Genomic DNA, 56,769 nt, shown 5'->3' on the forward strand with positions numbered 1-56,769 from the left:
TGCTTAAAGACCGCGCCATCAACATGCTTCAGGTCGGCGAGAAACAGATCGATATAGGGTAACGACGGCTCGATATAGTGCCAGGGGACATGCAGGCAGGTTTCGACGGCGGTGTGGATCCCCTGTTCATGGCTGGCCTGAAACAGCTGGCGCGCCAGGTCCGGGTTCATGAATGGCTCGCCGCCGGAGAGGGTGATCCCGCCGCCGCTGCGATCGTAAAACGGCTTATCGCGCAGCACGGTGGACATGATCTCCTCCACCTGCTTTTCTTCGCCGCAGACGGTCAGTGCCTGGGTTGGGCAGCAGTGGGTGAGGGCATCCAGACAGGTATCGTCGAGTTTTTCGCGGTGGATCACCAGCCCATTCAGCGTCCGGTCAATGACATCAGGCGCCACCTGCTGGCAGAGGTTGCACCCCTCCAGGCACAGGCGAGCGTCGAACAGCAGGTCCCGCGACCGCGCGCGGCTTTCTGGATTCTGACACCAGCGGCAGCCCAGCGAGCAGCCTTTCATAAACACCACGGTACGAATACCGGGGCCGTCATGTGTCGAGTAACGCTGAATGTTGAAGATCATAATGTCGCCTTTTGTTGCGTATGAAGATTAAATGACTTTCGAATGAAAGTTATCTTGACGCAAATCAACCCCGACGCAGGTTTTGCCGTGTAGGGTTACGGCATCGTCATTTTTGAGGACCCCATCATGGAACTGTATCTCGACACATCTGATGTTCTGGCTGTTAAAAAACTGGCCCGCGTGTTGCCGCTGGCAGGCGTAACCACCAACCCAAGCATTGTTGCCGCAGGTAAAACGCCGCTGGAGGTGTTACTGCCTCAGTTGCAGGAGGCGATGGGGGGTCAGGGCCGCCTGTTTGCTCAGGTCATGGCGACGACCGCAGAAGGGATGGTGGAAGATGCCCTCAAGCTGCGCGCCATCGTTGCGGATCTGGTGGTAAAAGTGCCCGTCACAGCGGAAGGGCTGGCGGCGATCAAAATGCTGAAAGCGCAAGGGGTGCCGACCCTGGGGACGGCGGTCTACAGCGCGGCGCAGGGGATGATGGCGGCGCTGGCGGGCGCGGAGTATGTCGCTCCGTATGTGAACCGCGTGGATGCGCAGGGTGGAGATGGGATCCAGACGGTGGCCGAGCTACAGCAGTTGCTGACGCTCCACGTGCCGCAGTCAAAAGTGCTGGCGGCGAGCTTCAAAACCCCGCGCCAGGCGCTGGATTGCCTGCTGGCGGGCTGTGAGTCCATTACCCTGCCGCTCGACGTGGCCCAGCAGTTAATCACCTCTCCGGCAGTGGATGCGGCGATTGCGAAGTTTGAGCAGGACTGGCAGGGGGCGTTCGGGCGGACGTCGATTTGATGGGGCGGCCTGATGCCCTCACCCCAACCCTCTCCCTCAGGGAGAGGGAGAAAACACTAAAACGGCAATCTTCAGGTTGCCGTTTGCTTTAACCTCCGCACACCTCACACCCCGGATGACGCATCAGCTTCATCTCGCGGAACTGGCAGGTCATGGCGTCGTACATCACGATTTTTCCCGCCGCGGGCGTGCCGTACCGGGTCAACACCTTAATGGCCTCCATCGCCTGCATCGACCCGATCACCCCCACCAGCGGTGCCATCACGCCTGCCTCGACGCAGGTCAGGGTGTTTTCGCCAAACAGGCGGCTCAGGCAGCGGTAGCAGGGTTCGCCTTCGGCATAGGTAAAGACACTTACCTGTCCTTCCATGCGGATCGCCGCCCCGGAGACCAGCGGGGTTTTATGGACAAAACAGCCCGCGTTAAGCTGATTACGAATAGCGACGTTATCGGTGCAATCCAGCACCAGATCGTGATGGGCAATCTGCGCCAACAGCGAAGGTTCATCCAGCAGGGCATTCAGCAGGGTGAACTGCACGTTAGGATTGATGCGCATCAGCGACGCATGGGCCGACTCCACTTTCGGCTCGCCGAGGGTGGCATCGCTGTGCAGGGTCTGGCGTTGCAGGTTAGAGAGCGACACCGTGTCGAAATCGAGCAGCGTCATGCGACCCACGCCCGCAGCAGCCAGATACTGCGTTGCGGCACAGCCTAATCCCCCGAGACCGACCACCAGCACATTTGCCGCTTTTAACGCTTCCTGACCGTCGAAATCAAAGCCGCGCAGCACAATCTGACGGTTGTAGCGCAGCATCTCCTGGTCGCTCAGTTCCACCGCCATGGTTAGCCCCCAAACAGCGCGTTAAACGGCTCAACCTCAACCCATTCACCCGCTTCCACGTTGCCGCGCTCGCGCTCGAGCACGATGAAGCAGTTACCCTGGCTGAAGGAGCTGAAAATATGCGAGCCTTGATGGCCGGTGGTGCTTACCTCCAGCTCGCCGTCGGCGTTACGCGCCAGAATGCCGCGCTGGAAGTCGAGACGTCCCGGTGATTTTTTCAGGCGGGTGGCGGTACGCACGCGCTGGCGGGCAGGCAGGGCGTGCGCCCGGTTACCGGAGAGCTTCGCCAGCAGCGGCTGCACCAGTTGGTAGAACGTGAGCGCCGCAGAGACCGGGTTCCCCGGCAGGCCGCAGAACCAGCTGTCCGGTAGCTTGCCAAAGGCGAAAGGTTTGCCCGGCTTAATGGCCAGTTTCCAGAAGCCGATCTCGCCCAGCTCATCGAGGATGGTTTTGGTGTAATCCGCTTCGCCCACCGACACGCCGCCGGAGCTGAGCACGACGTCGGCCACGCGATCCGCTTCAATAAAGGCGGCGCGCAGTTTTTCTGGATCGTCCGGGATAATCCCAAGGTTGATCACCTCGCAGCCCAGTTGCTCCAGCATCAGGTGTACCGCCAGCCGGTTGGTGTCGTAGATCTGCCCCTCGGCCAGCGGCTGGCCCGGCAGTTGCAGTTCGTCACCGGTGGAGAACAGCGCCACCCGCACCTTGCGCACCACGGCAATCTCCGCAATACCCAGCGAGGCCAGCACCGGCAGTTCAGCCGCGGTCAGCCGGGTGCCCGCCGGGAAGACGGTCGCGCCCAGGGTAATGTCCTCCCCGCTGCGACGGATATTCTGCCCCGGCTTCACGCTGGCGATGAACCGCACGCCGTCGTCGGTCTGCTCGGTCTCTTCCTGCATCACCACCGCGTCACAGCCCGCTGGCACCGGGGCACCGGTCATAATGCGGATACAGCTTCCGGCTGGCCACTCGCCCTGGAAGGGCTGACCGGCAAAGGCTTTACCCGCCACCGGCAGCGCATTGCCCGCCGCCAGATCGGCCAGCCGCACGGCATAACCGTCCATCGCCGAGTTATCAAAGCCCGGTACGTTAAGGGGCGAAACGATGTCGGTGGCGGTCACGCGGCCAAAACAGCGCAGCAGCGGCAGTGTTTCCTGGTCTGACAGCGGTGAAAGTCGATCGAGCATCTGCGCGAGTGCCGTCTCAAGCGGCATCAGTCCGGCGGTAAAATCCATGGGTCACTCCAGCAAGAGAATAACGAAGGCGGCCATTATGGCAGAAAAGTGCCCTTAACTGTATGACACCATGGGCTTAGCCTTTACATCACAGTGACGTCTTTCTATATTCAAAAATCATCTGAAGTTCCTGCAACAATAATGATATTTATAGAAAAAGCGGTAATTACGCGCGTAAAGGTGAAGTAGATGGGGAATGCAGTCATCGCAATCCACGGCGGCGCAGGGGCGATTACCCGCGCACAGCTCAGTCATGAACAGGAGAGGCGCTACATTGAGGCGCTCTCGTCGATAGTAGAAACCGGCCAGCGGATGCTGGAGGCGGGGGAGAGCGCGCTGGATGTGGTCACCGAAGCGGTACGCCTGCTGGAAGAGTGCCCGCTGTTCAACGCCGGTATCGGTTCGGTATTTACCCGCGACGAAACCCATGAGCTGGATGCCTGCGTGATGGACGGCGTTACCCTGAAAGCGGGCGCGGTGGCCGGAGTCAGCCATCTGCGCAACCCGGTGCTGGCCGCGCGTCTGGTGATGGAGCAAAGTCCGCACGTGCTGCTGGTGGGCGAGGGGGCCGAGAAATTCGCCTTCGAACACGGCATGGAAGCAGTCTCGCCAGATCTTTTTTCCACCCCCGAACGCTATCAGCAACTGCTGGCCGCGCGTGATGCGGATGAAACCCGACTTGACCATTCGGCCCCGCTGGATGAAACCACGAAAATGGGTACCGTTGGCGCGGTGGCGCTGGATAAGGCCGGAAACCTGGCCGCCGCCACCTCCACTGGCGGCATGACCAATAAACTCCCCGGTCGGGTGGGCGATAGCCCGTTGCCCGGCGCGGGCTGCTATGCCAATAACGCCAGCGTGGCGGTCTCCTGCACCGGCACCGGCGAAGTGTTTATTCGCACCCTGGCCGCCTACGACATCGCCGCGCTGATGGACTACGGCGGCTTAAGCCTCGCCGAAGCCTGCGAGCGGGTGGTAATGGAAAAACTCCCGGCGCTCGAAGGCAGCGGCGGACTGATTGCCGTCGATCGCGAGGGTAACGTGGCATTGCCCTTTAACAGCGAAGGGATGTACCGCGCCTGGGGCTATGCCGGCGATACGCCGAGCACCGGCATTTACCGTGAATAAGGGGGAAAGGGTGCCACACAGCGATGAACTTGACCGCCAGCAGGTGCTGGCGGTGCGCAACCTGAATGTCGCCTTTCCCGACGAACGGCAACCGATCCCGGCGGTAAAAAACCTCTCTTTTTCGCTGAAACGCGGCGAGACGCTGGCGATCGTCGGCGAGTCCGGCTCCGGTAAGTCGGTGACCGCCCTGTCGCTGATGCGCCTGATTGAACAGTCTGGCGGGCTGGTGGCATGCGACAGCCTGCTGCTGCGCCGCCGCAATGGCCAGGTGAGCGATCTCACCACCCTCAGTTCCTCCCAGGTGCGCAGCGTGCGTGGTGCTGACATCGCCATGATTTTTCAGGAGCCGATGACCTCGCTCAATCCGGTCTTCCCGGTAGGGGAGCAGATTGCCGAGTCGATCCGCCTGCACCAGGGGCTGAGCGGCGATGAGGCGCTGGCCGAAGCCAGACGTATGCTGGAGCAGGTGCGGATCCCGGAGGCCGACGCCATTCTGGGACGCTACCCGCATCAGCTCTCTGGCGGGATGCGCCAGCGGGTGATGATCGCCATGGCGCTCTCCTGTCGTCCGGCGGTACTGATTGCCGATGAGCCGACCACCGCGCTGGATGTCACCATTCAGGCGCAAATTCTGCAGCTGATCAAAGTGTTGCAGGACGAGATGGAGATGGGAGTGATTTTTATCACTCACGATATGGGCGTGGTGGCGGATATCGCCGACCGGGTGCTGGTGATGTACCAGGGCGAAGCGGTCGAAACCGGCACTGTAGAACAGATTTTCCATACGCCTGAGCACCCCTATACCCGGGCGCTGCTGGCCGCGGTGCCGCGACTGGGGGCAATGAACGGCAGTGATTTACCGCGCCGTTTTCCGCTGATCTCCCTCACGAATCCGGGTTTTCAGGAGGCCGAAACCGAACAGGATACGGTGGTGCCCGGTGACCCCATCTTACAGGTGCGCGACCTGGTCACCCGATTTCCGCTGCGTGGCGGCCTGTTGAACCGGGTTAAGCGGGAAGTGCATGCGGTAGAAAATGTCAGTTTTGATTTATGGCCCGGCGAGACGCTGTCGCTGGTGGGCGAGTCCGGCAGCGGCAAGTCCACCACCGGACGAGCGCTGCTGCGGCTGGTGGAGGCCCAGGAGGGCACCATCACCTTCAACGGTGAGCGCATCGACACCCTGCCAGCCGGGCAACTGCAACCCCTGCGGCGGGATATTCAGTTTATTTTTCAGGATCCTTACGCCTCCCTCGATCCCCGCCAGACGGTGGGCTATTCGATTATGGAGCCGCTGCGGGTGCATAACCTGCTGGATGGCGATGCCGCCCAGCGGCGGGTGGCGTGGCTGCTGGAGCGTGTCGGCCTGAAGCCGGAGCACGCCTGGCGCTATCCCCATGAATTTTCCGGCGGCCAGCGACAGCGAATCTGCATTGCCCGCGCGCTGGCGCTCAATCCGAAAGTGGTTATTGCCGACGAGTCGGTCTCGGCGCTGGATGTCTCCATCCGGGCGCAGATCATCAATCTGCTGCTCGATTTGCAGCGGGAGATGGGCATCGCATTTCTGTTTATTTCGCACGACATGGCGGTGGTGGAGCGCATCAGCCACCGGGTGGCGGTGATGTACCTCGGGCAGATCGTCGAGATTGGCCCGCGTCGGGCGGTGTTTGAAAACCCGCAGCACCCTTACACCCGCAAGCTGATGGCGGCGGTGCCGGTGGCCGATCCGGCCCATCGTCAGGCCCGGCGGGTGCTGCTGCAGGACGAGCTGCCGGGCAACATTCGTAAGCGGGGAGAATCCACCGAGCGCGTGGTGTTGCGGGAGGTTGGCCCCGGCCACTTCGTCGCACCGCCGCGCCAGGATAATGCCTTTAAACATCTATAAATCACGACAGCAGGGAACAACAGGAGAACACAACAATGACAAAATATGTTGCTCGCAAATGGCTGTTAGCCGCGAGCGTCACGGCAGCCCTGGCGGCCACGCCGGCCTTCGCAGCAAAAGACGTGGTGGTGGCGGTGGCCTCCAACTTCACCACCCTGGATCCGTATGACGCTAACGACACCCTGTCACAGGCGGTGGCGAAGTCGTTTTATCAGGGGCTGTTTGGTCTCGATAAAGAGATGCAGCTGAAAAACGTGCTGGCTGAGAGTTACACCGTCTCGGACGATGGGCTGGTCTACACCATTAAGCTGCGCAGCGGCGTGAAGTTCCAGGACGGCACCGACTTCAACGCTGAAGCGGTGAAGGTCAACCTCGATCGCGCCAGCAACCCGGAAAACAGCCTTAAGCGCTATAACCTGTATAAAAACATCGCCAGCACCGAGGCCGTCGATCCCACCACGGTAAAAATCACCCTGAAAGAGCCGTTCTCGGCCTTTATCAATATTCTGGCCCATCCGGCCACGGCGATGATCTCCCCCGACGCGCTGAAAAAATACGGCAAAGAGATCGGTTTCCATCCGGTCGGCACCGGGCCGTATGAGCTGGTGACCTGGAATCAGACCGACTTTGTGAAGGTGAAAAAGTTCGCCGGTTACTGGCAGCAGGGGCTGCCGAAGCTGGACACCATCACCTGGCGTCCGGTGGTGGATAACAACACCCGCGCCGCCATGTTGCAGACCGGCGAAGCGCAATTTGCCTTCCCGATCCCGTACGAGCAGGCGGCGCTGCTGGCGAAAAACAGCAAGCTGGAGCTGGTCGCCAGCCCGTCGATCATGCAGCGTTACATCAGCATGAACGTCACGCAAAAACCGTTCGATAACCCGAAAGTGCGCGAGGCGATTAACTACGCCATCAACCGTGAGGCGCTGGTGAAGGTGGCCTTTGCCGGGTATGCGACCCCGGCAACGGGCGTGGTGCCACCGTCCATTGCGTACTCCCAGCAGTATCATCCGTGGGAATATAATCCGACAAAAGCGCGTGCGCTGCTGAAAGAGGCGGGCTTCCCGAACGGTTTCAGCACCACGCTGTGGTCGTCGCACAATCACAGTACCGCCCAGAAGGTGCTGCAATTCACCCAGCAGCAGCTGGCGCAGGTAGGCATTAAGGTGCAGGTCACGGCGATGGATGCCGGGCAGCGTGCCGCCGAAGTGGAAGGCAAAGGGCAGAAAGAGAGCGGGGTGAGGATGTTCTACACCGGCTGGTCGGCCTCTACCGGCGAAGCCGACTGGGCGCTGTCGCCGCTGTTTGCCTCGCAAAACTGGCCGCCAACCCTGTTCAATACTGCGTTCTACAGCAATCCGCAGGTGGATAAAGACCTGACGGAGGCGCTGAAAACCACCCAACCGGAAGAGAAAGCGAAACTGTACAGGGATGCACAGGATACGATCTGGAAGGAGTCACCGTGGATACCGCTGGTGGTCGAAAAACTGGTCTCGGCGCATAACAAGGCGCTGACCGGCTTTTACATCATGCCGGATACCGGCTTTAGCTTTGACGACGCGGATCTGAAATAAAGCACTCATTCCCGCAGGTGTACGCCTGCGGGATGAGAGGAATGTGCATGCTGAATTATGTGATTAAACGCCTGCTGGGGCTGATCCCGACGCTGCTGATTGTGGCGGTCCTGGTCTTTTTATTCGTTCATCTGCTGCCGGGGGATCCGGCGCGGCTGATTGCCGGCCCGGAAGCCGATGCCACGGTCATCGAACTGGTGCGTAAGCAACTGGGGCTGGATCAGCCGCTCTACCGGCAGTTCTGGCACTACATTACCAGTGTCGTGCAGGGGGACTTTGGTACCTCGATGGTCTCCCGTCGTCCCGTTTCCGAGGAGATTGCCAGCCGCTTTATGCCCACCTTCTGGCTGACCCTCACCAGCATGGCCTGGGCGGTGCTGTTTGGCCTGATGGCCGGAATTGTGGCGGCCGTCTGGCGTAACCGCTGGCCGGACCGGCTGGGCATGGCGCTGGCGGTCACCGGGATCTCCTTCCCGGCCTTTGCGCTGGGGATGCTGCTGATGCAGATCTTCTCCGTCGAGCTGGGCTGGCTCCCCACCGTGGGCGCGGACAGCTGGCGGCACTACATTTTGCCTTCGCTGACCCTCGGCGCGGCGGTGGCGGCGGTGATGGCACGCTTCACCCGCGCCTCCTTCGTTGACGTGCTGAATGAAGACTATATGCGTACCGCCCGGGCAAAGGGGGTCAGCGAGAAGTGGGTGATCCTCAAGCACGGTCTGCGTAATGCGATGATTCCGGTAGTGACCATGATGGGGCTGCAGTTCGGCTTCCTGCTCGGTGGCTCAATCGTGGTGGAAAAGGTCTTCAACTGGCCGGGGTTAGGGCGTTTGCTGGTCGATTCTGTCGACATGCGCGACTACCCGGTGATCCAGGCGGAAGTGCTGCTTTTTTCGCTGGAGTTTATTCTTATCAACTTAGTGGTGGATGTGCTCTATGCCGCCATTAATCCCGCTATCAGGTACAAGTAAGATGCGACTGTTAAACTGGCGTCGGCAGGCCATGTTAAAGGCCATGCCGGGACTCAAACCGGATCAGATCCGCACCCCGTGGCATGAATTCTGGCGGCGCTTTCGTAAGCAGCCGGTGGCGATGACCGCCGGGCTGTTTGTCCTGCTGCTGATCCTGGTGGCGGTGCTGGCCCCCTGGATCGTCCCCTTTGATGCGGAAAACTACTTCGATTACGACCGTCTGAACGAAGGTCCGTCGGTGATGCACTGGTTCGGCGTGGATTCGCTTGGGCGCGATATCTTCAGCCGGGTGCTGATGGGGGCGCAGATCTCGCTCGCCGCCGGGGTCTTTGCGGTACTGATTGGCGCGGCCATCGGCACGGTGCTGGGCCTGCTGGCCGGTTATTACGAGGGCTGGTGGGATCGGATCATCATGCGCATCTGCGATGTGCTCTTTGCTTTCCCTGGCATTCTGCTGGCTATTGCGGTGGTGGCGGTGATGGGCAACGGCATGGCGAACGTGATCATCGCCGTGGCGATCTTCTCGATTCCGGCCTTCGCCCGCCTGGTGCGCGGCAATACGCTGGTGCTAAAACAGCAGACCTTTATCGAGTCGGCGCGCAGCATTGGGGCCAGCGATACCACAATCCTGTTTAACCATATTCTGCCGGGCACCGTCTCCTCTATCGTGGTCTATTTCACCATGCGTATCGGGGTGTCGATTATCTCGGCTGCCAGCCTGTCGTTTTTAGGTCTGGGCGCGCAACCGCCGACCCCGGAGTGGGGGGCGATGCTCAACGAGGCGCGGGCCGATATGGTGATTGCCCCGCATGTGGCGCTCTTCCCGAGCCTGGCGATTTTCTTTACCGTGCTGGCGTTTAATTTGTTGGGGGATGGGCTGCGCGATGCGTTGGATCCGCGAATTAAGGGATAACCTACCAATATTTGTATAGCTTATGGGAAAAGCTATTTTTATTCAGTGAGTTATAAAATGCCGCATAAAAGGGTTGCTGGAGTAAACTCTTTGTAAAAATTATAATGATTAACCGTTAAATAACGTTAAATATTGTAAGGATTACAATGAAAAAGCTTCTTTTATGCGGCATGGTTTTACTTTCTGCCTCGTGCGCCGATTTCCAGAAAAACATGAGTGACGGGATGAAAGCGGTCAATTCAGCCCTTACGCCAAAATCCTCTACCGGTGCGCAAACCACCGCGGCGGCAAATCAGCCTGGCACTATCACCAATGAACAGTGCAAAACCAGCGTGGGTAAATCCCGTGACTATTTTGAACAGATTGTTGGCTTCAAGCTGAACGAGACCAACTCCTCGGGCTATACCTCTTTCTCCGAGACCTACAACCTGCGCATTTCCGATCGTAAAGACCGTCTTGGCGGCAACTACGCTATCTGCATTATCTCAATCGATCCGCAGACCAATAAAGTCACGACCTTCTCAATGCCAACCTGATTCAGGCATGTTGCCGGGTAAGCGCAGCGCCACCCGGCAATTTTACACGTTACTTATCTACGCCGAAGCCCTGCTTAATGAGGGCCGGGAGCACGTCCGGGAAGTAAATGTGCTGGTAATAACCGCTCACGCTTTCACTCCAGGTATCACCGTCGGTACGGTTAATGGCCTGCCAGTGTTCGGTCATCTGTTGGTTATAATGCGCGATCTTCTCTTCCAGCCCTTCTGCAACGTAAGCCTCGTCATGACGGAAGGTCTCCAGCGGGAGACGCGGTTTGTGATGCGAAGGAACATCAACGTGGCCAATCACCACGCCCGCCACCGGGAAGGTGTGTTCCGGCAACTCAAGCAGCTCAATCAGTTCCTGTGGACGCAGACGAATCCCGCCAATCGGCACGATCCCCAGCCCTTCAGAGCGGGCTGCTGCCATCACGGAACCGAGGGCAATGCCCACATCGGTTGCGCCAGCCACCAGGCTCTCAATGCTCTGATGCGCAACCTGCTCTTTGCCCGCCAGCTTCATGCCGACTTCCGTTTTATACATATCCAGCACAAAAGTGATAAACACCGGGGCTTTGGCAATCCACGGCTGGCCGCCCGCGATCTGTGAAATCTGCGCGCGTTTTTCGGCATCGCGCGTCACGATGACCGACACCTGCTGGGAATGCACGGAGGTGGGGGCGCGGTACGCGGTGCTAATAATGCGTTCGAGGGTGGCGTCATCAATGGCGCGATCGGTAAAGCTGCGCTCGCTTTTATGGTCGTTAAACAGGTCAATAATCGTGTTCATAGCATCTCCGGTGTGAAGCGCAAAAGCCTACCAGCCCGGCACCGTTTTGCCTTTAACACTCTATGCGAAAATCAGAGGGGATTGCCCGACCAGCGGCCGGGCAGGGGGATTAGCGCAGCGCAGCCACTAAGGCTTTCGCCACGGCTTCGGAACTGCCCGGGTTCTGCCCGGTGATCAGCGTACCGTCTTCGACAATGAAGGAGCCCCAGTTCGGGCCTTTCTGGTAGTTAGCGCCCAGGGCAATCAGCTCATCTTCCACCAGGAACGGAACGATGTCGGTCAGTTCGACGTCGGCCTCTTCACCGTTGGTAAAACCGGTCACCTGACGGCCCTTCACCAGCGGCTCGCCAGAGGCGGCCTTCACATGGCGCAACACACCCGGCGCATGGCAGACGAAACCGATGGGTTTACCCGCGCGGTTGAAGGCTTCAATCAGCGTGATGGAGGTCTGTGACTCCGCCAGATCCCACAGCGGGCCGTGCCCGCCTGGATAGAATACGGTGTCGAAATCGTCCTGACGCACGCTGTCGAGCTTCAGGGTGTTGGCAAGTTCACGCTGTGCTGCCGGATCGGCTTTGAAGCGCTGGGTCAGTTCGGTCTGGAAATCGGCTGAATCACTTTTGGGATCCAGCGGCGGTTGACCACCGGCCGGGGAGGCCAGCACCACTTCGGCTCCCGCATCTTTGAAGATGTAATACGGGGCGGCAAACTCTTCCAGCCAGAAGCCCGTTTTCTTACCGGTATTGCCCAGGTCACTGTGAGAGGTGAGAACCATTAATACTTTCATTGTTATCTCCGCAGATGTGGTGATTTATAAAAGTAGCCTGGTTCGGCAAAGCCATCCCCGCAGGGATGGCTGTTTCAGAACAATTACGGCAGCTTATAGGCAATCACATAGTCACCGCGATCCGGCGAGTTACGCGCCCCGCCTGCGGTGATCAGCAGATACTGCTTGCCGTCCACCGGCGATTTGTAGCTGATTGGCGTACTCTGGCTTCCCACCGGCAGGCGGGCTTTCCACACCTCTTTCCCGGTCGAGGTATCGAACGCGCGCAGGTAGTAATCCTGCGTTGAAGCGATAAACACCAGACCGCCCTGGGTGGCCATTGTGCCGCCGATGGTCGGCATACCAATCGGGATCGGCAGCCCCATCTTCACGCCAAACGGACCGGTATCTTTTACCGTGCCCACCGGCACCTGCCAGGCAATTTTCTGGGTTTTCAGATCCACCGTCGTCAGCGTGCCAAACGGCGGTTTCTGACAGGGGATCTCCACCGGCGACATAAAGCGCACTTTGGCGTTGATAGCGTACGGCGTACCGGCCAGCGGCACCGGACGGCTGATGGCGGCGGCTTCGTTGCCGTCGTTTTTAGCCCCCTGAATCTCCGGGGAGGCCGGGATGAGCTGCACTTCCAGGCCCACGCGCATATCGTTGATGAACAGGTACTGGTTCACCGGGTCAATCGACAGACCGCCCCAGTTCATACCGCCTAACGAGCCGGGCAGGTTCAGCGACGGGTCATCACCCGGCGGCGTAAACAGGCCGTTGTAGCGTTTGGATTTAAACTCGATACGGCAGATCAACTGGTCGAACGGCGTCGCGCCCCACATGTCGGACTCTTTCAGCACGTCTGCGCCAATAGTCGGCATACCCACCGAGAAGGGCTGCGTCGGGGAGTAGATCTCTTTCGGGATCTGCCCCTGCGTCACCTTGCGCTCTTCCACGTCGGTCAGCGGCTTACCGGTCGCGCGATCCAGCACAAACAGCTGGCCGGATTTGGTGCCGAAGATCAGCGCCGGGGTGATTTTGCCATCCGCAGCAGGGAAGTCGGTAAAGGTCGGCTGCATCGGGACGTCAAAGTCCCAGAGGTCATTGTGAACAGTCTGATAGACCCATTTCACCTTTCCGGTGCTGGCGTCCACCGCCACCATGGCGGCACCAAACTTGCGATCCAGCGCGTTGTGCTTCACACCCCACAGATCCACCGCCGCGCTGCCGGTTGGCATATAGACAGTGTTGGATTGCGGGTCGTAAGACATGGGCGCCCACACGTTCGGGGTGGAGCGGGTAAAGGTTTCATTATCGGCAGGCGCGTTCTGGTCGTCCGGTTTACCGGGATCAAACGCCCAACGCAGCTGGCCGGTGATCACGTCAAAACCGCGCACCACGCCGCCCGGCATATCCGTCGCCACGTTATCCGCCACACGGCCGCCCACCACGACGGTCGTCCCGGCGAGCGTCGGGGCAGAGGTCGGATAGTACAGGCCGGTATCCGCGCCTTTACCCATCTGCGCGCTCAGGCTGACGCGACCATGATTGCCAAAGTCTTCGCAGAATTGACCGGTATCTGCGTCCAGGGCGATCAGTTCCGGGGTGACGCTGTTCATGATGATTCGGCGCTTACACTGGGCATCCGCAGGCAGTGAAACGGCGGCCACCGGCGAAGAGTCCGGCAGGGTTGGCTGTTGCAGCGGGGCTGTGGCATCGAAGTACGCCAGGCCGCGACAGCGCATCCACTTTTTCTGTTTCGCGTTGATTTCGGTTTTCCACAACTCCTTGCCGGTCGTCGCATCGACGGCAATCACGTTGTTATGCGGCGTACAGAGAAAGAGTTTATTGCCAATCTGCAACGGAGTTTGCTGATCTTCCGCGCCGCCACCGTTCGGGCTGACGGGAATATCGCCCGTGCGGTAGGTCCAGGCGACCTGCAGGTCTTTTACGTTATCGCGGGTGATCTGGTCCAGCGCCACAAAGCGCGATGCGCCTGGGGTGTTGCCATAGTTGGCCCAGTCTTTCTGCTCTTCACCGGGCTTAACCGGGGTGAGAGGGAGCTGTTTGCCCGATGCCGTCACCGGATCGTGCGGAACAAACATGCCCCCAACGGTGGCGGCAAAGGCAACCGCCAGCAGGGCCGCAAGTGCCCCTGCGCCTTTCCAGCACGGGAACTTACCGGCGCGGCGCAGCAGCGAGGGCAGGGAGAGCGCCACCAGAATGGCAATGCCCGCGAGGGTGAGCAGACGGGAGACCAGCGGCCAGAAGTCGAAGCCGACATCCCACAAGGCCCAGAGGGCGGTGCCCGCCAGCACCACAAAATAGAGGGCCGCGCCACTCAGGCGCTGACGCACAATCTGCACACCCGAGACGATGAGCAGGCAGCCGCTGATCAGAAAGTAGGGGCTACCCTTAACGCTGACCAGCTTCCCACCGTAGTAAGCGAAGAATATCCCCATCGCCAGAATTAAGACGCCCAGAAGCCCCAGCAATATCGCTGCGGTTCTGGATAATTTTTGAACGGACATAAATGTTCCCTGATGTTGACAACGAATGAGTGATATCACTCAAAAATGATGATTTATAATCTAAGGCGCGCGAGTGTACAACAACCAGGTAACAATATATTTACCAGAAATAGCTTTCTGAAGAGACGGGCAGACAGGAGGAGATTCCGGGTATCATACGGTTATCCCAGGCAGAACAAGGAATAACAACGATGGTTAAGGTGCGTGAGGCGAAAGCGGAAGATTACGAGGCATGGTTAAGGTTGTGGAACGGCTATCTCAGTTTTTACGGCACAGGCCTCGATGAGGCGGTAACCCTGGCAACCTGGCACCGGGTGTTGTCTGCGGATTCCAGTCTGTTTTGCCGACTGGCAGAAACCGAACAAGGGGTGGTGGGGTTCGCGATTTGTGTGCTGCATGAAGGCACCTGGGTGACCCAGCCGCTGTGCTATCTGGAGGATCTGTTTGTCGATGACGCGGCGCGCGGCAAAGGGGCGGGCAGGGCATTGATTGAGGCCATTATCAACGAGGCGCGCGAAAAGGGCTGGTCGAAAGTCTACTGGGTGACCCGGGAAGGTAATCCGGCCCGGGCGTTATACGACAAGCTGGCAGTGGTGGATGATTACGTTCGCTATAGGATTACGATTTAGTGGTTTGCATGGTCGATCCCCTCTCCATCGAAGGCTGAGGGATCCCCACAAATAATATTCGCACGGACGGATCCCCTCTCCTCTTTGGGGAGAGGGTTAGGGTGAGGGGGAACCACGCGCAGATCCCCCCGTTGACCTTCCTCAGTCAATTAACGCATCAATCGCCACGCGCCCGTCCGGCGTTAGTAACCAGCGTGGCGCGTTCAGCGTGTCGGCGTAGAAGTTCACCAGCTCATACAGTAGCCCTTCCATTACCTTTGCCATATTCCGCGGCAGTGCGTTGCTGATAAGCAGTTGCGTAAGTGTCTGACAGTACAGTCCCAACAACTCGCTTTCCGGTTCAAAGGCGGGCAAACGGGAGGGCAGATCGGTCAGGGTGAAACGCGCCACCAGGTGCGGCGGAATAGGCTCGTTAAGCGTTGGCTGCAGCAGCGCGAGACATGCAGAAAGGCGGGCGCAGAGCGCCAGTTTTTCCGCCGGATCATCAGTTTCCAGCAGAGTACAGGCGAAGCGTTCGCAATGGTTCGCCAGCTCGGTGAAATCGGTATTGTGAGAGAAGGGTACGTTAAATAATGCCTGAGCATGGGTTGGGGTAGTAGCCATAGTGGCAGCCTCCGATAAAGTTGTTAAACCCACCGTCAGAGGTTCCAATCTCATGGCGGTGGACTGAGCGAGGTTGGAACTACCGGCTTTATCGGATACCGGCGCATCTTACGATGCCCCCGCCAGCCCACCATTGAGGTGCAGCAAAGCGTACGACATAAGGCCTCTTATGTCATCGATAAAGTCAGTCAGGGTTCCAATCCCGGCGCCTGATTTTGCAGGCGCATCAGGAAGATACTGCGGGGAATTCGTGGCGACAAGCCGGGAAAATCATTCCCGGAAGGCGTCTCGCAAAAATTTTAACGTAACGAAGAACGTAGATAATAATCAAATGCTTACGGCGACTTCCTGGTCCGGGTGAAATCGCTGAGGCGTTTCCTGAAGGCCGGGGCGAGGCGGTAATCCCCTCTGGCACGTTCCCCCGGTTCCGGTGTAGCAGAGCAGCAAGGAACCTGAGGTGAACGGAACGACCACCAGAGCCGCATGTTCCCCTCACCCTAACCCTCTCCCCAGAGGGGAGAGGGGATCGACTGTGCGGAAACTATTCCTGACCCTGTTTTCAGAGGGGAGAGGGGATAGTCCGTGCGGAAACTATTCCTGACCCTGTTTTCAGAGGGGAGAGGGGATCGACCGTGCGGAAACTATTCCTGACCCTGTTTTCAGAGGGGAGAGGAGATCGTCCGTGCGGAAACTGTTTGTGGCGATCGCTTAACCCTCAGCTTTCTCGTTATCCACGCTTCAGGCATTCTGCTCACTCCCTGCTCGCTATCCACGCCTCAGGCATTCTGCGTACTCCCTGCTCGCTATCCACGCCTCAGGCATTCTGCGCACTCCCTCCTCGCTATCCACGCCTCAGGCATTCTGCTCACTCCCTGCTCGCTATCCACGCTTCAGGCATTCTGCGCACGCCCTTCTCGCTATCTCCCCCTCAGGCATTCTGTGCACTCCCCCACAAAAGCGCACATAACCCGGCGTCGTCCTCCCTTCGCCTGTGCGTTTGCGGGCATCATACCCCCCATGACACTCCAGCCGTGGGATAAGCCATGCGTAATGAAATCCTGACCTTTCTGGCCAATCAGACCGATTTTTTCGACCCCGAAAACCTGAGCGAAGTCTTCACCGCCAGTTACCTGGCAGAGCGGTTTGACCTGAAACGCAATACCGCCAGCCACTATCTGAACCAGCTGGTGGCCCAGGGGGAGCTGGTCAAAATCAATACCCGTCCGGTCTACTTCCTGCACAAAAAAGCCTTTAGCCAGCAATTTTTCGGCCTGGCCGGGAACGAATACGACAGCATCGCCCAGCTGCTGAACGACGGCGACAGCGGGCAGGCGCCGCCGGATCACTTTGCACTGCTGATCGGGCATGACGGCAGCCTCAAAAAGGCCATTGCCCAACTGAAAACGGCACTCTTCTATCCCGCTGGCGGCCTGCCGCTGCTGATCACCGGCGACAGCGGCACCGGCAAAAGCTACATGGCGAACCTGATGCACGCCTTCGCGATTTCCCAGGGGCTGCTGGCGGACGATGCCCCCTTTGTGAGCTTTAACTGCGCCCAGTACGCCAGCAACCCGGAGCTGCTGGCGGCGAACCTGTTTGGCTATGTGAAAGGCGCCTTTACCGGGGCGCAGAACGATAAACAAGGGGCATTCGAAGCCGCCGACGGCGGCATGCTGTTTCTCGATGAGGTGCATCGTCTGAACGCCGAGGGCCAGGAGAAGCTCTTTACCTGGCTCGACCGCAAGGAGATCTACCGGGTGGGGGAGACCGCTCAGGGCCGCCCCATCAGCACGCGGCTGGTCTTCGCCACCACTGAGGAGCTGCACAGCACCTTTTTAACCACCTTCCTGCGCCGCATTCCCATCCTGGTCACGCTGCCCGACCTCCAGGCACGATCCCGCCAGGAAAAAGAGGCGCTGATCCTCCAGTTCTTCTGGCGGGAGGCGAAAAAGCTGAATGTGCGCCTGAATCTGACCCCCCGCCTGCGCCAGGTGCTGCAGCACGCGCCCTATCGCGGCAACGTAGGCGAGCTGAAAAACGTGGTCAAGTATGCGGTCGCCGCCGCCTGGGCCAGGCAGCGGGGGCAGGAGACGATTGGCGTCACCCTTCAGGATCTGCCGGAGAAGGTAATGGCCGCGATCCCGACGATGGGCGAAATGCCCGTTGCAGAAGAGCCGCTGACCATCGAGCCGGAAACCAGCCTGCTGTGGCTGCTTCGCGCTCACGATCGCACCCAGGGGATGATCCATGATACCCAGTGCCAGGTGCTGGCCCTGTACGAAGAGGTGCTCAGCGGCCGCTCGGGATGGGAGGAGGTCCATCGGCGGATGGGGGAGGAGATCGAAACCCTGTTCGACAGGCTGGTGTTTCATCATCGCGACACCACCGCCTCACCGGTATTGCAGCTCACCACGCAGCAGGTGCGGGAAGCGTTTTACCGGCTGGAGCAGCAGTTCAACGTGCAGTTTAACGGCAATGGCATCTACGCCCTGAGCCACTATCTGGTGCATCGCGCGCCAGGTGCGCTGTCAGCTCTGAGCCAGGAGCGGGTCCGGTTGCTGGATGACTTCCTGGCGCAAAAATATCCCCTGCTGTACCGCTTTTGCCAGGCGATGATCGCCGCCCTGACGCAAAAGCTCGATATTGAACCCCAGCGGATCGACGCGCTGTTGCTGGTGCTCTGGCTGCATAAAGCGGGCGCGGTGAGCCAATCCCAGGTGACCCGGGCGGTGATCCTCGCCCACGGCTACGCCACCGCCAGCAGCATCGCCAATGTGGCGAACCGCCTGTTGAAACACACGGTCTTTGAATCCTTCGACATGCCGCTCGACGTCACGCCGGAGGCGATTGCCCAGCAGGTGATGCACTACATCGAAAGCAATGCTCTGGCGTCCGGGTTGATGATTCTGGTGGATATGGGGTCGCTGAACGCTATCCACAGCCACTTCCAGCGCCGCGTCTCCACGCCGGTCGCGATTGTGAACAACGTCTCCACCAGCATGGCGCTGTATGTCGGGGAGCGGATCCTCCAGGGGCATCACATCGAGGAAATCGCCCGCGAGATCGGCGCGGATTTGCCGGTGGAACACCAGCTTTTCTGGCCGCAGGCCAGTAAACCCCGGGTTATTCTCACCACCTGCATCACCGGGATTGGCGCGGCGGCCAATCTCTGTCAGCTGCTGAAGGCCAGCATCCCGGAGGCGCTGGGCATTGAGATCATCGCCTGCGACTACGAGATGCTCAGCGACGCCCAGGAACGGGCGGTGGCCTTTAACCGCTACGACATGCTGGCGATTGTTGGCACCTTCGACCCGCAGGTGCCCGGTGTGCCGTGGATCTCACTGGATTCCTTGATTGCCGGGGAGGGGACGCGGCCGCTGATGCGCATCTTTGGCGATATCGCCACGGTGGAGCAGGTGGCCGAGATCAACAATCTGCTGCTGAAGAACTTCTCCCTGCGGCGGGTGATTGAGTCGGTGACCATTCTCGATACCACCAAAGTCATCAACCAGGTGGAGCAATTTGTCTTCCGCTATGAGCATCTGGCGGGCTGCCAGGTGCCGAACGAACGCAAGGTGGCGCTCTATGTGCACATCAGCTGTCTGATTGAGCGGCTGATCCGTAACGCCTCGCCCACCACCTACGCCGGGCGACAGTGTCCTGAAAGCGAGCTGGCGCTGTTGCGGCAGGCCTTTAGTGTCATTGAGAGCAGTTATAGTGTCAAAATTCCCGTTGTCGAGCTGTGCTACATCCACAATATTCTGACCCTGGAAACGGAATTTATTCAGGCAGATCAAGACTTTTAATCCCTCCCTCTCTCCTGTCTCCCACGCGCCACTTTTTCCTGGCACGTGGGTTGCACTCTCTGTAGAGCAAACAGCTGCACAGTGGAATGAGCTTCGAGGACAGGATGAAACGACATTACATATTTGCCAGCCATGGCACCTTAGCCCGCGGGGTACTCGACTCGGTCGAGTTGATCCTCGGCAAGCAGCAGGACATCCATACCCTCTGCGCTTATGTCGACGAGAACCAGGATGTTACCGGGCAGGTGGCTGAGCTACTTGCCAGCCTGCCGGAGCAGGATGAGGTGATTGTGATCACCGATATTTTTGCCGGGAGCGTCAATAACGAATTTATCCGCTATCTGCATCAGCCGAAATTTCATCTGATCGCTGGCCTGAATTTGCCGCTGGTCATCGGCTTGCTTATTTCTGCGGATGAACCGGATACCGAAAAATTAATCCATGAGGCGTTATTCAGCGCCCGGGAAAGTATTCAGTATTGCAACCACACCATTGCCAGTGCGGTACAGGCAGATAAAGACTTCTGAACGCGAGGAATAATAATGATTACGTTACTGCGTGTTGACCACCGCTTATTACACGGACAGGTGGCCTTTTCCTGGACGCAATATGTCGGGGCAGATTGCATTTTAATTGCCAACGACAGCGTGCCCAACGACGAACTGCGAAAAACAACTATCAAGCTGGCCAAGCCGCCTGCGGTCAAGCTGGTGATTAAAAATATTAACGACTCGATTGAGGCCATCAAAAGCGGCGTCACCGATAAATACCACCTGTTTATTGTGGTGGAGTCGGTAGAGGATGCCTGGCGATTAGCCTCCGCGGTGGACGGGATTAAGAGCATTAATCTCGGCGGCATTAAAGCGAAAGAAGGGGCAAGGAATATTTCAAAGGCCATTAATTTGCTGCCGGACGAAATTGAAAAACTCACTCAGCTGGTCGGCACTGGCATTGAGATCGAAATACGCCAGGTGCCTAACGATCGCAAACAGTTATTAGCGGAATCTCTGTAACTCCTGAGGACTCACTATGGTAGAGGCACTGTTACTCGGACTGGTGGCGTTTATCGCCCAGTCGGAATATGCCCTGGGCACCTCGCTGCTTTCCCGGCCCATTGTCACCGGATTATTAACCGGGCTGGTGTTAGGCGATGTACAGACGGGCGTGATTATGGGGGCGACGCTGGAACTGGCGTTTATCGGATCGTTTTCGGTGGGGGCGTCGATTCCGCCCGATGTGGTCACCGGCGGGGTGCTGGGGGTGGCGTTTGCCATCACCTCCGGGGCGGGAACCGAAACGGCGCTGCTGCTCGGCCTGCCGATTGCCACCCTGACCCTGGTGTTGAAAAACGTCTATCTCGGCATGTTTATCCCGATGCTTAGCCAGAAGGCCGACAGCTATGCCGAGCAGGCGGATACCCGCGGTATCGAGCGAATGCACCTTCTCGCCGGGTTTGGTCTGTCACTGATGCTGGCGGCAGTGGTCACCGTGTCGTTCCTGGTCGGGAGCAGCGCGGTGAAATCCTTACTGGATGCTATCCCGGAATTTATTAAACACGGGTTAAGCGTGGCGACGGGAATCATTCCGGCGCTGGGCTTTGCAATGCTGGCCCGGTTGCTGATCAACAAAAAAGTGGCCCCCTTTTTCTTCCTCGGCTTTGCGCTGATGGCGTACCTGAAAATACCCGTCACCGGTATCGCCATTCTGGGTGCCATTGTGGCGGTAGTGATGGTCAACACGACTGCGCATAACGCTCCCCGTACTACCACCGATCAAGGAGTCAGTGATGACGACGAAGATGATTTCTGAAGAGACCCTGCCTGAGACGCAGGATGAGAACGCGATCAATGCACGCGATCTGCGCCGGGTGTTCTGGCGGTCATTCCAGATGGAGTTTTCCTGGAACTATGAGCGGCAGATGAACCTCGCTTTTGTCTATGCCCTGATCCCGGTGCTGAAAAAGCTCTACCCGCAAAAAGCGGCGCTGGCGGCGGCGTTAAAACGCCACCTGGTGTTCTTTAACACCACGCCGCATATCGTCACGCTGCTGCTGGGCATCACCACCGCGATGGAGGAGAAAAACAGCCAGCAGCAGGAGATGGACGGCACGGCGATCGACAACGTGAAAGCGTCGCTGATGGGGCCGCTGGCCGGGCTGGGGGACTCCTTCTTCTGGGGCACGCTGCGCCTGATTGCCACCGGCATCGGCACGAGCCTGGCGCTGCAGGGCAACATCCTGGGGCCAATCCTGTTCCTGCTGGTGTTTAACGTGCCGCACATTCTGGTGCGCTGGCTCTTTACCCGCTGGGGTTACGTGCTCGGCACCGGGGTGCTTCATCGCGTTCAGAAGAGCGGGATGATGGAGAGCCTCACCTACGGCGCCTCGATTATCGGGCTGATGGTGGTGGGGGCAATGGCCGCCTCGATGATCAACATCACTATCCCCATCTCCTTCGGCGCGGGGGAGGCGAAAACCGAGGTCCAGGGGATTATCGACAACATCATGCCGTGCCTGTTGCCGCTCGTCAGCTTCGGCATTGTCTACTGGCTGCTGGGGCGCAAGGTCAAACCGCTCACCATTATCGGTGGCATGGCGCTGGTGGGGATTCTGGGTTCGTGGATTGGCCTGTTTTAAGCGGAGATGACAATGCAACCGACAATGATGACCTATATCGAAGAGCAGCCCGCGGCGCTTGAGGCGATCCTCGGGGCCTACCCGCAGCATCTGGCGTCCGTGGAAGCCTTTGCCCGCCAGCATCCGGTGCGCCGTCTGCTGGTGCTGGCGACCGGCTCCTCGCTGAATGCAGCGATGTGCGCGCGCTACTTCTTTGAACACCGCTTTGGCCTGCTGGTGGACATCAAAGAGCCGTACAACTTTGTGCACTATGAGGCCATCGACCCGCACACGGATATGGTGCTGGCCGTTTCCCAGAGCGGAAAAAGCGCCTCGACGCTGGCAGCAATGGAAAAAGTGCAGGCCGCCGGGCTGCCGGTGTTTGCCCTGACCTCGGATCCCGACAGCCCGATCGGTCGCCGCTGCGACCAGGTGCTGGACATCCATACCGGGATCGAGAAAGTGGGCTTCGTGACCCGCGGCTTTAGCGCCACGGTGCTGAATCTGCTGCTGGTCGCGCTGACGCTTGCCCGGGCGCAACAGCAGCTCGATGAGCATGAAACGCAGGACACCCTGGCGGCGCTGCACCAGCTTGCGGCGGCGATCCCCGACACGATTGCCCGCACGGAGGCATTCTTCGAGCGGCACCTTCAGGCCCTGCAATCCGGCACGCGCTTTATCGCCATCGGTGAAGGTGCCCTGACCGGCGTGGCGAAAGAATTTGAAACCAAGTTCACCGAAACGGTGCGGGTGCCGTCCGGTGGGTTTGAACTGGAGGCGTACATGCATGGCCCCTATCTGGAGGCCAACGCTGAACATGTGATGTTCTTTATTGAGGATGCGCCAAACCCACGCCTGCGGGCGCTAAGAGACTATATGGCTCCGGGGGTTAACCGGGCGTTCCTGATCACCCTGACGGATGAGGTGGAGGAGAATATCCTGGCGCTGAACTGCCGTCTGCCCCATCTGCTCTCGCCGCTGCTGTTGATTGTCCCTCTGCAAATTCTGGCCTGGCGTACCGCCTGCGCCAAAGGCATCGATCTCTCGGTGCGTATCTTCGACGACTTCGATCGGGTTTTAAAAAGTAAAATCTAAAGGAGAATAACTATGTTAGGTTTTAATCAGGACGAGTACCTGACCAGTGCTCGTGAGATTGTTGCTGCGCGTAAACAGGCGGAACAGGTCGCTGATGAGATTATTCAGCAGGGCTTCAGCACACTATTTTTCGCCTCGGTAGGGGGATCGTTAGCGCCGATGATGGCGATTAACGCCTTCGCCCGGGAAGTAACCGAGCTGCCGGTTTACCTTGAGCAGGCGGCAGAATTAATCCATGCCGGACATAAACGCTTAAATAAAGATTCCGTGGTGATTACCCTCTCGAAATCGGGTGATACTAAAGAGTCGGTGGCGATTGCCGAATGGTGTAAGGCGCAAGGGATCCGCGTGGTGGCGATCACCAAAAATAGCGACTCGCCGCTGGCGAACGCCGCCACCTGGCATATTCCGATGCGGCACAAAAACGGCGTGGAATATGAGTATATGCTGCTGTACTGGGTATTCTTCCGTCTGGTTCAGGGTAACGGGGAATTTGACGATTATGACCGCTTCGCCAGCCAGCTGGAGCTGTTACCTGAGAATCTCCTGAACGCCAAAAAGCAATTTGATCCGCAGGCCGATGCCATCGCGCAAAAATACCATAGCGCCGACTATATGATGTGGATTGGCGGCGCGGAGATGTGGGGCGAAGTCTATCTCTTCTCGATGTGTATTCTGGAGGAGATGCAGTGGAAGCGCACCAAATCGGTTTCATCTGCGGAGTTTTTCCACGGCACGCTGGAGCTGCTGGAAAAGGACGTCCCGCTGTTCCTGGTGAAAGGCGAGGGCAAATGCCGGGCGCTGGACGACCGCGTGGAGCGTTTCGCAGCGAAAATTACCGATAATCTGGTGGTGTTTGACCCGCGTGAGTACGCGCTGGCGGGGATTGATGATCAGTTCCGCTGGCTGCTGGCACCGTGCCTCATCTCAACCTTGCTGGTGGACCGTCTTGCTGCCCATTTCGAGCACTACACCGGCCACAGTCTGGATATTCGTCGCTACTACCGGCAATTCGAGTATTAATAGCAATAAAAAAAGGGGACTTTAGGTCCCCTTTTTTTCGGGCCTGATAAGCGCAGCGTCATCAGGCGTTAACCGGGATTAAACCCGGCTACCCCACAGGTCATACTCGTCGGCGTTTTCGACTTTCACACGCACGATATCACCCGGTTTCACCTTCGTTTCGCCGTTCAGGTAGACCGCGCCGTCGATTTCCGGGGCATCGGCCATGCTGCGGCCAATCGCGCCTTCTTCATCCACTTCGTCGATGATCACCAGAATTTCGCGGCCCACTTTTTCCTGCAGACGTTCAGCAGAGATCTGCTGTTGCAGCTGCATGAAGCGGTTCCAGCGCTCTTCTTTAACCTCTTCCGGCACCTGATCCGCCAGTTCGTTGGCGGTAGCGCCTTCTACCGGGCTGTACTTGAAGCAGCCCACGCGGTCCAGACGCGCCTCTTTCAGGAAGTCGAGCAGCATCTGGAAATCTTCTTCGGTTTCACCCGGGAAGCCGACGATGAAGGTGGAGCGCAGAGTCAGATCAGGGCAGATTTCACGCCACTGCTTGATGCGCGCCAGCTGGCGGTCAACGGAGCCTGGACGCTTCATCAGCTTCAGAATACGCGGGCTGGCGTGCTGCAGCGGGATATCCAGATAAGGCAGAATTTTGCCTTCCGCCATCAGCGGGATCACGTCGTCAACGTGCGGGTACGGGTAGACGTAGTGCAGACGTGTCCAGATGCCCAGCTTAGACAGCTGTTCGCACAGGCCGACCATGCTGGTTTTCACCGGCTCGCCGTTGTGGAAGCCGGAGCGGTGCTTCACGTCCACGCCGTAGGCCGAGGTGTCCTGGGAGATCACCAGCAGCTCTTTCACGCCCGCATCTGCCAGACGTTTGGCTTCGGCCAGCACTTCGCCAATCGGACGGCTCACCAGATCGCCACGCATGGACGGGATGATGCAGAAGGTGCAGCGGTGGTTGCAGCCTTCAGAAATTTTTAAGTACGCATAGTGACGCGGAGTCAGCTTCACGCCCTGTTCCGGCACCAGGCTCAGGAACGGGTTATGCTTTGGTTTTGGCACATAGTGATGCACATGTTCCAGCACCTGCTCGTAGCTGTGTGGACCGGTGATTTCCAGTACCTTCGGATGGACTTCGCGGATTTGATCGACTTTGGCGCCCAGACAACCGGTGACAATCACCTTGCCGTTTTCAGTGAGTGCTTCACCGATGGCTTCCAGAGACTCCTGCACGGCGCTATCGATAAAGCCGCAGGTGTTAACGATCACCATGTCGGCATTGTCGTAGCTCGGCACGACGTCATAGCCTTCAGTGCGAAGTTCGGTCAGGATACGTTCGGAATCCACCAGGTTTTTCGGACAGCCCAGCGAGACGAAGCCGATTTTCGGCTGGTGCGTAACATTGCTCATAGATTAAAAAGTAGTCAGTTAGGGAGTTATCAGGGCAGGGATTGTACAGATTTCCGCGCAGGATTTACAGGGGAGATAGAGGACCATCATTTTCTTTTCAGTATTTGTATTATCAAACCACAAAGTTTTGCTTAAAGTTCTTTTCATGTATGCCGATAATTTTTGAAATCATTGATGTTTTTCATTTTTCGTCAAGGGATAATTATGGCAGTTAACGGTGATATAAAAGTTCTTGAGGGCGCTTTAACCGAATTTTTTGCGCACAAAAACACGAAAGAAAAACTCTCCCATATCCTCGATAAAGAAGCCAATGACTGGGAAAAATGGCTTCAGATAGAATTCGAATTTTTCCTCGAGCATCATTTAGATTTTTCAGCGAAACGGGAGTTACGGGCAATTACAGACAAAAGGCACCAAAGTGGCCGACAGCATGTCATTGTGGATCTCATTTTCAGGAAAAAACGCACACGACTGGACAAGTTTATTTATGTTGAGTTCAAGCTTGCCAAACGAGCAACCGAACTTGTTGACAGCATAGCGACAGATTTGATTAAGAATTATGAAGTTGTGAACTCCCATTTCGCGAAAGCAAAACAAAAACGCCGGTCAATATGGGGTGTGGGTTTTTATCGCGATTTCTCACCACTGACGGTGAACCGGGCTGATGAAAGGTTAAACGGGCTGAAAGAGGATGGCTTTAGCTTCCGACATGACCCTGTCTATATCTGTAAATGCAGAGGCAGCAAGCACAAAGACGATTGCCACGCTATTGGGATGGTGATTGTGGGTGCCGGGGCAGACTAATCTTTTAAACTCTCGGGCTGGCCGGAAACGACCAGCCCGTCATTACATGATTCTTACCCTGACGGCATCGTTGTAGCGCGCTAAAATAAACTCACCGAACTCCTCATCATCGTGATACTCAGTGTGACCAATTGCGTTTTTATGATTGTGCACATTGGCTAATCCTGAGCACTCCAGCCCGATAGGGCGTTGGGAATAATTCAGTTCCCCCATCCGGTACACCCACTTAAGAATTTGATCGTTGGTACTGTAGACGTTGGTGTGCGCGATTGTTCTCGGTGACGCGATCGCTGTGATGCGGCGATCGTATTCATCACGGTTAAGCGCTCCGGCAAGTGATATGGAGGTCATGACATTATCATGGGTTAGATTGCGCATCGCCTCGGTAATCACTCGCACGCCAAGCGAATGGCCGATAAAGACTGCTTTATCATCATCGTACCAGACATCGTTTAAGAAACGCGCCAGAGCAACACCCGCCCGATTTGCCTCATTTGCTGCCGATTTCCATTCCATATAGGCACTGGCCAGCAGACCCATGCCTTTCAGGGTAAGGTTAGTGAAACTCAGCAGCGAACGGGCAGAGTTCAACGCCAGTTGTTTTGAGGCAAAATGTAATACAGAGGATGAACGCCATTTTACGTAATAAATGGGCGCATCGATTTTTGAAGCAATGTAGTTTTTCCAGTCATCGCTCCCCTGGGTTAAAAACCCTGGGGCGATAACAATGGGAATCCCGTCATGGTCCTCGTTAAGAATGTCTAGCTCAATCTTGCCCGGGCTCAGGTTAGCCAGTCCTGACAGGTCGCGCGTGTAAAAGTTTTTCATTTATTATCCCGGGATAACTGATCCAGCAGCGCGCGGTACGCAGCCGTCTCGCTCTCTTTACGCGCCAGGCCTTGCTCGATTTCGCTAAACTCCTGCTGCAGGCTTTGACTGAGCGTCTCCTGCAGACCGCTTTTCAGCGCTTCAAGCTGATCAAAAATGGATTTCGCACCCGCGTCTAACTGCTTCGCCAGCTTGTCGAACATTGCGCCCAGAGCCTTGTCCAGCGCCTGCTGCAGCTTCTGCTTATCTTCACTGCTTTTGATTTCGCCCTGGAAGGGGATCATCATCTGGGATTCATCCGCCTTCAGCACCAGTTCCGGCAGGTCCAGCGCGTAAATAGCGCTTTCCAGCGCCCCGCGAAACAGCGCAGGGTCGAACTGCTCGCTGTCGGTGTTCAGATGATGCACCAGTGCCTGACGAAGGGTACTTTTCAGCGCTGCCGGCTCGATCAACTGATTAAAATGCTGGCGGATCTGGCTGGCACAGGCCCGGCTGTACTGGCGGAGCTGTTCGATGGCATCCTGCGCGTTGAAGTACTGATACGCCACGGAGGTGGTGCCATATTCGGTACGGGTACTTCCCCAGCTCCAGGGTTTATACCAGGTCGAGTTACTCACCTGATAGGAGTACCGCTCCTGCTGGTAGCCGGTATGCGCCTGCAGCTGGCGGAAGCGGGCGATGTCATCGCTCAGCCTGCCGCTGACCCGCAGCGTCTCCGTTCGTGCCCGGTGCAACGTGTCGCCAATAATGGTACGCAGCTCGGCGGCAATCCCTTCCAGTCGTTTGCGGCACTCCGCCTGCTGCTGGCGTAAACTCTGCAAGTCCTGGGTTTCGAGGCTGGTAATACGGTCGGTAATGCGACCACGCAGGCGGGCGACAATCTCATTGAGCTGTCCCTCCGACTCGCGGGTAAAGCCTTCGCGTTGCTGCGCCAAAAGCGGGAGGCGATCCGCTCGCGCCTGCTGCCACTCCGCCTGCAGAGGGGCGAAGTTCGCGATACGCTCCCAGTCCTGCTGCGAAAAAGGCGCTGGCCAGCAATCTTCGGCCATCGCCTCCAGCCCACCAAAGGTGTGCAGCATGCTCTGACTCCACTTCGCCTGCGGCCAGTGGGCGAAACCCCAGGCAAAGGTGCTGGCAAATACCGGGCTGGCTAATCGCTCGAGGATCGCGGCGCGCGCCTCGTTGCCATTGTCACGCTGAAACGCGACCAGCTGTTGCGCTTTGTTTTGCGCGATACGCAGCAGGCGGGTCTGGATATTCTCTTCCGTTGCCGCCAGCGAATCACGATCGTAGCCATCGTCAAGGATCACCGAGTCATACTGTCCGGCGACCAGCACCAGCCGTTTCACCCCTTTGCCCGGCAACTGCTCCCCCAGCAGACGGATATCGGCATCATCAAGGAACTGGCTGCAGCGGGAGAGGAAAAAGACCACGTCACAGTTAGCCATATAGTCGCGCGTTTTTTGCGAGCGGCTCTGCACCGGATCGTTCATCCCCGGCGTGTCTACCACCTCAAAGCCCTTCAGGGCGTCGTCCGGCAGGGTAAGCACCGTGGATTTGACCAGCGCGGTAAACTGGCCGTCGTTGCCGGTGAACTGGTTCAACAACCCCTGCAGCTCGCTGATGTCGCTGGCGAGAACCACTTCAGTATGGTTTTCGAGACGCGCCACTTTTTGCCAGTGGGCGGCGAAATCAATTTGCTTCTCTGCCGACATGCCCAGCAGCTCTGTTGCGACTTTCTGACTGTCACTGCCGGAGGCCTGACGGGCCTGCTCTTCGATCTGTTGCCACTCCTGCTGGCTGTAATACTCCACCTGCAGGCTGTGCTGTTCGCCATAGCCAATCCGCGTCAGGTTGGCGGTTTTCGGCGTGGCGGCTTCGGGCAGGATTGGGCGTCCGTCAAACAGCAGGGTGTTCAGGAATGTGCTCTTACCGGCTTTGACCTGTCCCATAATACCGATATTGAGCGTCTGCTCTTCATGCTGCCAGCGGGTAAGCTTCTGTTTATAGTCCTGCGCCAGGGCTTTTAACGCCTCCAGTTCGGAGGTGAAAGCGTGTGGAGCGCTGGTGCAGGCAGCGAGGGCGTGTTCAATGCGCTGTTGGAGTGCGGTAGTCATTTAGGGCCCTTAATGAAGCAGCTGTCGGGGATGTTGTGCTCAACATTATTTTCTTTGAGGAAAACATAAACCTTTTCAGATATTTTCGTCAGATATGTTACCGAAACATTCAGTTTTTTGAGTTCTTTGAGCTGACAAATAGAGTCCGGGATTGATGATATTCTGCCATTAGCGCCTATAGTTATTTCGTGTAACTTCTTAGGTAAGACAGATGGATCAGGGAAAGCTTTAATGTTATTTGAGTCAAATTTAATCTGTTTCATGTTACTGAGTAATGACAAGCCAGCCGGGAATGCCGTAACAGAAGGTCTGGAGTAAAATATATCGAAGTTGATTGTTTTTTCTAAATCTTTTATTTCATAGGGAATAGAGCCAACTGTTACATAATTATCATTAGCCCACTTAACTAATTCAATGCGTAAAGATTCAGTATACTCATCAAGAAACTCACGCCAGACAGCAATATCATTTATACCTATTTTTAGTTCCGGCTGTGATTGTTTATCATCCGTGATACCCAGAACTTCACAGGTGATATAAACAATCGTAGTCATCTGCGCCTGACCAATAGCCAGCATTTGTCCTAGGGTTTCAAACAGAGTTACCTGCTGTTGCGACAGTGGACCGTTGACGCGGGAAAAGACCAGACAGTCCAGCATAAAGCAGTAGTTGCCTCCGGCATCACGCACTGCATTGATCGCCTCTGCCAGTCCATCCTGACCTAGTTTTATCGCCATCTGGCAAAATTCGGCCTGTTTCCCGAGCATGCCAATTGCAGGTAGCCACAATTGCAGCATCCGCTGTTGTTGTTCGCTAATCGGGCTGTGGCTCAGTAGTGCCATAAACAGCAGTGCGCAATACTGACGGCGGGTATTTTCATCTTCATCCAGCAGTGAATGTGAAGGATAAGGATTCTCTTTCAGACGCTGACGATCCAACTGCTGTAAAATCGATAATGTTGAAATTTCACTCATGATGCGTTCTCGGCAAAGTAACTGTTCCAGGCGTTAAACGCTGAGGGTAAAGCAATGAAGGAAAAAATTGCCTCGCCTTTTTTGCCGTACTCTTCGGTTTTACTTTTGTCCTCATTCATAACGATTTTTGTCACGAACCCACTTTGCGACAGTGTGACCGAGCGGCAAATACTGCGTTGACCAAACATATGCCAAGATGGGGTGAGGGGTAGTTGGTAATAAAAACTATACTTACCTCTTTTCAGGAATTGATTGAGCTGAGGGTTGGTACGGTAGAAATAATTCTTTTGCGACGTACTCTCGGAAAATTGCTTTGTCTCAACGTTGGCAATATATACCTGCTTCTCGATACTGGAGAAGAGCTTTGATGACGTTTTCATACCTAACAGTCGTGTACTCCAGAAATTAATCTGCAAAATTTGCTCTTCCGTCACCTCCGTTAATTTTGCCAGCCAGGAAAGTCTTTCCACATGACGAGGGGTGAGCGGCCCGGCAAGGCGCTGCAAGACGGCAAAATCAAAAAGTAACGCCAGCCCAGCCTGTTTAACACCGCGTACGCTCTGGACAACGTGAGTCAGTGCTACTGCATCCAGCTTTCCAGCTTGTTGGAGATAGTGCGGCAGCGGAAAGGCCGGGCCAATTGAAGGAAGCAGTAAAAGCAGCAGCCGCTGTTGAGCGTCGTTTAATGCCCCATTTTCTAACAGTAAGGCCGCTAACAGCGTCAAATAATCATCTTTAAATGCGGCATCTCCGGAGGCAATAAAATGGCTGTCCAGGGGTTCAAGTGAAACTCTCGCCGCAGAAACCAGCGTGTTCATGAGCTCGTGTAAATAATCCTGGTTCACTGTGTCTCTCCTTTGCGCAGTGTTTGCAACGATGCATAATGTGTTGTCTCTTTTCGCAGTAACTTGTCCAGCCCGGCCAACGGGCGATCATCCATCAGGGATTGCCACATTTCTCCGCCCTCAGGCCTGTCATGGCGTAACAGTCGCGCACTGTTTCCTAGAACCCGTCTTTCCATGAGCGGTTGCCACAGATCACCAGCACTCTGGTTATCCCGCCGCAGCAGCCGATCCAGATGTATCAGCGGTAAATTGCGGGTAAGAGGACGCCATAGTTCAGGATCGGGTTCATCGTAAAGCGCTACGCCGGCACTGGCTGCTAAAGATTGCAGCAAGGTCTGCAGATTGACCGGCGTGTATTGCAGCATGGAGAGGCTTTCTGGCTCTTCCAGCGGGATCGATAGACGGGCGCCAATCAGTTTCAGATGATTAAAGAATTGCTGCTGGATGGCGGTGAGTGCTTCGCACACCTCTTCCAGTTGCTGGAGATCATTTTTGCATTTACGTTGCAGACTCTGCAGATCGGACTGCACGCCGGACTCGTCGCTCAACGTCAGGATGCGGTTGAATCGGCTTAACTGCCTTTGCCCCTCCTGGCGCGCCTCATCCAGATAATTTTCATACGCCATAAACTGGCGCTTAAACTGCCCCGTAAAGCCCGGATCGCGCCACACCTGGTTCCACTCCGTCAGGTAGTCCGTCAGCGGGGTGATGGACCACGGTTGACGTGGGCGGGTAGAGAAAGGTAGTACGTCCAGCACGTCGATGCCGCGCTGGGCCAGCGTCTCGCGCACCAGGCTGACGATATTCCCCACCGCCTCTTCGGGGTGCTTATCGGCGCGGCTGATGATAATAAGTTTGGGGATCTGCTTGTCCAGCGAGGCCAGAAACGCAATGTCATCTTCGGTGATGGTGCCCTTATCTGCCGGCACCAGCCAGATAATGAATTGGGCGCTGTTGAGCTGGCTGCGCGCTACGCTGGCGTCGGTGCGGGCGCTGCCTTCCTCGTCGGCCTTGCTGTAGCCGGGGGTGTCCAGCAACGCCAGATTCTCCCAGCCGAAGCCGCTGTGCGCCACCACCACCGATTTCAGCATCCGGCTCACCTGGCTGCCGTAGCGCTCAAGCTCCTCATGGGTGAGAGTGCGAAACTGACTGTGGCTCAGGGTAATCAGACGGTTGAACAGATTGATAGCTTTGACGTCCGGCGTTTCCTGCTCTCCCTGCACCAGATAGGTCGGCAGTGAGGTAGTGGGATCCACTTCGGTGACCAGACATTTGCGGTCGCCCACCAGAGCGTTAATCAGGGAGGATTTTCCGGCGCTGAAGCTTCCGCCAAGCCCAACCACCACTTTGCCGGAGAGCGCCGGATATTCACAAAACTCACGGAACCGCACCATTTCATGGCGCAAGGCGCGCAGAATATCCGTGAACATGGGTGGACTGCCACGACGTGCCAAAGCGGGCAGATCCTGCTCGATCAGATCCTCCAGCGCCCGCAGCAGGGCTTCATCCTCTTTTGCCGCGCCGCCGGGACGGTCTTCACAGGCCTGGCAGAGCAGGGCGTAGCGGTCACGCAGCGTATTCTCGTCCAGATCAGCCATGATTGAACTCCTGTAAACGGGCCAGCATCTGCTTCAGAGCCGCGCTGTCCTGCTGCCAGGTTTGCTGGCGCTGCGCCTCGGCGACCTGCTCTTTCTGTAACTCGCGAGCCTTGAGATCCAGTGTCTGTTGTACTTTCGCCATCGCTTCATCCGCCGCGCGGGAAATGGACTGCATCACCTCATCAATGGTGTTGCTAAGACCGCGAGTGATGTCGGGTTCCGCGGTGGAACAGCAGGATGGGATCACGGTATTAATCACATGACGGCGAGCTTCTTCCTGCTGCTGACGCTGTATCAGTTCCCGGCTGCCGCGCTGGAATAAGCCCTCCAGCGCAGAGATAAGGATCGGCGCTACCACCTTGCCCAGCGGGATGCGGGTAATCAGGTTGATGGCCGCAGGCAGAATGTAAGAGAGAGTGCTTCTAATCAGATCCGCGCTCGACTCACTGGCTTTAAAGCCATATGCATAGTGCGTGTCCTGTATTGGCAACCCGTCCGGTAGCTGCAGGTGTCCCAGCTCCCTCTGGATCACAGGCTTGAGATAGCGCTCAATTCCCTGCGACCAGGACATACGCAGGGCATGACCAATGGTGCCGCTCACGTCTTCACCGTTGAGTAACGCCCGGGTGAGCGTCTCAAGCTGGCTGTTCAACCGGCTGGCGAAATCATCCAGGATGGCGCGTCGGGTAACGTCGCGCTGCTCGTGCAGCCGGGCGGTGACGTGCTGAAGGTCCGCCTGCATGCGTTGATACTGCTCAGACAGCAGCTCGCGCTCGCTTTCGATCTCACTCAGCGTCTGGTTACGACTTTGCGCCAGCTGGTCGATACGCGCCAGCAGATCCCGCACGCACTGCTGCACCGGCAGGCCGATTGCCCGGTGCCAGAAACGCTGCTGCAATGGCAGCAGTACCGGCAGCGCCGCGGCCCATTCGGTGGCATTTTTTCGCTGTGTACGGCACACGGCGAGCAGCGGTTTACCCGTCAGGGCCTCAATCTGCTGACGAACGTGCGCAACGACCGCTTCAACGTCCTCCGGGGTTTTCTTATCGCATTTGGTAATGATCAGCATCATGGGCTTGTCATGAGCCGCTAGCTCCTCAACGATCTTCCGCAGGCTCTCTTTCAGGACGCCCTCATCGACGCTGACCACTACCGCGTAGGCAGCGCTGCGATCGAGATAGTTATCAATCGCCAGTGAATGCTGCGCAATGCCGGATTCCCAGCCGGGCATGTCCACCAGCGTCATGCCGTCCAGCGCGGCGAGCGTGGTGCCGGGGAGGGTGATATCGACGACATTCTGCGGATCATGCTCGCCAAAGGCCTGCGCTTTTAACGCTTCGCGGCTTAACGACAGCAGGGTCCCGTTTTTGCGGCGCAGGGTAATCGACTCCTGCGGAGCAAAACGTATTTCAGTAGGCAGGCTGGTCTCGGGATCGATGGCGACTGACAGCAGGTTATCCTGCAACAGCGTGTTAATGAGTGTCGATTTACCGGCGCTAAAGGCGCCGATCAGCGGCAGACGCACGGAGTAGGTGCGTATATTTTCTTCAATCGTTTTTAGCTGTTCTGCGGAAAATTCGTATTGTTGCCAGTATGCGCGCAACGCGGGGAGTTGAGCGTCAATCAGGGCGGCTTCTGGCTGGGAGAGCATCATATCTTTCCTTTAATAATCAGCGTACATCATGTTATTAACGGCAGTTGCGCAGAAAAATTAAGGTTAATCGTATATTTATTGGGATCGTTGTTCCTGCCTTGGGTGGCAGCACACTCTACGCGACGTGACTGACACAGAATGTCACTGCAATAGCGAAGCGGGATAAACGCGGCATGATTTTTTGTCATTAAAGGAATGAATGAGATCAGTGAAGCTCGGAACGTGGAACTGGCCTATCTCTACCGGGCTTAAGGCAGATTTACTGCGCCCCCAGGCTGTTCTCTCCGCCTGCTGGTTTAACATTGTAAATTTTGTTAATCCGTCACGAATTATTGACCTGACGCATTAAACTGAGCAAAAAATAAACATAATCTGAAGGTGCAATTAAGCTGACAAGGGGGGAAAAAGCATGTCCGTTGACAGACTGAAACGCGATCTTCTTAACAAGATGATCAATGCCCGAATTGATCTCGCGGCCTATCTGCAGTTAAGGAAAGCGAAAGGGTATATGTCAGTCAGCGAAAGCGACCATCTGCGTGACAACTTCTTTGAACTTTGCACCTACATACGAGAAAAAGCGCCTGAGCTGAGAGCGCATTGCAATGCCGACGAGCAAGCGATGCTCTATCGCGCCGCCGGATCGCTCACCACCGCAGGCGTCTGTATGATGACCGGCAACCACGATTGTCCGACGTTCATCGCCGTCAACGCAGAGAAGCTGGAAAACTGTCTGAACGATCTCACTCTCTGCATCCAGTATCTGAAATCACAGACACCGCTGATTCAGAGCTGATCCCGGGGGAGGCAACTCCCCCTTCTGGTTAAGCTTTTGTAAAAGTATCAACGCCCCTGCGCTGAGTGGCTAGTCTTATGCCATACGTCGAAAAGGAGTGCGTTATGCGTCGATCCTCGCTTATTTCCCTGCCATTGTTGCTAATATCCGCCTCGCTGTTTGCCGCGCCTGCCGAAGTGAAGGTGGCGGTACTGCAAAATAAACTCGATCACCCTTGGGCGCTGGCGTTCCTGCCGCAAGATCAGGGCATGCTCATCACGCTGAAAGGCGGGCAGCTTAAACGCTGGCAGCCAGGCAAAGGCCTCTCCGATCCCATTGTCGGCGTACCTAAGGTCTGGGACAGCGGCCAGGGGGGATTACTTGACGTGGCGCTGGCACCCGATTTCGCGACGTCGCGCCGGGTCTGGCTGAGCTACGCCGAGGCGGGCGACGACGGGAAAGCGGGCACAGCGGTGGGGTATGGCCGTCTGAGCGACGATAACACCCGACTGGAGGCCTTCAGGGTGGTCTTCCGACAGCAGCCTAAACTCTCTACCGGCAATCACTTTGGCGGCAGACTGGTGTTCGACGGCAAAGGCTACCTGTTTATTGGGCTGGGCGAGAATAACCAGCGCCCTACGGCCCAGGATCTGGATAAGTTACAGGGCAAAGTGGTACGACTGACCGAAGACGGAGCAGTACCGGACGATAACCCCTTTGTGAAGACCAAAGAGGCGCGGCCGGAAATTTGGTCGTACGGTATCCGCAACCCGCAGGGGATGGCGATGAACCCGTGGAGCAACACCTTGTGGCTTAATGAGCACGGGCCGCGCGGGGGCGACGAAATTAATATCCCGGAAAGAGGCAAAAACTACGGCTGGCCGCTGGCGACGCATGGCATCAACTACAGCGGATTGCCCATCCCGGAAGCGAAAGGGGAAACGGTCGCAGGCACCGAGCCGCCGCTGTTTGTCTGGAAAAAGTCCCCGGCGCTCAGCGGGATGGCTTTCTATAACAGCGACGTCTTCCCGCAGTGGAAGAACAAACTCTTTATCGGTGCGCTGAAGGATAAAGATGTGATTGTGCTGAACGTCAGTGGCAATAGCGTCACCGAGGAGGGAAGGATCCTCGGCGACCGCAACCAGCGAGTGCGCGACGTGCGGGTCGGGCCGGATGGCTATCTGTACGTGTTGACCGATGAATCCGACGGGCAGCTGTTAAAAGTCAGCCCGTCCAGGGAGTAAATCAGGTAACCGGGATCATCACCACGCTGCGGTAGGCCGGACGTTCGCTCAGGTTCGCCAGCCAGCGTGCCAGATGCGGGCGCGGCGCCCACTCCAGGCCCACGTTGGTCAGATTCCAGACAAAGGGGGCGACGGCGATATCACCCACGCCAAACTCGTCGCCCGAGAACCACGGCTGTGCCGCCAGCGCCTCGTCCATCATGGCGAACAGCGATTCGCAGGTCGCTTTGGCAGCGTCGATGGCCGCATAATCGCGCCTGGCTTCCGGGGTTCTGACCAGCCCCATCAAAATCACCCGGTGGGCCGGGGAGAGCGTCTGGTTAGCCCAGTCCATCCACTTTTCGCCGACGGCACGCTTCGCAGGCGCATCGATCCACAGACGGTTCTGGCCGTATTGCGCAGCGAGATAACGCACAATGGCGTTGGACTCCCACAGCGTAAGGTCGGTTTCGTCATCCCGCAGCAGGGGCACCAGGCCGTTGGGGTTCATGGCCAGATACTCGGCTTCTTTATTTACCCCGTGTTCCAGTCCCGCCATGATCTGCTTAAAGGGTAAATCCAGCTCTTCCAGCGTCCAGATGACCTTTTTAACGTTGGTTGAATTGTTCCTGCCCCACAAAGTAATCATAACAACCCCTTATAATTAAAGCCGATATCAGGATGAGATCCGTGTTGATGACTTTACATGGTGAGATAAACCAAACCAATACGCAACAGACGCGAAAAAAATCGATGCGGTCAAAGCGTATCGGGTTGTTATTGCATAAACTTTAAAAACTTTACGAGGTTTTGGTTTTTTTTAAGGCGTTAGTACGTTATTACTCATCGCTTCTTTTGACACGGTGGTATGACGTGATTTTTGGAATGGAAACTCGGGTGGCATTATGATGCGAAAAACTTTTTCTTTACGCGGTCTGGTCGCAGGTTCTGCGCTACTGGTCCTTTTTGCACCTTCGCTGTACGCAGCGGAACAGGCGGCACCAGAAGCTCCGCCGGTTGATGCGCGCGCCTGGATACTGATGGACTATGCCAGCGGCAAAGTGCTGGCAGAAGGCAATGCGGATGAAAAACTCGACCCAGCCAGCCTGACCAAAATCATGACCAGCTACGTGGTGGGGCAGGCGCTGAAGGCCGGTAAAATCAAGCTCACCGACATGGTTACCATCGGCAAAGACGCCTGGGCGACCGGCAACCCGGCGTTGCGTGGCTCCTCGGTCATGTTCCTCAAACCGGGGGATCAGGTGGCGGTTTCCGATCTGAACAAAGGTGTAATCATTCAGTCTGGGAATGATGCCTGTATCGCGCTGGCCGATTATGTGGCGGGCAGTCAGGATTCTTTCATCGGTTTGATGAATGGTTATGCGCAAAAATTAGGCCTCACCAACACCACCTTTAAGACCGTTCACGGGCTGGATGCGCCGGGCCAGTTCAGTACCGCCCGCGATATGGCGCTGCTGGGTAAGGCCCTGATTCATGATGTGCCGGAAGAGTACGCCATCCATAAAGAGAAAGAGTTTACCTTCAATAAGATCCGCCAGCCGAACCGCAACCGTCTGCTGTGGAGCAGCAACGTCAATGTGGATGGGATGAAAACCGGTACTACCGCCGGGGCGGGGTATAATCTCGTGGCTTCGGCAACCCAGGGCGATATGCGTTTGATCTCGGTGGTGCTGGGCACCAAAACCGACCGTATCCGCTTTAACGAGTCAGAAAAACTGCTGACCTGGGGCTTCCGCTTCTTCGAAACCGTTACTCCTATTAAGCCGGATGCCACCTTTGTCAGCCAGCGCGTCTGGTTTGGTGACAAGAGCGAGGTCAAGCTCGGTGCCGGTGAAAGCGGCTCGGTCACCATTCCGCGCGGCCAGCTGAAAAATCTCAAGGCCAGCTACACCCTGACGGAAAAGCAACTCACCGCACCGCTGAAAAAAGGCCAGGTGGTCGGCTCTATCGACTTCCAGCTGAACGGCAAATCAATTGAGCAGCGTCCGCTGATCGTAATGGAAGCGGTGGAAGAGGGCGGGTTCTTTGGTCGGATGTGGGATTACGTGCTGATGAAGTTCCACGACTGGTTTGGCGGCTGGTTTAATTAAGTCAAAGCCGGGTGGCGGCTTCGCCTGACCCGGCCTACGAACGACCCGGCATGCCCACACAAGCGTAGCGCTGCCGGGCAATAAACTGCACTCAGTACATCAGTTTAATCTGCTGCGCCTTCGCATACGTCACCAGCTCTTCATCCGGGCGGCAGTTACTCACAATGGCGTCAAAGCGCGTCAGCTCCCCCATCCGCGCCGGGCGCACCTTCCCAATTTTGCTGTGATCCACCACCAGCACGTGATACTGCGCCATGTTCATCGCCCACTGTTTTACCGGCAGCTCATCCAGATTAAAACAGGTCGCCCCCTGGCGAACATGCACACCTGCCGCGGAGTAAAAGGCGATATCCGGGCACAGGTTGCTGAGGGTGTCCTGCAAATTGAGCGGTTTGAAAATGGCGTTGCTGGCATGGAACTCGCCGCCGCAGAGGATCACCCGGCACTCGGGCTTTTCCTGCAGGGCGAGAAACGTATTCAGGGAGTAGCAGACCCCGGTGAAGGGCAGGGCGTTATCAATGGCTTCGATGATCCACGGCGTCGTGGTGCCGCAATCAAAAAACAACGTCTGATGAGGCTGCACCAGCGAGGCGGCCAGGCGCGCCGCTTTGCGCTTCTCTTCGACCAGGCGGGTTTTTTGATCGCTCAGCAGATAGTGGCTGGCGCTACGAGGTTCGAGAACAATGTAGCCGCCGAGCAGCACGACTGGCCCGCTTTCACTGTTGAGGTCGCGACGGATAGTCATCTCCGAGACGCCCAGCAGTGCGGCGGCTTCTTTCAGATGCAGTTTATCGCTGCGCTTAAGCGCGGTAATCAGTTGAGCCAGCCGTTCGTCACGTCGTGTTTCCATAGGTCCTCAGAGCCATTAATAAACCCCCGTTACGTCGGGGGTTCAAGTTTAACTCGCGAGACCCAAATTAGTCACGTATCCAGCCTTTACGGATAGGCAGGGCAAAGCAGAACCGATATAGCTGCGAGAGGCGTTGGTAGAGGACGTCTCCGCACAGGTTCCACAGGATCTGTGCGCTCAGGCAGCCCAGCAGCCCAACCATCAATCCACCCAGCATATCCATCGGCCAGTGGACCCCCAGATAAACGCGGGACCAGGCGATGGCGCAGGCCACAACCATCAACACCATACCTGACCAGATCCGGTGCCAGAGCAGGAATGCCAGGGCAAAGGTGAAAATGGCGGTACCGTGATCGCTCGGGAAGGAGTCATCGGCGGCGTGATGCAGGAAGTTATAGCCGACATGATCGACAAACGGACGGTCATGCGGGAACAGATGGCCCAGCAACCACGACGCCGCCAGGCTTATCACCAGCGCCATGGCGATTTTAATCACCAGCTGACGCTGGGCACCCACCTGCTTGCGCGGCCCCCACAGCCAGAGGATCGCAATCAGCGCCGGCATAATGCTGATCAGATCTTTCGCCACAAAGATGGCCAGTTTGATGCTCCACTCCGGTGATGCTGGCGTCGCATTAATCAGGTAAAACAGTCCGTAGTTCAGATTCTCTAACATACCCTTGTTACTCTTTTGCAAACCAGATGGAAATCAGGCCATAGGCCACCACCTGTGAAAACCACACCCACCAACCTGCCCACAGGTTATGAGAGAAGAAATGTGCGCCGCGCATCACCTGGCCATAGCCCATGACCAGCCCGAGTACGACACCCGTGGCCACCAGCGCCCAGGCCAGACGGGGACGCTCGCGCCAGAAAGCAAAAAACAATCCCATCACCATAAAGCCGCTCGAGGCGTGGCCGCCCGGAAAACAGCGGCCAGGGCCACTGCCAGCAGGCGCTGCGTCAAACAGGGGATAGGACAACGCCTTGCCGCCGTACTCCACCAGATCCCAGGGGCAGCTGTGATGGCTGATCGCTTTCAGTAAACCCACCACCGCCGTACCCAGCGCCATCAGCAGCGCTGCGGTCACCAGCCGGGCATTACGCCGGAACGCGCCGTAAAGCAGCGTCACCGCCGCCACGGCAATGGTCGCGTATTTCGCCAGGCGATGATTGAGCAAATCCAGCAGCGCGTTGTGCTGCAGCGGGAAGTGCTGGCTCGCCGCGTCATACCAGTAGCCCGTTAACATCCTGTCCAGCGTTTCGTCCCGCGCCAGCCAGGTAAAAAGCCCGGCCAGAACCAGCAGCGCAAGGAGCTGGTAACCATAAAAACGAACCGGCATACGGTAAAGCGGTTTTGTCTTAGAAGTCTTTAACTTAGACAATTCTGAAGTGGAGGCGAGTTGTGTCATACTGAGAGCCAATGACTAAAAACGTCTAAGCATACGGTCGTTAACTTAAGGCAACCTTAAACGACGGCGATTTGTGCGTTATTTCTGTACAACTGCGTGTTTCTGCTATCTCTGACGCAGCCATTTCATTACACTTTGCGCGATTTTTTATCGGATATTGAGACCCCATGTTAAACCGTTCTTCTTCCCGCACGCGCCTGGGGCGTCAGGCGTTGCTGTTCCCGCTGTGTCTGGTGCTGTACGAATTCTCTACCTATATCGGCAACGATATGATCCAGCCGGGCATGCTGGCGGTGGTGGAGCAGTACAACGCCGGGATTGAGTGGGTTCCCACCTCCATGACCGCCTATCTGGCGGGGGGGATGTTTTTACAGTGGCTGCTCGGGCCGCTGTCGGATCGTATTGGTCGCCGCCCGGTAATGTTAACCGGGGTGGTGTGGTTTATCGTCACTTGCCTGGCGACCCTGCTGGCGCAAACCATCGAACAATTTATGGTGCTGCGTTTTTTACAGGGCATCAGCCTGTGCTTTATTGGCGCTGTCGGGTATGCCGCCATTCAGGAGTCTTTCGAGGAGGCGGTGTGCATTAAAATCACCGCCCTGATGGCTAACGTGGCGCTGATTGCGCCGCTGCTCGGCCCGCTGGTGGGGGCCGCCTGGGTGCATGTTGCGCCCTGGGAGGGGATGTTTGTGCTGTTTGCGGCGCTGGCGGCGATCTCGTTTTACGGTCTGTACCGCGCCATGCCTGAAACCGCCACCCGCATCGGGGAGAAGCTCTCCCTGCAGGAATTGGGGCGCGACTACAAAGCGGTGCTGAAAAATGTTCGCTTTGTGGCGGGGGCGCTGGCAATTGGTTTTGTCTGCCTGCCGCTGCTGGCGTGGATTGCCCAGTCGCCAGTGATCATCATCAGTGGCGAAAAGCTCAGCAGCTACGAGTATGGCCTGCTACAGGTGCCCATTTTTGGCGCGCTGATTGTGGGCAACGTTGTGCTGGCCCGTCTGACGTCGCGCCGTACCGTGCGCTCGTTAATCATTATGGGCGGCTGGCCGATTGTGATTGGGCTGGTGGTTGCGGCGGTGGCGACGGTGGTCTCTTCCCATGCGTATCTGTGGATGACCGCCGGGCTGAGCATCTATGCGTTTGGTATTGGGCTGGCGAATGCCGGGCTGGTGCGCCTGACGCTGTTTGCCAGCGAGATAAGCAAAGGCACCGTATCGGCGGCGATGGGCATGTTGCAAATGCTGATCTTCACCGTTGGTATCGAAGTCAGCAAACACGCCTTCAGCAGCGGCGGCAACGGGCTGTTCAGCCTGTTCAACCTGACGAACGGCGTATTGTGGCTGGCACTGATGTTTGTGTTCCTGAAAGACAAACAGGTGGGCAGTTCATTACAGCCGGATTAAGCAAGCAGTCTGCTCGCCGTTTTACCGGATGGCGCTGCGTTTACCCGGCCTACGAAACCCGTAGGCCGGTGCAAGTAACGCGCCGCCGGGTTTAGCCCTGGTTGAACGGGGCTTCCCCTTTCAACACGCGGTCAATCACTTCCAGTACCCCTTCTTCGTTATTGTTCGGCGCTTCATAGCGGGCAACCGCTTTGATGTGATCCCGGGCATTCGCCATCGCAAAGCTGAATCCGGACTGGGTCAGCATCTCCACGTCGTTGCCGCTGTCGCCAAAGGCGACCACTTCGCTGTTGTCGATGCCCCAGATCTCCTGCAGCAGACGCAGGCCATTGGCTTTGTGAATGCCCGGCAGGATCAGGTCAATACTGCCGTGCCCGGTAGTGACCGGCACCATAATGTCGCTCAGCTTTTCGTGGATAATTGCCTGGATACGCGGGATGTCGTCATCCGACACGTTCAGGCCAAATTTAAAGAAGATGTCGTTGAAGTTGTCGAATTTGTCCACCTTTTCCAGCCGGTGGTAATACTTCGCCGCAAGATCGTGGAAGGCTTCGCCATAATGCTTGAGGGTATAGGCGCTGCCTTTACCGCAGGCGATCACTTCGACTTCAGGAATGGTGCAGAGAAACTCCGCCACGGTGGCGAACTGGGCCTGCGTTAACTCGCCGTTGTAAACATCTTCTCCGGCATTCACTACCCAGCCGCCGTTTTCCGCGACAAAGGCGATCTCATCGGCGATCTCCGGGAAAAAGGAGATCAGCTGGTAGTACTGGTTCCCGCTGGCGACCACAAACCGTATGCCCTGTTCCTTCATCTGCGCGTACTGGCGCAGAAAACGCGCGCGATTGTACTGCTTCGCATCGTCCAGGAAGGTGCCATCCATATCAACCGCAATCAGTTTTACGCTCATTATCCATTCTCCATGACCGAGTTCGCCTGGGTCACCGGTTTGGCGACCGCCCGGGCGACCAGGGCGGCAATCATCACTAATCCTAATACCACCAGCATGGCGCTACGTAAGCCGTAGTGCTCGCCGAGGAAGCCCAGCAGCGGTGGTCCCACCAGGAAGGCAAGATAGCCGGTGGTGGCGACCACGCTGACGCGGGTTGGCGCATCCGGGCCGGTGTCGCTGGCCGCGGAGATAGTCAGCGGGAAACCGAGCGAGGCACCCAGCCCCCACAGCACCACCGATACGCCAGCCACCCAATCGACATCGACAAAAATAATCAACGCAATGCCCAGACCACCCAGCAGGGCGCTGGCGCGAACCACCGTCACGCGGCTGTAGCGGTCAATAAACCAGCCGCCGGTAAAGCGACCGACGGTCATCCCCAGCGTGAACCCGGCGTAAATCAGCGAGCCAGAGGTCGGGCTGAATCCGTGGCCATCCACCATCAGCAGCGGCAGCCAGTCATTCGCAGACCCTTCGGCAAAGGCCATCGCCAGCACCACCACGCCAATCAGCATCAGTTGCATATCGCGATAAAACGGCAGCCCTTTCTCACCCGATTTGGCTTCACCTGCGGGGTTCTTGCCGTTGCCATCCGGGATGGCGGTGATCCCCAGCAGAACCGGGGCGATACAGACCAGCGCGGCCAGTAAAGTATGGGTCGTGGCGGCCATACCGGAGGCGGTGAGTGCCATGCCGATACCGGCGCCTGCCAGCGTACCGAGGCTGTAAAACCCGTGCATCATCGGCAGCACCGTTTTATTCATCTCCTGCTCGATAGCGGCGCCTTCCACGTTGATCGCCACCTCTGCCGCGCCAAAACTGCCGCCAAACACGGTCAGTCCGAGGGCAAAGGCCAGCGGGGAGGCGAACCACAGCGCAGCGCTGAGCATCATCATACCCACAATCGCGCAGCACATGGTGGCGCGGATCACTTTCCGCGTGCCGAAGCGCTTAACTAACCAGGCGGAACAGAGAATGCCACTCATTGACCCTATCGACAGACCAAATAACACGATGCCCATTTCCGCCGTCGACACCGACAAAATGTCGCGGATGGCGGGGGTACGCGTGGCCCAGGAGGCCATTAGCAGGCCGGGGATAAAGAAGAACATAAACAGCGCCCACAGGCGGCGTTGCAAAGTTTTGCGCGGTGAGATGACGGTCATGGTTTCTGTACCAGAAGGACAACATAGAAGACAACACTAGCAAGTTTGTGTACATTTGTACATAAATGCGCTGAGGTATAAATGAACAGACGACCCAACGATCCGCAACGGCGGGAACGGATATTGCAGGCTACCCTGGACACCATTGCTGAACATGGTCTGAACGCCGTCACGCATCGCAAAATCGCCAGCTGCGCCGGGGTGCCGCTGGGGTCGATGACCTACTATTTTTCCGGTATGGATGCACTGCTTGAGGAGGCCTTCACCTGGTTTACGCAGCAGATGTCGGTGCAGTACCGCGAGTTCTTTGCCGGTGTGACCGGTCCGGAAATGGCCTGCGAATCCATTACCACCCTGATTTACAGCTCCCAGGTCACCACGCCGCACAATATGGAGCTGATGTACCAGCTTTATGCGTTTATGAACCGCAGCCCCTCGTTAAAAACCGTGATGCAGGACTGGATGAAAACCAGCCAGACGACGCTGGAGCAGTGGTTTGATCCGGTCACCGCCCGCGGGCTGGATGCGTTTATCGAAGGGATGACGCTGCATTTTGTCACCGACAGACAGCCGCTTTCGCGGGAGGCATTAGGGGCGATGGTGAGGCGAATTGCGGGAATCTAACCTCAACAAACAGGCCAGCTTGCGCTGGCCTTTATGCGCTGTTTTGATGAATTTATTCCCGGCCGGGGATCACTTTTCGCGCGTGACATACCCGAAATCAAATCCCTGCAGCACATGTTCACCTAAATACTGATTGATCGGGTAGCTGTAGCTTTGTCCGATACTGACGGCATGCATCACACGCAATACCGCTCCCCCGCTCAGCGGTAAAGGTTCATCGGTAATAGTAATTTTCGCGCCCGCCAGCCCATCTTTCAGATTTTTATAGGCCACTGATTCAGTGATGCTGTTATTGATAAGACTGAACGTGACCACCAGAACAGCAATTAACGCGACAGGGAAGGCCAGGGGATGGCGATTCAGGAACCGCACCGGGCGCGAGGGACGGCGGGTTAATAGCGTCGCCGTCAGGGGAAGAAGGACTAAATAGAGCAGTTTTGCCAGGTGCGTAAGCGCACCCACCAGAGAGAAAATCAGCGCAATGGGCGGCACAATAACGGCACGCGCGGCATCTTCACCCAGCTTTTCATTACTCCCTCCCGCGCTATAGCTTGATACCGCCGCGCGCAGTTCAGGTAATTGCTGCTTCACCGCCTCGTTAAGATGTGGCGTGTGAAGCTCAAGGGCAAACTGCTTCAGCTTATCGTTCAGCGGATACTCTTCACGAACAAGCGTATTCGCCGGGAGACGCAGTTTTTCGCGTAACTCTTTCTGAATCACCTCCAGGCGGAAAAAGACGCCCCAGTCCAGCCGCTTAGGGAGGGTGACCCCTTTGTAGACCACGGTTCGCTGGGCGAGATATTTCTGCCTGGCGGCTTTCGCCACTGCGGCATTAAACCCGGTGCGATCTGACGGCGACCAGTCGTTGGTGACAGGGACGCCCTGGCCGCGAACCTGTTTTCTTACGGTGGCGTAATAACGGCGTGGGACGTTCCAGGTTTTCAGGCGTTTCGCTTCTAAGGAGCGCTCGTACCTTTGCCAGGCCCGGGCCTGCTCAAGCCGCACCGTTTCGCTGATATCCATCTCATCGTTGTAATAGGCAACAAATTGTTTATGCACCTCGCCGCGAGCCTGGAGCCAGAGCTCATAGTAGCCGCGAACGCCACCTTCCCGGGCACTGATATTGTCGCGTAAGTTCTGTTCCGCATCGCGTTCCAGTAATTTACGGTAGCGATCGGACGAACTGAGCAGAACCGGTAAGGTTGCCAGAAACGCTTTCCCGGAGGGGCTGGTCCAGGTTTGCGCCTGTCCGCCGCCGCTATCCAGCGGGATGCCTTCCAGCGTCTGCTGTCCTTCAATTAAGGCTCTCTGATAGAGCTGCGCCAGCAGGGACATCTGACGGAACTCACCCGTGCTCTTCGTCACCTGGCGTTCAATCACCCATTCGACCGCATGCCAGGTTAATGTGCCGGTGATCAGGCAGATCAACAGCACCAGCGCGGTGCTGGCTTTCGCCGTAAGCCAGACGCCTTTTTTCTTTAGCCGGACAAGACCCATCAGCGAGAACTGTAACGCCAGCAGCGCCGCCGCGATGGCGGTTAATGTCCGTCCGTAGCGCTCCATGTTGTGAACTTCATCGGCGGTCGAGACGCTGCCGACCAGGTCCAGCAGGCGGGAGTTGAAGGCCAGTTCACAAATGAGATAGGTGAGGGTGATGCCCGTCACCAGCCAGTTTTGCCAGGCGGGGAGAACCGAACGCTTGATCCCGTCCTGCGGCCAGTGTTTTTCCTGAACCTGCGCGGTCATGATTTAAGCTCCAGGCTGGTCTGACGGGTCTTCGTCGGGGCATAGATCTCGGTAGGCACGGAATTGTTAAGCTCAGGCTGGGCAACTTTAGGCGGCAGCGGCTCCACCGTTTTGGTCGGTGTGCGTTTAACCGGCTTCGCCACAGGCTGCGCTTTGGTTTTACGGGACGATTTCACGTTATCGTTACTGTTGCTGACGACCGTTTTTTGCTTCTGAACAGGGAAGCGACGGTGGTAAACCTCGCCATGCTGCCAGTTGAACTGCTCAACGCGATTGCCGGTGGTGAAATTCAGTTGCAGCTTGTCCGCGCTGGCGTTGATCTCTGGCCCCGTATCGCATACGCCGGTGAAGGCCCACTCCTGGGAGCGCGTATTTTGCAGATCGACCAGGCGATACTGTGCCGGGCAGGATGGCGTTGCCACTTTCAGCAGCAGTAACGTATGTCCTTCGATGTGATACTGGTTGATGATCCTCGCCCAGCTGATGCCCTCCAGCGGGCGCTCAATCATCAGATTGCTCCACTTCAGGCTATAACGACCATTCAGCTCTCTTAATGCTCCTGTTGAGCCATCCGCCAGCGTGAACTGTCCGACTTCGTTCCCCAGTACGCTCGCCAGATCGGTATTAAACAGAATTTTGCCTTTCTTATCGTAACGAACAGAGCAGCCACTTAACCCAAGAATTAACGCCAGAACCAGTAAGCTACGCAGGATTAAATTGTGTCGGGTGATACTCATCTGTTAATTCCGTTTTTGTTCGTTATTTTTTTAAAGGCGTAATGTTATCAATGGAGCCATTGATAATTGATGAGGAGGATTTCCGCGGTCGCTTATAAATTTGACTTAAGTTCTGGCAAGTCACGAAAACGTATTCTGATGGAGGAAAAATTTATGTTGCCACTGCTCTCGAGAAAGCGTGATGCTCATCCATGAGAAAAACCTCAAAGAATTTAACATGTTGACATGATCAGTCAATCTCCATTTCTGGTAGTTCTTTGGAGCGGGATACAGCAGAGCAGGCGGCGAAAAACCGCAGGGATTAAATTTTTCCGCTGCGATGATATATATTCCTCCAGAAGCCGTTTTTAACCGAAAATGATCTACGCTTTTATCTGCCTTTTATTTTTAAGCCGTACAGCGATCTTCCGCTGTTATACACACTCCAGCGCGTCATATCTCCCCATGTTCAGCAGGGGCCAGGGGCCATGGTTTTTACCCGGGTATAATTGACAGGATGTGCCCTTACGCCTACGTTGCTATTTTTACCCGGATAAAAAAAGGAAGCGGCATGGCGAATATCACCCTTACCGCCTTCTGGCGGCACAAACAGATCGCCCAGGGTACGCTGAGCGAACTGATCCAGCAGATTCAATCGGCAAAACTCGGTCATGAAACCGTTTTCATTTTTAACGATCGCAGCGGCAAGCGTCTCGATATTCACCTTCACGAAGATATTGCCAGCACGCTGGCAGTATACCCGGAGCTGGCTGAAAGCAGCGTCATCAGAAGCCGGGGCAGGCCAAAGCTCGGCGTCCTCGCGAAAGAGGTCACATTACTGCCACGCCACTGGGAGTGGCTGGCCACCCAGCCCGGCGGAGCGTCTGCCACCTTGCGCAGGCTTGTCGACCAGGCCAGAAAATCCAGCGTAGCGGCGGATAATAAGCGCCAGCGCCACGATCGCGCCTACCACTTTATGTACGAAATCGCGGGAGATCTGCCTGATTACGAGGCCAGCCTGCGCGCGCTTTTTGCTGATGACGAGGCGGCGTTTACCGCGTGTATCAGGCACTGGCCGCAGGATATTCGCCACTACGCACTCCGGCTGGCGTTTGGCAAAGAATGAGGATAGCCCGGGGAGAGGCACAGCCGGGCGACTCAAAATCTCTACAAATGTAAGTTTTTGTGCAATTTACTTCTCAAAATAAATTTTAACGTATTGATTTTATTGAGTGTAAAATCAAAATATCGTTTCCACTGTTCCGCCGGACAACAAAACGCACAAGGATACGCTACGCTTTGTAAATCATCCTGCGGCAAGCGTTTTTACCCCTTCTGCGGACGTCGCCACCATAATACCGGGGAAGCCCCTATGACCCTTAGTCATGAAGATGATGTCAAAATGCTGCTGTCTGCGTTTGAACGACGTCTGGAACAACTCTTGCCCGAGGGCGAGCAGGAAGGCCAGGTCTATGCGGCCATGCGCGAAGCAACGCTTGTCGCCGGCAAGCGAATGCGCCCTCTGTTGCTGCTGCTGGCCGCGACGGATATGGGCTATAAAACTGAGCAGACAGGCCTGCTGGACCTTGCCTGCGCCATTGAGATGGTCCATGTCGCCTCCCTGATTCTGGATGACATGCCCTGCATGGACAATGCCACCCTCAGACGTGGACGTCCTACCGTTCATTATCAGTACGGCGAAAACGTCGCGATACTGGCGGCGGTGGCGTTGCTGAGTCATGCGTTTTGCGTTATCTCACGCGCGCCTGCGCTTACGCCTGAGGCAAAAGCGCGGGCGATTGCTGAGCTGTCGGCATCGGTGGGGCATATGGGGCTGGTGCAGGGGCAATTTCGCGATCTGAACGAGTCCCGGCAGAGCCGGAATGCGGATGAGATCCTGCTGACCAACGAGCTGAAAACCAGCAGCCTGTTCAACGCCACCCTGCAACTGGCGGCCATTGCCGCTGATGCACCGCCTCAGGTCAGTGAACGTCTGCGCTTTTTCGCCCGCGATCTGGGCCAGGCCTTCCAGCTGATTGATGACCTGACGGACGGCTCCAGTGCCACCGGTAAAGATCCGCATCAGGATAAAGATAAATCGACGCTGGTGGCGGTGCTGGGGGCAGAAAGCGTCTTCCTGCGGCTGCGCGAACACGTGCGCAGCGCCGATCAGCATATTGCCAGCGCCTGCCAGCCGGGAAATACCGCCCGGTACTATGTTCACGTCTGGTTTGAAAAACAGCTGACGCTTATCAGTCAGAGCCTGTCGTTATCCCTGTCGGAGTGTCAATGAGCAGCCTGTCGCAACGTAAAAGCGATCATCTCGATATCGTACTGAACAGCGCACCCGGCGCAAAAACGTGTACCAACGGCTTTGAAAAATGGCGCTTCGGGCACTGTGCTCTGCCCGAACTGCATCTGGATGATATTGACCTCTCGACCTCGCTGTTTGGCCGGACCCTTAACGCGCCGCTGCTGATCAGCTCGATGACCGGCGGCACCCGCCGGGCGAGCCAGATCAATCAACATCTGGCCCTTGCCGCGCAGGCGCTGGGGCTGGCTATGGGGGTTGGCTCCCAGCGTGTGGCGCTGGAGAGCGAGGTAAATTATGGCCTGACGCGCGAGCTGCGTTCCTTTGCCCCGGACGTTGTGCTGATGGCCAACCTCGGTGCGGCGCAGATTGCGAGCCGACAGGGGATCGACTACGCCAGACGTGCGGTAGAGACCCTTGCGGCAGATGCGCTGATTATCCACCTCAACCCGCTTCAGGAGGCGCTGCAGCACGGCGGCGATCGCAACTGGTGCGGGGTGATCGACGCTATTCATCATACCGTTGAGGCGCTGCATGTGCCGGTGGTGATAAAAGAGGTGGGCAACGGGCTTTCGGTTCCGGTTGCCCGCGAGCTGGCCGCGGCGGGCGTGGCGATGCTGGATGTCGCCGGTGCTGGCGGCACCAGTTGGGCGGCGGTAGAGGGCGAACGCGCCGTCACCGCGCACGACCGGGCGGTGGCCATGGCGTTTGCCGACTGGGGCATCCCCACCGCAACGGCATTACAGGATCTGCATCAGGCCCTGCCCGACATGCCGCTGGTGGCCTCGGGCGGGATCGCCAACGGTATTGAGGTGGCAAAAGCCATCCGCTTAGGCGCAAGCGTGGTGGGGCAAGCGGCCGGGGTGCTGCAGAGCGCGTTGATCTCCAGCGAGGCGGTCATTGACCATTTCCAGGTAATCATCGCCCAACTGCGCGTCGCCTGTTTCTGCACCGGGAGTGCAAACCTGGCGCAGCTGCGTCAGGCCCCGCTGGTGGCACAAACCTGATGGCACACGCGTGGGACATCATCTTAGTGGGCGGTGGGCTGGCGAACGGGCTGATCGCGTTGCGGCTGCGACAACAGTGCCCGGCGCTACGCGTGCTGCTGCTCGAGGCCGACAGCCAGCCGGGCGGTAACCACACCTGGTCCTTTCATGAGGGCGACATAACCCCCGATCAGCACCGGTGGATGGCCCCCCTGGTGGCGCATCGTTGGCAGGGATACGACGTCCGCTTTCCCCGCCTGAACCGGACCCTTGCCGGAGAATATCTCAGCATCACTTCGGCGCGTTTTGCCGCCGTGCTGACGGAGACCCTGGGCGAGAGCCTGCAAACCGACGCCGTGGTCACTGATATCACCCCTGAGACGGTGACCCTCGCCGACGGCACGCGGCTCCGGGCCAGCGCGGTCATTGATGGCCGGGGCTATACGCCGGACAAACACCTCAACACCGGTAGCCAGTCATTCCTCGGCCAACAGTGGCGTCTGCGCCAGCCCCACGGCCTGACCCGGCCGATACTGATGGACGCCACGGTCAATCAGCAGGGCGGGTATCGTTTTGTCTATACCCTGCCGATTTCCGCAACCGAACTGCTGATTGAAGATACCCACTACATTGACGCCGCCCGGCTGCATCTGAGCGCCGCGCGGCAAAATATCGCTGACTATGCCCGTCAGCAGGGCTGGTACCTGGAGAGCCTGGTTCGCGAAGAGCAGGGCCATCTGCCGATTATGCTGGCGGGGGATTTCCCCGCGTACTGGCAGGCGCGGGATAAGAAGCCATGCAGCGGCCTGCGTGCCGGGCTGTTTCATGCCACCACCGGCTATTCGTTGCCGCACGCGGTGGCGCTGGCCGATGCCATTGCCGCAAGCGCGGAGTTCAGCGCGGCCGCAGTTTTTTCCGTTATACATCGTTATGCCCTGCACCAGTGGCACGCGCAGCGTTTTTTCCGCACCCTGAACCGGATGCTCTTTCTGGCAGGGGATGCTGATAAACGCTGGCAGGTCATGCAGCGTTTTTACTCTCTTAACGAAGGGCTGATTGCCCGCTTTTACGCCGGGCAACTGAACCTGGCCGATAAAGCGCGGATCCTGGCAGGTAAGCCCCCGGTTCCCGTCGGCGAAGCGATGCTCGCCATACTGAAACTCACTCCCCGGATGCGAGCGTTTCACCATGAATAAAACAGTGATTATTGGTGCCGGTTTTGGCGGATTAGCGCTGGCCATTCGGCTGCAGGCGCAGGGTATTGCCACACTTCTGCTGGAGCAGCGGGATAAGCCCGGCGGGCGCGCTTACGTTTATCACGATAAAGGGTTCACCTTTGACGCCGGACCGACGGTGATAACCGATCCCACCGCCATCGAAGAGCTCTTTACCCTGGCCGGCAAACGCATGGCGGACTATGTTGATCTGCTGCCGGTCACCCCTTTCTACCGCCTGTGCTGGGAGACCGGCGAGGTGTTTGATTACGACAATGTGCAGACCCGGCTGGAAGAGCAGATAAGACGGTTCAACCCCCGCGACGTGGAAGGTTACCGCAAGTTTCACGCCTACTCGCGGGAGGTGTTTAACGAGGGGTATCTCAAGCTCGGCACGGTGCCGTTCCTCTCGTTCCGCGATATGCTCCGCGCCGGGCCGCAGCTTACCCGTTTGCAGGCCTGGCGCAGCGTCTACAGCATGGTCTCGCGCTTTATCGAGAATGAACAGCTGCGCCAGGCGTTCTCTTTTCATTCGCTGCTGGTGGGCGGTAATCCGTTTGCCACCTCGTCCATCTATACCCTGATCCACGCCCTGGAGCGTGAGTGGGGCGTCTGGTTTGCCCGCGGCGGCACCGGGGCGCTGGTGCAGGGGCTGGTGAAGCTCTATCAGGATCTGGGCGGCGAGTTGCAGCTGAATGCTGAGGTGACCCGGCTGGTGGCCGAGGGCGAGCATATTCGCGCCGTGGAGCTGAAAGATGGCCAGGTCATCCCGGTCGCGGCGGTGGCCTCCAACGCCGACGTGGTGCATACCTATGAAAAACTGCTGGGACACCATCCGGTAGGCGCCTCTCGTGCGGCATCGCTCAAGCGTAAACGGATGAGTAATTCCTTGTTTGTGCTCTATTTTGGCCTGAACAAGCAGCACGATCTTGCGCACCACACCGTCTGTTTCGGGCCGCGGTACAAAGAGTTGATCGACGATATTTTTAATAAAAATGCGCTGGCGGAGGATTTTTCGCTTTATCTTCACGCCCCCTGCGTTACCGATCCCTCGCTGGCACCGCCGGGCTGCGGCAGTTATTACGTATTAGCGCCGGTGCCCCACCTGGGCACCGCAGATCTCGACTGGACGGTGGAAGGGCCGCGCCTGCGGGACAGGATTTTTGCCTATCTGGAAGCCCATTACATGCCGGGGCTGCGCAGCCAGCTGGTAACCCACCGCATGTTCACTCCCTTCGATTTTCGCGATCAGCTGGGCGCCCATCTGGGGTCGGCTTTTTCTGTCGAACCGATCCTGCGCCAGAGCGCCTGGTTCCGACCGCACAATCGCGACAGCCGAATCCCCAACCTTTACCTGGTCGGGGCGGGTACCCATCCGGGGGCCGGTATTCCCGGCGTGATTGGTTCGGCAAAAGCGACGGCAGGGCTGATGCTGGAGGCGCTTTCCCGATGAATACGACCCTGATGGATCATGCCACCGGCACCATGGCTGTGGGTTCGAAAAGCTTTGCCACTGCGGCGAAGCTCTTCGACCCGGCGACCCGACGTAGCGTGCTGATGCTCTACGCCTGGTGCCGTTACTGCGACGACGTAATCGACGGCCAGGAGCTGGGGTTTAACGCCACTCCCGTGGATAGCGCTCAGGCAGAGTTACGCCTGGAGATGCTTAAAAAGCAGACCCTGCGCGCCTGGGAAGGGTGCGAGATGCACGAGCCCGCCTTTGCCGCCTTTCAGGAGGTGGCGCTGGGCCACAATATCCCGCTCCAGCTGGCTTACGATCACCTTGATGGCTTTGCCATGGACGTACGCGAGACGCATTACGAGACGTTCGATGACACCCTGCAATACTGCTACCGCGTGGCGGGCGTGGTGGGGTTAATGATGGCCCGGGTGATGGGCGTGCGCGATGAAGCTGTGCTCGATCGTGCCTGTGATTTAGGCCTGGCGTTTCAACTGACCAATATCGCCAGAGATATTGTCGAGGATGCCCGGGTTGGCCGCTGTTACCTGCCCGCCCAATGGCTGGCCGAGGCGGATATCCCCCCGGAGGCGATAGCGCAACCCAAAATGCGCGCCCCCCTCGCGGATATTGCCCAGCGGCTGGTGGCAGAAGCCGAGCCTTACTATGCCTCTGCCCGGCAAGGGCTGGCGGGGCTGCCGCTGCGATCCGCCTGGGCAATCGCCTCGGCGCACGGGGTATATCGTGAGATTGGCGTGAAGGTGAGTGCGGCTGGGTCCCGCGCCTGGGATAAACGGCAGGGGACCAGCGCGGTTGAAAAGTCGGGATTACTGCTGAAAGGCGCCGGGCAGGCGCTCACTTCTCGTTTTGCGACACAGACGCCGCGTCCGGCCTGGCTCTGGCAGCGTCCGCGCTAGTCGTGCGACGCGCCTTGCGCTGGCGTAACGTGGCCTGCAATTTTTCAACGGGCGGCGCATACAGGAAACCAAAGGAGACGCAGTCCTCTTTGCCCCGAACGGCATGGTGCAGGCGGTGCGCCAGATAAAGACGCTTGAGATAACCCCGGCGCGGGATATAGCGAAACGGCCAGCGCTGATGCACCAGGCCATCATGCACCATAAAATAGAGCGCGCCGTAAAGCGTCATTCCCGCTCCAATCCACTGCAGCGGCCACACCCCCCAGGTGCCCAGAGCAATCAGCACAATCGCCAGCACAGCGAACACCACCGCGTAAAGGTCGTTTACCTCAAACCAGCTGGTGCGCGGCTCATGATGCGATTCATGCCACCCCCAACCCCAGCCGTGCATAATGTACTTATGCGCAAGGGCCGCGACTAACTCCATGGCGGCAACGGTTAAAAGCACGATCAATGTGTTGTACAACGCGAGCATTGTTGCTCCTTTGGCTCGGGGAGGGATGGGGTTTCAGGTATTAAGCGTAACACTTAAATGGGAGAAGGGTGGCGTGCGCAGCGGCTGTCTTCATAACTGTTTCATTTTACTTGCGTAGCTTGCTCTATAATCTCTGCAACTTTACTTCTGCTAAATCCTGTTTCATCTGCGATCTCCATTATTTTGGCTTCCTTCATTGCCTTACTACGCATGGCTGAAAGGGTTGGCTTAAAAGGATGGTTGTTTCCTTGAATATTTAATGGCAGTGAGATACTGCCAATAAGAATTTCTTCAAGTAACCAGGGTTCTTCATGTGCGACCCAGTAAACTTTTGCATTCTCTTCCATCCACTGGTCAAGCCATTGCTCACCTAAATGGGTAAACGTCGTTCTTTTTCCTGAACCAACCCGGCGGAGCGGATAATTGCTTTCCAGTGCAAGTAAAACCCCTAGCGAACGTCTGAGTGTCGAGCCTTCTGCGTTGCCGCTGTAATGCGTTTTAATGCGTGTTTTAAGGTTAGCGCGACTGTTGGGTTTTCCCTTTTTATCAGGTGAGATACCGACATAGAGCAATGTGTACCCATCCTGAGTGAGGCAATCTTCCGTCGGTACGCCTGGAGGGATTTCTTTGAACCACCAGAAATAGACACCGTTGATTGCAGGAACAGGTGTTGGTTGGCTCATGACTTCTGTTCTGCTGAATGTTTTGTCAGGATAAAAATTAAACACTGAGATTCTCCGCGCTGATTGATTCCTGGTATTTTAAGGGATCGTTGGCTGTGATGAGTTGATTTACGTAGTGGCTAATATGAGTTTAAGAGTAACAACGCAGCAGGTGGATACCTGGAAGAAACGTATTCAGAGGGATGGTTTGAAAGGTTCTACTTACTTTTGCCATCAGGGCGGGGCCGTTTGGGTTTCCGCATCAGCCGATCATCAGGCTATCTGTCAGAAAGTTTTAGGAAGGGATTCAGGAACAAGTTCTTTATCGAGTTATTTGCGCTGGGATGATGTTGGCGCTGTTGCTTTGGTTGAATTGTTGCACGCGATTGAAACGGCTTAAGGTGAAGATTTTGCTGCCAGTTTAAAGCATTGTCGCCACTTTGTAGCCAACAAGGGAAAGCGGTGGTGTAAGTGTTTCATTCGATGGGTGGTAAAATTCAGGCAACAAAAAACCCATCAACCTTGAACCAAAACGGCGGGGTTGATGGGCTCCACAAATTGGGGACATCAAAGAAAAGCAGTGGCAATAGTTATGACTGACATCTGACAGAAAAGTTCTGCACTTAGCGAAATTTTTTCGCCGTTGCGCAAATTTCTCCCTTACCCCAGCCCCGGCCAGATGATGATGATCAAGGTCCCCGCCAGGGTTAACAGCACGTTAGCGATGGCATAGGTGCCGGCATAGCCCAGCGCCGGGATGTTGCTGCGTGCGGTATCGCTGATGATTTCCATCGCAGGGGCACAGGTACGCGCCCCCATCATCGCGCCAAACAGCATGGCGCGGTTCATGCGCAGCACGTAGGCACCGAAGAGGAAACAGATCACCACCGGTACCAGGCTGACGATCAACCCGGCCACCAGCATCTGCCAGCCCACCGCGCCCAGGCTGTGACCAATGCCGCTGCCCGCGCTTAAACCGACGCCCGCCATGAACACCATCAGGCCAAACTCTTTCACCATGTTCAGCGCGCCCTGAGGGATGTAGCCGAAGGTGGGGTGGTTGGCTCGCAGGAAGCCGAGCATGATCCCGGCGAACAGCAGGCCCGCCGCGTTACCAATGCCGAAGCTAAAGTTGCTGAACTGGAAGGTGATCATCCCAATCATCAGGCCAACGATAAAGAAGGCGCAGAACGCCAGCAGATCGGTCACCTGGCTGTGAATGGAGATAAAGCCGATGCGGTCAGC

Annotated in this window: 53 protein-coding genes (2 of these 53 running past the window's edge); 28 read left to right on the forward strand and 25 right to left on the reverse strand. The window is 57.1% G+C overall.

Features of this window, described 5'->3' with window-relative positions; all coding sequences use genetic code 11:
• Window positions 1-575, reverse strand: the 5' portion of a protein-coding gene (locus ACF8PE_RS07240; protein ID WP_032617202.1) for a glycyl-radical enzyme activating protein. 325 nt of this gene lie to the left of the window's left edge; only the first 575 of its 900 coding nucleotides appear in the window; the start codon lies at window positions 573-575; its stop codon lies off the left edge, out of view.
• A gap of 126 nt (window positions 576-701) precedes the next feature.
• Here ACF8PE_RS07240 and fsa point away from each other — a divergent pair, with 126 nt between their 5' ends.
• A complete protein-coding gene (gene fsa, locus ACF8PE_RS07245) occupies window positions 702-1,364 on the forward strand; it encodes a fructose-6-phosphate aldolase (protein ID WP_032617204.1) in 663 nt (220 codons plus the stop codon).
• A gap of 88 nt (window positions 1,365-1,452) precedes the next feature.
• Here the strand turns inward: fsa and moeB are convergent, their stop codons facing one another.
• Both moeB and moeA read right to left on the reverse strand, forming a co-directional pair.
• Window positions 1,453-2,205: a molybdopterin-synthase adenylyltransferase MoeB gene (gene moeB / locus ACF8PE_RS07250; protein ID WP_032617206.1), complete on the reverse strand. Its 753-nt coding sequence runs from the start codon at window positions 2,203-2,205 to the stop codon at window positions 1,453-1,455.
• Between the two features lie 2 nt (window positions 2,206-2,207).
• Window positions 2,208-3,440, reverse strand: a complete 1,233-nt coding sequence (moeA, locus tag ACF8PE_RS07255; RefSeq protein ID WP_164540043.1) for a molybdopterin molybdotransferase MoeA — start codon at window positions 3,438-3,440, stop codon at window positions 2,208-2,210.
• A gap of 189 nt (window positions 3,441-3,629) precedes the next feature.
• On the opposite strand from moeA, the gene iaaA reads away from it, so the two are divergent.
• From iaaA to ACF8PE_RS07285, 6 genes are all read left to right on the forward strand, one after another.
• Window positions 3,630-4,568, forward strand: coding sequence for a beta-aspartyl-peptidase (gene iaaA / locus ACF8PE_RS07260; RefSeq protein WP_164540044.1), 939 nt, complete (start codon window positions 3,630-3,632; stop codon window positions 4,566-4,568).
• A 10-nt stretch (window positions 4,569-4,578) separates the two neighbouring features.
• Window positions 4,579-6,450: a glutathione ABC transporter ATP-binding protein GsiA gene (gsiA, locus tag ACF8PE_RS07265; protein WP_144838720.1), complete on the forward strand. Its 1,872-nt coding sequence runs from the start codon at window positions 4,579-4,581 to the stop codon at window positions 6,448-6,450.
• Between the two features lie 35 nt (window positions 6,451-6,485).
• On the forward strand, window positions 6,486-8,024 hold the full coding sequence (gene gsiB, locus ACF8PE_RS07270; protein ID WP_032617210.1) for a glutathione ABC transporter substrate-binding protein GsiB: 1,539 nt from the start codon (window positions 6,486-6,488) through the stop codon (window positions 8,022-8,024).
• 47 nt (window positions 8,025-8,071) lie between these two features.
• Entirely contained in the window at window positions 8,072-8,992 is a 921-nt protein-coding gene (gene gsiC, locus ACF8PE_RS07275) for a glutathione ABC transporter permease GsiC (RefSeq protein WP_191153014.1), read from the forward strand.
• Between the two features lies 1 nt (window position 8,993).
• Complete coding sequence (gene gsiD / locus ACF8PE_RS07280) at window positions 8,994-9,905, forward strand: glutathione ABC transporter permease GsiD (protein ID WP_032617212.1); 912 nt, start codon at window positions 8,994-8,996, stop codon at window positions 9,903-9,905.
• Between the two features lie 146 nt (window positions 9,906-10,051).
• Complete coding sequence (locus ACF8PE_RS07285; RefSeq protein WP_144838722.1) at window positions 10,052-10,441, forward strand: hypothetical protein; 390 nt, start codon at window positions 10,052-10,054, stop codon at window positions 10,439-10,441.
• Window positions 10,442-10,490: 49 nt separating this feature from the next.
• Here ACF8PE_RS07285 and ACF8PE_RS07290 read toward each other — a convergent pair whose 3' ends face one another.
• From ACF8PE_RS07290 to ACF8PE_RS07300, 3 genes are all read right to left on the reverse strand, one after another.
• A complete protein-coding gene (locus ACF8PE_RS07290; protein WP_059308435.1) occupies window positions 10,491-11,231 on the reverse strand; it encodes a nitroreductase family protein in 741 nt (246 codons plus the stop codon).
• A gap of 109 nt (window positions 11,232-11,340) precedes the next feature.
• Complete coding sequence (locus ACF8PE_RS07295; protein WP_130589125.1) at window positions 11,341-12,018, reverse strand: type 1 glutamine amidotransferase domain-containing protein; 678 nt, start codon at window positions 12,016-12,018, stop codon at window positions 11,341-11,343.
• Between the two features lie 83 nt (window positions 12,019-12,101).
• Entirely contained in the window at window positions 12,102-14,531 is a 2,430-nt protein-coding gene (locus tag ACF8PE_RS07300; RefSeq protein ID WP_392494720.1) for a membrane-bound PQQ-dependent dehydrogenase, glucose/quinate/shikimate family, read from the reverse strand.
• A 191-nt stretch (window positions 14,532-14,722) separates the two neighbouring features.
• Between ACF8PE_RS07300 and ACF8PE_RS07305 the strand changes: the two genes are divergently transcribed.
• Entirely contained in the window at window positions 14,723-15,160 is a 438-nt protein-coding gene (locus ACF8PE_RS07305) for a GNAT family N-acetyltransferase (protein WP_059308432.1), read from the forward strand.
• A 141-nt stretch (window positions 15,161-15,301) separates the two neighbouring features.
• Here ACF8PE_RS07305 and ACF8PE_RS07310 read toward each other — a convergent pair whose 3' ends face one another.
• Window positions 15,302-15,763, reverse strand: a complete 462-nt coding sequence (locus ACF8PE_RS07310) for a hypothetical protein (RefSeq protein WP_392494721.1) — start codon at window positions 15,761-15,763, stop codon at window positions 15,302-15,304.
• 1,043 nt (window positions 15,764-16,806) lie between these two features.
• On the opposite strand from ACF8PE_RS07310, the gene ACF8PE_RS07315 reads away from it, so the two are divergent.
• The 7 genes from ACF8PE_RS07315 (at window position 16,807) to ACF8PE_RS07345 (ending at window position 24,301) form a co-directional block, all read left to right on the forward strand.
• Window positions 16,807-19,569 (forward strand): sigma 54-interacting transcriptional regulator, encoded by a 2,763-nt coding sequence (locus tag ACF8PE_RS07315; protein WP_392494722.1) that lies wholly within the window; start codon window positions 16,807-16,809, stop codon window positions 19,567-19,569.
• A gap of 104 nt (window positions 19,570-19,673) precedes the next feature.
• Window positions 19,674-20,096, forward strand: coding sequence for a PTS sugar transporter subunit IIA (locus ACF8PE_RS07320; protein ID WP_032617227.1), 423 nt, complete (start codon window positions 19,674-19,676; stop codon window positions 20,094-20,096).
• 15 nt (window positions 20,097-20,111) lie between these two features.
• Window positions 20,112-20,582, forward strand: coding sequence for a PTS sugar transporter subunit IIB (locus ACF8PE_RS07325; protein WP_032617228.1), 471 nt, complete (start codon window positions 20,112-20,114; stop codon window positions 20,580-20,582).
• A 16-nt stretch (window positions 20,583-20,598) separates the two neighbouring features.
• Window positions 20,599-21,378, forward strand: a complete 780-nt coding sequence (locus tag ACF8PE_RS07330) for a PTS mannose/fructose/sorbose/N-acetylgalactosamine transporter subunit IIC (RefSeq protein ID WP_117385747.1) — start codon at window positions 20,599-20,601, stop codon at window positions 21,376-21,378.
• Window positions 21,356-22,204, forward strand: a complete 849-nt coding sequence (locus ACF8PE_RS07335) for a PTS system mannose/fructose/sorbose family transporter subunit IID (protein WP_032617230.1) — start codon at window positions 21,356-21,358, stop codon at window positions 22,202-22,204. Before ACF8PE_RS07330 ends, ACF8PE_RS07335 begins: the two co-directional genes overlap by 23 nt.
• 12 nt (window positions 22,205-22,216) lie before the next feature.
• Window positions 22,217-23,278 (forward strand): SIS domain-containing protein, encoded by a 1,062-nt coding sequence (locus tag ACF8PE_RS07340; RefSeq protein ID WP_392494723.1) that lies wholly within the window; start codon window positions 22,217-22,219, stop codon window positions 23,276-23,278.
• Between the two features lie 12 nt (window positions 23,279-23,290).
• Window positions 23,291-24,301: an SIS domain-containing protein gene (locus ACF8PE_RS07345; protein WP_392494724.1), complete on the forward strand. Its 1,011-nt coding sequence runs from the start codon at window positions 23,291-23,293 to the stop codon at window positions 24,299-24,301.
• 78 nt (window positions 24,302-24,379) lie between these two features.
• On the opposite strand, the gene rimO is transcribed toward ACF8PE_RS07345, so the two are convergent.
• Window positions 24,380-25,705 carry a 30S ribosomal protein S12 methylthiotransferase RimO gene (rimO, locus tag ACF8PE_RS07350; RefSeq protein ID WP_032617233.1) on the reverse strand — a complete coding sequence of 442 codons (1,326 nt, stop codon included), beginning with the start codon at window positions 25,703-25,705 and terminating at the stop codon, window positions 24,380-24,382.
• Window positions 25,706-25,909: 204 nt separating this feature from the next.
• On the opposite strand from rimO, the gene ACF8PE_RS07355 reads away from it, so the two are divergent.
• Window positions 25,910-26,509 (forward strand): hypothetical protein, encoded by a 600-nt coding sequence (locus ACF8PE_RS07355; protein ID WP_032617234.1) that lies wholly within the window; start codon window positions 25,910-25,912, stop codon window positions 26,507-26,509.
• 42 nt (window positions 26,510-26,551) lie between these two features.
• Here the strand turns inward: ACF8PE_RS07355 and ACF8PE_RS07360 are convergent, their stop codons facing one another.
• From ACF8PE_RS07360 to ACF8PE_RS07385, 6 genes are read right to left on the reverse strand one after another with little or no spacing between them, the layout of a single operon-like run.
• The gene (locus ACF8PE_RS07360) at window positions 26,552-27,337 is read right to left on the reverse strand and encodes a DUF726 domain-containing protein (RefSeq protein WP_144838732.1); all 786 of its coding nucleotides are present in this window, start codon (window positions 27,335-27,337) and stop codon (window positions 26,552-26,554) included.
• The gene (locus tag ACF8PE_RS07365) at window positions 27,334-29,454 is read right to left on the reverse strand and encodes a dynamin family protein (RefSeq protein WP_392494725.1); all 2,121 of its coding nucleotides are present in this window, start codon (window positions 29,452-29,454) and stop codon (window positions 27,334-27,336) included. Before ACF8PE_RS07365 ends, ACF8PE_RS07360 begins: the two co-directional genes overlap by 4 nt.
• A complete protein-coding gene (locus tag ACF8PE_RS07370) occupies window positions 29,451-30,428 on the reverse strand; it encodes a hypothetical protein (RefSeq protein WP_032617236.1) in 978 nt (325 codons plus the stop codon). Before ACF8PE_RS07370 ends, ACF8PE_RS07365 begins: the two co-directional genes overlap by 4 nt.
• The gene (locus tag ACF8PE_RS07375) at window positions 30,425-31,273 is read right to left on the reverse strand and encodes a hypothetical protein (protein WP_032617237.1); all 849 of its coding nucleotides are present in this window, start codon (window positions 31,271-31,273) and stop codon (window positions 30,425-30,427) included. Before ACF8PE_RS07375 ends, ACF8PE_RS07370 begins: the two co-directional genes overlap by 4 nt.
• On the reverse strand, window positions 31,270-32,871 hold the full coding sequence (locus tag ACF8PE_RS07380) for a dynamin family protein (RefSeq protein ID WP_392494726.1): 1,602 nt from the start codon (window positions 32,869-32,871) through the stop codon (window positions 31,270-31,272). The genes ACF8PE_RS07375 and ACF8PE_RS07380 overlap by 4 nt, the downstream gene beginning before the upstream one ends.
• Window positions 32,864-34,525: a dynamin family protein gene (locus ACF8PE_RS07385; RefSeq protein ID WP_081921625.1), complete on the reverse strand. Its 1,662-nt coding sequence runs from the start codon at window positions 34,523-34,525 to the stop codon at window positions 32,864-32,866. The genes ACF8PE_RS07380 and ACF8PE_RS07385 overlap by 8 nt, the downstream gene beginning before the upstream one ends.
• Before the next feature lie 409 nt (window positions 34,526-34,934).
• Here ACF8PE_RS07385 and bssR point away from each other — a divergent pair, with 409 nt between their 5' ends.
• Window positions 34,935-35,318 (forward strand): biofilm formation regulator BssR, encoded by a 384-nt coding sequence (gene bssR, locus ACF8PE_RS07390; protein WP_392494727.1) that lies wholly within the window; start codon window positions 34,935-34,937, stop codon window positions 35,316-35,318.
• Between the two features lie 104 nt (window positions 35,319-35,422).
• Window positions 35,423-36,541: a PQQ-dependent sugar dehydrogenase gene (locus ACF8PE_RS07395; protein WP_032617242.1), complete on the forward strand. Its 1,119-nt coding sequence runs from the start codon at window positions 35,423-35,425 to the stop codon at window positions 36,539-36,541.
• 1 nt (window position 36,542) lies between these two features.
• Here ACF8PE_RS07395 and ACF8PE_RS07400 read toward each other — a convergent pair whose 3' ends face one another.
• On the reverse strand, window positions 36,543-37,169 hold the full coding sequence (locus ACF8PE_RS07400; RefSeq protein ID WP_032617244.1) for a glutathione S-transferase family protein: 627 nt from the start codon (window positions 37,167-37,169) through the stop codon (window positions 36,543-36,545).
• A 256-nt stretch (window positions 37,170-37,425) separates the two neighbouring features.
• Between ACF8PE_RS07400 and dacC the strand changes: the two genes are divergently transcribed.
• Window positions 37,426-38,631 (forward strand): serine-type D-Ala-D-Ala carboxypeptidase, encoded by a 1,206-nt coding sequence (gene dacC, locus ACF8PE_RS07405; protein WP_032617245.1) that lies wholly within the window; start codon window positions 37,426-37,428, stop codon window positions 38,629-38,631.
• Window positions 38,632-38,722: 91 nt separating this feature from the next.
• Here the strand turns inward: dacC and deoR are convergent, their stop codons facing one another.
• From deoR to ACF8PE_RS07420, 3 genes are all read right to left on the reverse strand, one after another.
• On the reverse strand, window positions 38,723-39,481 hold the full coding sequence (deoR, locus tag ACF8PE_RS07410) for a DNA-binding transcriptional repressor DeoR (RefSeq protein WP_032617246.1): 759 nt from the start codon (window positions 39,479-39,481) through the stop codon (window positions 38,723-38,725).
• A gap of 67 nt (window positions 39,482-39,548) precedes the next feature.
• On the reverse strand, window positions 39,549-40,157 hold the full coding sequence (gene ybjG / locus ACF8PE_RS07415) for an undecaprenyl-diphosphate phosphatase (protein ID WP_032617247.1): 609 nt from the start codon (window positions 40,155-40,157) through the stop codon (window positions 39,549-39,551).
• A gap of 7 nt (window positions 40,158-40,164) precedes the next feature.
• Window positions 40,165-40,893 carry a phosphatase PAP2 family protein gene (locus tag ACF8PE_RS07420; protein WP_032617248.1) on the reverse strand — a complete coding sequence of 243 codons (729 nt, stop codon included), beginning with the start codon at window positions 40,891-40,893 and terminating at the stop codon, window positions 40,165-40,167.
• Window positions 40,894-41,060: 167 nt separating this feature from the next.
• Between ACF8PE_RS07420 and ACF8PE_RS07425 the strand changes: the two genes are divergently transcribed.
• Entirely contained in the window at window positions 41,061-42,296 is a 1,236-nt protein-coding gene (locus ACF8PE_RS07425) for an MFS transporter (RefSeq protein WP_117385740.1), read from the forward strand.
• A gap of 91 nt (window positions 42,297-42,387) precedes the next feature.
• On the opposite strand, the gene ACF8PE_RS07430 is transcribed toward ACF8PE_RS07425, so the two are convergent.
• Window positions 42,388-43,206 (reverse strand): Cof-type HAD-IIB family hydrolase, encoded by an 819-nt coding sequence (locus ACF8PE_RS07430; protein WP_032617251.1) that lies wholly within the window; start codon window positions 43,204-43,206, stop codon window positions 42,388-42,390.
• Window positions 43,206-44,414: an MFS transporter gene (locus ACF8PE_RS07435; RefSeq protein WP_117385738.1), complete on the reverse strand. Its 1,209-nt coding sequence runs from the start codon at window positions 44,412-44,414 to the stop codon at window positions 43,206-43,208. The genes ACF8PE_RS07430 and ACF8PE_RS07435 overlap by 1 nt, the downstream gene beginning before the upstream one ends.
• 81 nt (window positions 44,415-44,495) lie before the next feature.
• On the opposite strand from ACF8PE_RS07435, the gene ACF8PE_RS07440 reads away from it, so the two are divergent.
• The gene (locus ACF8PE_RS07440) at window positions 44,496-45,038 is read left to right on the forward strand and encodes a TetR/AcrR family transcriptional regulator (protein WP_032617253.1); all 543 of its coding nucleotides are present in this window, start codon (window positions 44,496-44,498) and stop codon (window positions 45,036-45,038) included.
• 69 nt (window positions 45,039-45,107) lie between these two features.
• Here the strand turns inward: ACF8PE_RS07440 and ACF8PE_RS07445 are convergent, their stop codons facing one another.
• Both ACF8PE_RS07445 and ACF8PE_RS07450 read right to left on the reverse strand, forming a co-directional pair.
• Window positions 45,108-46,784: a hypothetical protein gene (locus ACF8PE_RS07445; RefSeq protein ID WP_392494728.1), complete on the reverse strand. Its 1,677-nt coding sequence runs from the start codon at window positions 46,782-46,784 to the stop codon at window positions 45,108-45,110.
• Entirely contained in the window at window positions 46,781-47,521 is a 741-nt protein-coding gene (locus ACF8PE_RS07450) for a hypothetical protein (protein ID WP_164540056.1), read from the reverse strand. Before ACF8PE_RS07450 ends, ACF8PE_RS07445 begins: the two co-directional genes overlap by 4 nt.
• A 550-nt stretch (window positions 47,522-48,071) precedes the next feature.
• On the opposite strand from ACF8PE_RS07450, the gene ACF8PE_RS07455 reads away from it, so the two are divergent.
• The 6 genes from ACF8PE_RS07455 (at window position 48,072) to crtB (ending at window position 54,387) form a co-directional block, all read left to right on the forward strand.
• The gene (locus tag ACF8PE_RS07455) at window positions 48,072-48,626 is read left to right on the forward strand and encodes a DUF2239 family protein (RefSeq protein WP_117385734.1); all 555 of its coding nucleotides are present in this window, start codon (window positions 48,072-48,074) and stop codon (window positions 48,624-48,626) included.
• Window positions 48,627-48,872: 246 nt separating this feature from the next.
• Window positions 48,873-49,793, forward strand: coding sequence for a polyprenyl synthetase family protein (locus ACF8PE_RS07460; protein ID WP_032617258.1), 921 nt, complete (start codon window positions 48,873-48,875; stop codon window positions 49,791-49,793).
• Complete coding sequence (gene fni, locus ACF8PE_RS07465) at window positions 49,790-50,818, forward strand: type 2 isopentenyl-diphosphate Delta-isomerase (protein ID WP_392494729.1); 1,029 nt, start codon at window positions 49,790-49,792, stop codon at window positions 50,816-50,818. Before ACF8PE_RS07460 ends, fni begins: the two co-directional genes overlap by 4 nt.
• Complete coding sequence (gene crtY, locus ACF8PE_RS07470; RefSeq protein WP_032617260.1) at window positions 50,818-51,993, forward strand: lycopene beta-cyclase CrtY; 1,176 nt, start codon at window positions 50,818-50,820, stop codon at window positions 51,991-51,993. The genes fni and crtY overlap by 1 nt, the downstream gene beginning before the upstream one ends.
• Window positions 51,986-53,464 carry a phytoene desaturase gene (locus ACF8PE_RS07475; protein WP_032617261.1) on the forward strand — a complete coding sequence of 493 codons (1,479 nt, stop codon included), beginning with the start codon at window positions 51,986-51,988 and terminating at the stop codon, window positions 53,462-53,464. Before crtY ends, ACF8PE_RS07475 begins: the two co-directional genes overlap by 8 nt.
• Window positions 53,461-54,387 (forward strand): 15-cis-phytoene synthase CrtB, encoded by a 927-nt coding sequence (gene crtB, locus ACF8PE_RS07480; protein WP_392494730.1) that lies wholly within the window; start codon window positions 53,461-53,463, stop codon window positions 54,385-54,387. Before ACF8PE_RS07475 ends, crtB begins: the two co-directional genes overlap by 4 nt.
• Here crtB and ACF8PE_RS07485 read toward each other — a convergent pair.
• Both ACF8PE_RS07485 and ACF8PE_RS07490 read right to left on the reverse strand, forming a co-directional pair.
• A complete protein-coding gene (locus ACF8PE_RS07485) occupies window positions 54,326-54,862 on the reverse strand; it encodes a sterol desaturase family protein (RefSeq protein ID WP_032617263.1) in 537 nt (178 codons plus the stop codon). The two genes, crtB and ACF8PE_RS07485, sit on opposite strands and share 62 nt — an antisense overlap.
• A 101-nt stretch (window positions 54,863-54,963) precedes the next feature.
• Complete coding sequence (locus tag ACF8PE_RS07490) at window positions 54,964-55,545, reverse strand: GIY-YIG nuclease family protein (protein WP_051916122.1); 582 nt, start codon at window positions 55,543-55,545, stop codon at window positions 54,964-54,966.
• Between the two features lie 115 nt (window positions 55,546-55,660).
• Between ACF8PE_RS07490 and ACF8PE_RS07495 the strand changes: the two genes are divergently transcribed.
• Window positions 55,661-55,924, forward strand: coding sequence for a hypothetical protein (locus ACF8PE_RS07495; protein WP_127472139.1), 264 nt, complete (start codon window positions 55,661-55,663; stop codon window positions 55,922-55,924).
• A gap of 260 nt (window positions 55,925-56,184) precedes the next feature.
• Here the strand turns inward: ACF8PE_RS07495 and ACF8PE_RS07500 are convergent, their stop codons facing one another.
• Window positions 56,185-56,769, reverse strand: the final stretch of a protein-coding gene (locus ACF8PE_RS07500; RefSeq protein WP_032617265.1) for an aspartate:alanine antiporter. It continues 1,101 nt past the right edge of the window; the window shows 585 of its 1,686 coding nt (coding positions 1,102-1,686); the start codon falls outside the window, past its right edge; its stop codon occupies window positions 56,185-56,187.

The organism is Leclercia sp. GLN_9 (genome assembly GCF_043105735.1).
In the GTDB taxonomy this organism is placed as follows: Bacteria; Pseudomonadota; Gammaproteobacteria; order Enterobacterales; family Enterobacteriaceae; genus Enterobacter; species Enterobacter adecarboxylatus.

Coding starts and splice junctions, on each gene's coding strand:
- ACF8PE_RS07490 (WP_051916122.1), bottom strand. CDS start 55,545: ATGAGCCAACCAACACCTGTTCCTGCAATCAACGGTGTCTATTTCTGG.
- ACF8PE_RS07420 (WP_032617248.1), bottom strand. CDS start 40,893: ATGACACAACTCGCCTCCACTTCAGAATTGTCTAAGTTAAAGACTTCT.
- iaaA (WP_164540044.1), top strand. CDS start 3,630: ATGGGGAATGCAGTCATCGCAATCCACGGCGGCGCAGGGGCGATTACC.
- ACF8PE_RS07365 (WP_392494725.1), bottom strand. CDS start 29,454: ATGACTACCGCACTCCAACAGCGCATTGAACACGCCCTCGCTGCCTGC.
- gsiD (WP_032617212.1), top strand. CDS start 8,994: ATGCGACTGTTAAACTGGCGTCGGCAGGCCATGTTAAAGGCCATGCCG.
- ACF8PE_RS07295 (WP_130589125.1), bottom strand. CDS start 12,018: ATGAAAGTATTAATGGTTCTCACCTCTCACAGTGACCTGGGCAATACC.
- ACF8PE_RS07400 (WP_032617244.1), bottom strand. CDS start 37,169: ATGATTACTTTGTGGGGCAGGAACAATTCAACCAACGTTAAAAAGGTC.
- ACF8PE_RS07395 (WP_032617242.1), top strand. CDS start 35,423: ATGCGTCGATCCTCGCTTATTTCCCTGCCATTGTTGCTAATATCCGCC.
- fni (WP_392494729.1), top strand. CDS start 49,790: ATGAGCAGCCTGTCGCAACGTAAAAGCGATCATCTCGATATCGTACTG.
- gsiC (WP_191153014.1), top strand. CDS start 8,072: ATGCTGAATTATGTGATTAAACGCCTGCTGGGGCTGATCCCGACGCTG.
- ACF8PE_RS07380 (WP_392494726.1), bottom strand. CDS start 32,871: ATGGCTGATCTGGACGAGAATACGCTGCGTGACCGCTACGCCCTGCTC.
- dacC (WP_032617245.1), top strand. CDS start 37,426: ATGATGCGAAAAACTTTTTCTTTACGCGGTCTGGTCGCAGGTTCTGCG.
- ACF8PE_RS07485 (WP_032617263.1), bottom strand. CDS start 54,862: ATGCTCGCGTTGTACAACACATTGATCGTGCTTTTAACCGTTGCCGCC.
- ACF8PE_RS07285 (WP_144838722.1), top strand. CDS start 10,052: ATGAAAAAGCTTCTTTTATGCGGCATGGTTTTACTTTCTGCCTCGTGC.
- ACF8PE_RS07325 (WP_032617228.1), top strand. CDS start 20,112: ATGATTACGTTACTGCGTGTTGACCACCGCTTATTACACGGACAGGTG.
- bssR (WP_392494727.1), top strand. CDS start 34,935: ATGTCCGTTGACAGACTGAAACGCGATCTTCTTAACAAGATGATCAAT.
- ACF8PE_RS07430 (WP_032617251.1), bottom strand. CDS start 43,206: ATGAGCGTAAAACTGATTGCGGTTGATATGGATGGCACCTTCCTGGAC.
- ACF8PE_RS07340 (WP_392494723.1), top strand. CDS start 22,217: ATGCAACCGACAATGATGACCTATATCGAAGAGCAGCCCGCGGCGCTT.
- moeA (WP_164540043.1), bottom strand. CDS start 3,440: ATGGATTTTACCGCCGGACTGATGCCGCTTGAGACGGCACTCGCGCAG.
- deoR (WP_032617246.1), bottom strand. CDS start 39,481: ATGGAAACACGACGTGACGAACGGCTGGCTCAACTGATTACCGCGCTT.
- ACF8PE_RS07345 (WP_392494724.1), top strand. CDS start 23,291: ATGTTAGGTTTTAATCAGGACGAGTACCTGACCAGTGCTCGTGAGATT.
- ACF8PE_RS07370 (WP_032617236.1), bottom strand. CDS start 30,428: ATGAGTGAAATTTCAACATTATCGATTTTACAGCAGTTGGATCGTCAG.
- rimO (WP_032617233.1), bottom strand. CDS start 25,705: ATGAGCAATGTTACGCACCAGCCGAAAATCGGCTTCGTCTCGCTGGGC.
- ACF8PE_RS07475 (WP_032617261.1), top strand. CDS start 51,986: ATGAATAAAACAGTGATTATTGGTGCCGGTTTTGGCGGATTAGCGCTG.
- ACF8PE_RS07310 (WP_392494721.1), bottom strand. CDS start 15,763: ATGGCTACTACCCCAACCCATGCTCAGGCATTATTTAACGTACCCTTC.
- ACF8PE_RS07450 (WP_164540056.1), bottom strand. CDS start 47,521: ATGAGTATCACCCGACACAATTTAATCCTGCGTAGCTTACTGGTTCTG.
- ACF8PE_RS07305 (WP_059308432.1), top strand. CDS start 14,723: ATGGTTAAGGTGCGTGAGGCGAAAGCGGAAGATTACGAGGCATGGTTA.
- ACF8PE_RS07320 (WP_032617227.1), top strand. CDS start 19,674: ATGAAACGACATTACATATTTGCCAGCCATGGCACCTTAGCCCGCGGG.
- ACF8PE_RS07435 (WP_117385738.1), bottom strand. CDS start 44,414: ATGACCGTCATCTCACCGCGCAAAACTTTGCAACGCCGCCTGTGGGCG.
- ACF8PE_RS07360 (WP_144838732.1), bottom strand. CDS start 27,337: ATGAAAAACTTTTACACGCGCGACCTGTCAGGACTGGCTAACCTGAGC.
- ACF8PE_RS07290 (WP_059308435.1), bottom strand. CDS start 11,231: ATGAACACGATTATTGACCTGTTTAACGACCATAAAAGCGAGCGCAGC.
- moeB (WP_032617206.1), bottom strand. CDS start 2,205: ATGGCGGTGGAACTGAGCGACCAGGAGATGCTGCGCTACAACCGTCAG.
- ACF8PE_RS07330 (WP_117385747.1), top strand. CDS start 20,599: ATGGTAGAGGCACTGTTACTCGGACTGGTGGCGTTTATCGCCCAGTCG.
- ACF8PE_RS07385 (WP_081921625.1), bottom strand. CDS start 34,525: ATGATGCTCTCCCAGCCAGAAGCCGCCCTGATTGACGCTCAACTCCCC.
- ACF8PE_RS07315 (WP_392494722.1), top strand. CDS start 16,807: ATGCGTAATGAAATCCTGACCTTTCTGGCCAATCAGACCGATTTTTTC.
- ACF8PE_RS07440 (WP_032617253.1), top strand. CDS start 44,496: ATGAACAGACGACCCAACGATCCGCAACGGCGGGAACGGATATTGCAG.
- gsiB (WP_032617210.1), top strand. CDS start 6,486: ATGACAAAATATGTTGCTCGCAAATGGCTGTTAGCCGCGAGCGTCACG.
- crtY (WP_032617260.1), top strand. CDS start 50,818: ATGGCACACGCGTGGGACATCATCTTAGTGGGCGGTGGGCTGGCGAAC.
- ACF8PE_RS07355 (WP_032617234.1), top strand. CDS start 25,910: ATGGCAGTTAACGGTGATATAAAAGTTCTTGAGGGCGCTTTAACCGAA.
- ybjG (WP_032617247.1), bottom strand. CDS start 40,157: ATGTTAGAGAATCTGAACTACGGACTGTTTTACCTGATTAATGCGACG.
- ACF8PE_RS07425 (WP_117385740.1), top strand. CDS start 41,061: ATGTTAAACCGTTCTTCTTCCCGCACGCGCCTGGGGCGTCAGGCGTTG.
- ACF8PE_RS07300 (WP_392494720.1), bottom strand. CDS start 14,531: ATGTCCGTTCAAAAATTATCCAGAACCGCAGCGATATTGCTGGGGCTT.
- ACF8PE_RS07455 (WP_117385734.1), top strand. CDS start 48,072: ATGGCGAATATCACCCTTACCGCCTTCTGGCGGCACAAACAGATCGCC.
- ACF8PE_RS07460 (WP_032617258.1), top strand. CDS start 48,873: ATGACCCTTAGTCATGAAGATGATGTCAAAATGCTGCTGTCTGCGTTT.
- fsa (WP_032617204.1), top strand. CDS start 702: ATGGAACTGTATCTCGACACATCTGATGTTCTGGCTGTTAAAAAACTG.
- ACF8PE_RS07445 (WP_392494728.1), bottom strand. CDS start 46,784: ATGACCGCGCAGGTTCAGGAAAAACACTGGCCGCAGGACGGGATCAAG.
- ACF8PE_RS07335 (WP_032617230.1), top strand. CDS start 21,356: ATGACGACGAAGATGATTTCTGAAGAGACCCTGCCTGAGACGCAGGAT.
- crtB (WP_392494730.1), top strand. CDS start 53,461: ATGAATACGACCCTGATGGATCATGCCACCGGCACCATGGCTGTGGGT.